This is a genomic window from Peteryoungia wuzhouensis (genome assembly GCF_003205195.1).
GTDB classification, from domain to species: Bacteria; Pseudomonadota; Alphaproteobacteria; order Rhizobiales; family Rhizobiaceae; genus Allorhizobium; species Allorhizobium wuzhouense.
The window spans coordinates 57,672-113,632 of sequence record NZ_QJRY01000009.1; the positions used below are offsets into that span (position 1 = coordinate 57,672).

Consider the following 55,961-nt stretch of genomic DNA (forward strand, 5'->3'; position numbering starts at 1 on the left):
TTGATGGCTGTCTGTTGACCCGTTCAGTGATTGTGGCGGGGCGGCCTCTTGGAGATCTGGCGGAAGCCCTCCGCTCCCTTGATCGTCGCGCCGTCAGCGAGTTGCGTCACGGTTTGGCGATAGAGCATCTGCCAGGGCGTGGCATCCGCAGGAACGGCTGGAATGCCCTCCGCCTTGCGCCGCACGATCTCCTCGTCAGAGACCAGCATGTCGCAGCGGCCCTGGTTGAGGTCGATGCGGATCGTGTCCCCGTTGCGGATCCAGGCCAGTCCTCCGCCGGCCGCACTTTCGGGCGACGCATTGAGAATGGACGGGCTGTCGGCCGTACCGGACTGGCGACCATCGCCTATCGTCGGCAGGCTCAGGATGCCGCGCTGGATCAGGTGGTCTGGCGGCTGCATGTTGACCACTTCAGCAGAGCCTGGCCAGCCAAGAGGCCCCGCGCCCCTGATAACCAGGATGCAGTCTTCATCGATCGCGAGCGACGGGTCGTTGATACGCTTGTGATAGTCCTCCGAGCCGTCGAAAACGATGGCGCGGCCCTCGAAGATGCCTTCGCGTCCCGGCTGATTGAGATAGCGCAGTCGGAATCCCTCCGAAATGACGCTTGTCTTCATGATGGCGAAGTCGAAGAGATTTCCCTTCAGAACCAGGAAGCCGGCGCGCTCGCGCATCGGTTCGCCGTAAGGCTTGATCACCTCGCGGTCGATGGCTTCCTTGCCGGCCAGATTCTCCGCCATGCTCAGGCCGGTGACGGTCGGACAGCTGCCGTTCAGCTTTCCGGCCTGCAGCAGTTCCCACATGATGGCCGGCACACCGCCGGCACGGTGGAAGCGCTCGCCGAGATAGGCGCCTGCCGGCTGAACATTGGCAAGCAGGGGGATGTCAAAGCCGTGGACCTGCCAGTCTTCCGGATGCAGTTCGACGCCTGCATGCTTGGCCATTGCCATCAGATGTGGCTGTGCATTGGTGGAGCCGCCGATGGCGGAGTTGACGCGGATGGCATTGAGGAACGCCTCGCGTGTAAGAATGTCTGACGGCTTGATGTCCTGGAGTACCAGTTCGACGGCCCGGCGGCCGGTGCGATAGGCCATCTGGCCGCGTTCGCGGTAAGCACCGGGGATTGCGGCGCAGCCGGTGAGCGACATGCCGAGTGCCTCGGCCATGGCATTCATGGTCGAGGCCGTGCCCATCGTGTTGCAGTGACCGACGGACGGGGCGGAATCGAGTGCGCGTTCGAGGAATTCTTCTTTGGTGATTTCGCCGGCCGCGTATTTGCGGCGCGAACGCCAGATGACGGTGCCGGAGCCAACCAGTTCGCCATCATGCCAGCCGTCCAGCATCGGTCCGCCTGAAAGTACGATGGCCGGAATGTCCACCGTCGAAGCCGCCATCAGTGCCGACGGCGTGGTCTTGTCGCAGCCAGTCGTCAGCACGACGCCGTCGAAGGGGTAGCCGTAGAGGAGTTCAACCAGGCCGAGATAGGCGAGGTTGCGGTCGAGGGCTGCGGTCGGGCGTTTGCAGTTTTCAAACAAGGGGTGCGACGGAAATTCGATCGGGATGCCGCCAGCATCGCGAATGCCATCACGCACGCGCTTGGCAAGGTCCAGATGGTGGCGGTTGCATGGATTGATGTCGCTGCCCGACTGGGCGATCCCGATGATCGGTTTGCCCGACCTGAGTTCCTCCGGCGTGGTGCCGTAGTTCATGAAGCGCTCCAGATAAAGCGCGGTCATGTCGAGGTGATCAGGGTTGTCGAACCAGTCCTGCGAGCGCAGGCGGCGTTTGGGGTGTTCTGATCCGCTCATTTGCGATCCTCCTCCCGATGGTTGATTTTCTCCAGATGCAGGAGCAGTGCGCTATGATCGGTATCCCCGTTGCCGTCTGCGACAAAGGCCTCGAAGGCGCGACGGATATCTGCGGTCAGGGGTAGATCAAGCGAAAACTCAGCGGCCATGGCAGCCACTGCATTCAGATCCTTCAATTGCAGGCGCGACGGGCCTCCCGGCTCAAAGCGGCGCTCGACCATGCGGGCGCCATGCAGGTCGAGGATGCGGCTCTCGGCGAAACCGCCACGGATGGCTTCGCGAAACTTCTCCCGCGATGCGCCACCGGCTTCAACCAGCATCATGGCTTCGGCAACCGCGCCAATGGTGATCGCCACGATCTGCTGATTGGCGAGCTTGCAGATCTGACCGGCGCCTGACGGTCCGACATGCGTGACGCGGCCGAGGGCGGCAAACACGTCGGTCAGGTCCGAGACTACTGAGGCTTCGCCGCCGGCCATGATGGCCAGTGTTCCGGCTTCCGCCCCGACCACGCCGCCTGAGACGGGCGCATCGACATGGGCGATGCCGCGATCGCTCAGCCTAGCTGAATGATCCTTGGCAATCGGTGGTGCGATCGATGACATGTCGACGACGACAGCGCCCGGCTTGAGGGCTTCGGCGACGCCGGCAGAAAAGAGGACGTCGCCGACGGCTTGGCCGTCCGAAAGCATGGTGATCACGACGTCGGCTTCGCTGACCGCTTCGGCCGCGGTGCGGGCCAAGGTTGCGCCATTGCCGACCAGTGCTTCAGCCTTGCTGATATCGCGGTTCCAGGCGGTCACCGGAAAACCGGCGCCAAGCAATCGGCGCGCCATCGGGGCGCCCATCAGGCCCGTGCCGAGAAAGGCGACGCGCGTTTTGGTCGTCGTTGTCAAAGGCTGCCTCCCAGCTCGTCCTCGATGTGGATGCGGATGATGTCATCGAAGGAGTTTTCCGCGACGAAGCCCAGCTCACGCGCGCGCCTGGCCTCGAAGCCTGGAGCCCAGCCGGCGCAGATGCGCATGATCATCTCGTCCGGCTCGCGTCGGATGAGCTTGACGGCCTTTTCGCCGGCAATGCGGCGGAGCGCCTCGATCTGGTCGCCGACCGTCGCGCTGACGCCCGGCATGGAGAGGTTGCGGCGTGGGCCCACCTTTTCCACGTCGATGGTCGCGCCGTGGAGAAGGAAGCCGACGGCAGAGCGAGGGGAGGCATGCCAATGACGAACATCGTCGGTGACAGGAAGCACGGCTTCCTGGCCGACCAGTGGCTCGCGAAGAATGCTGGAGAAGAAACCGGATGCAGCCTTGTTCGGCTTGCCTGGACGGATGCAGATCGTCGGCAGGCGGATGCCGATGCCGTCGAAAAAGCCCTTGCGGGAATAGTCGGCAAGCAGCAGTTCGCAGATCGCCTTCTGCGTGCCGTAGCTGGTGAGCGGCGTCGTGTGAAATTCGTCCGGGATGGGGAAAGGCAGTGGCGCGCCGACGACGGCGATGGACGAGGTGAAGACAACGCGCGGACGATAGCCGTCTTCAAGATGCGCATGGCGAATCGCTTCGAACAGATAACGCGTGCCGTCCAGGTTGATCTGATAGCCTTTCTCGAAATCGAGTTCGGCTTCACCGGAGACAATGGCGGCCAGATGGAAGATGACGTCGGGGCGGCCGGCAACGAGTTTTTCGGCAGCGCCGGGGGCCGAGAGGTCGGCTGTTTCCAGGGCGACCCGGCCGGTGAAGCCCGCAGGCGCGTCGGGAGCAACAACATCGACCAGCGTCATGGCATCGACAGGTTTGCCATCAAGCGAGCCATCCTTGGTCAGGCGCTGCGCCAACTTCCGGCCAACCATTCCTGCGGCACCGATTATCAAAACATCCATGGTTCTTCTCCTCCGATTCCATTCATCCGCCGAGCGTTCTGCGGGCACAAGCACTCAACCTGAAAAAACATTTGTAAGGTTGTCTGATAACCTTATATTTGACCGTTGAAAACCGAATAGTTGGTCCGGTGCATGCGTGATGCGATCCGGCAGGAGGAATGACATGGAGCGTGGGGGCGTTAATGGAGCCGATATTGGGCTGAGCGACGCGCGCGTGGAGATGCTGAGAGCGCGGCTGGGCGATGATCTCGTGCTGTCGGGAGCGGATACCGAGCGCTATTGCCGCGACTGGCATGGCGATATCACCACCGGGACCGTGGCGGTCATCCGGCCGAGAAGCACTGCCGATGTCTCCGCTGCCGTCAAAGCAATTGGCGATCTAGGCCTTTCGATTGTGCCGCAAGGCGGCAATACCGGGCTCGTTCTCGGTGCAACACCGGATGATCCGGAGGGGCAAGTGGTCATCAGTCTCGAGCGGATGACGGCGATCCGGCGGCTTGACGTCGACGATTTCTCGGCGGTCGTCGAAGCCGGGATCGTTTTGTCGGAGTTCAAGGACAAGGTGGAAGCGGCCGGGCTTTATTTTCCTCTCGCTCTCGGCGCTCAAGGTTCCTGCCGTATCGGCGGCAATGTCTCGACCAATGCCGGCGGCATCAATGTCCTGCGCTACGGGATGACACGCGAACTCGTGCTCGGTCTCGAGGTGGTGCTGCCGGACGGATCGATCTTCGACGGACTGTCGACACTGCGGAAGGACAACCGTGGAATCGACCTGAAGCAGTTGTTCATCGGTGCGGAAGGCACATTGGGGATCGTGACGGCCGTATCGGTAAAACTGATGCCGCCGGCCGAACAGGTGGCAACCGCGCTCCTCGGTTTGAACGCCCTCTCCGATGCTATCGCGCTCTATCGTAGGGCGCGGCGCGATTGCTGCGATCTGATGTCGGCTTTCGAATTCATGCCGCCGGTGGCTTTCACGCTCGCCCGCGAGGTGATGCCGGATCTCGTCATGCCGATGCCGGGGGACTATCCGGCCTATGTGCTGATGGAAATCTCGGGCTCCGGTTTGGTCGATATCGAGGACCTCATGCATCGCTTCCTGGAAGGCGTGATGGAAGACGGTCTGGTGCTTGATGGCGTGGCGGCAGGATCGCGGGCCCAGGCACGCAATCTCTGGCTCTTCCGGGAGGGCATGAACGAGGGGCAGGCGAAGCGGGGGCCGCATCTGCGTACCGATGTCTCCGTACCGTTGTCCAAGCTCGCAGACTTCGTGCAGCAGGCGGAAGAGGCCGTCACGCTGGCGCTGCCGGATTGCCTCTGTGTATCCTATGGGCATGTCGGTGACGGCAACGTGCATCTCAACGTGTTGCCGCCGGCAGGGCTTTCTCGCAGCGAGAGCGATAGCCTGATCTATCAGGCCAAGGGCTTGATCAACGCGGTGCTTGCGCGCTTCGGTGGGTCGATCAGTGCCGAACATGGGATCGGCAGGCTCAAGAAGTCCGACTTTGCCTCGGGGCTCCCTGAAACCCAGGCCCGCCTGCTGGGCGCGGTCAAACGTGCGATCGATCCCAAGATTATCATGAATCCCGGTTGCCAATTGAATTTCGCGGAAGATTCGTGAACAACCGGCTGGGTGGTACGGAGACCAGGTGGGCATGGCGATCGATATAGGTCAAATCAACCTCGCACAGATCAAGCGCAGCGATCATCTTCCGACGCGGATCGCGGCGCAGTTCGCGGCCGAGATCAACGAAGGCCGTCTTTCGCCGGGTGACAAGCTGCCGACCGAACATGTGCTCGCCAAGACGATCGGCGTCAGCCGTTCGGTGATCCGTGAAGCGATCGCCCAGTTGCGCAACGAGGGGCTGGTCGAGACGCGTCAGGGAGTGGGGGCGTTTGTCAGCGAACGACCGGCGCGCCTTATCCGCATCAAGGAGGGGGACCTCTTCGATCCTCAGAGCTTCCGTGCCTTGTTTCAGTTGCGGGTGCCGCTGGAAATCGAGGCGGCAGGGCTTGCGGCCGTGCATCACACGGCTGCCGACCTTGCTCGCATCGATGAAGCGTTGGCCCATATGACCGGTCCTGAGAAATGGTCGCATCAGAGCATCGATGCGGATCTCGCGTTTCACCGGGCAGTCGCGGACGCAACGCATAACGAATATTTCTCGATGTTTGTCGGTTTCATCGCCGAGCGTATCAGCCTCGCGATCGATGCGGCCCGCTCTCGTGCGGTCCTGGAGGAAATCGTCGAGGTGACGATTGCCGAGCATGTGCGGCTGCGAGATGCGATTGCCGGCCGCAACCCGGCCGAGGCGCGTGAGGCGATGCGGCTTCATATGCATGGAGCGGCGAGCCGAATTCAGCTCAGCCTGGAGCAATTCTGATTTTTGGACCGCCGCTCTGACCAAGCCATGGGTTTGGATTGAGCGCGGCGGGGGTAGACAGGGTAGAATTCCCTGCCTATTAATGTTTGCGGAGAGTTGTCAGACATCCTGACAATACGGCAAGGCGACAGGAGGTGTCGCCTGCCTGGGGACGTGGAGGAGGCCCTTCGTGGCGGTGGATCGCAGTTTGAAGTCCGGTGATATTCTTCCCGAGGATGCCGCAGAGGCCATCCTCGTTGGTCGCGTGTGGTCAGAGGCTGCCGGCGGGCCATGCCCGGTATTGGTGCGGGCCGGGCGCGTTCTGGATCTGACCAGCATTTCGGCGACCTCAGCCGGTTTGCTGGAGATGGATGGCATTGCCACACGTCTGGCGCAGGCGTCGGATCTGCCCGATCTCGGATCGGTCGATGATTTCCTCTCCGGCAAATCCGGCCGTCTGCTGGCGCCGATCGACCTCCAGGCTGTCAAAGCAGCGGGCGTTACATTTGCAGACAGCATGCTGGAACGCGTGATCGAAGAGCAGGCAAAGGGCGATTCCGGCCGTGCCCAGGCCATTCGCGGTCAACTGGCGCCCGTTCTCGGTGACAGCCTGCGCGGTGTCGTTGCCGGTTCCGAACAGGCCGCCAAGGTCAAGGGACTGCTGCAGGATATGGGTCTCTGGTCCCAATATCTCGAAGTCGGAATTGGCCCTGACGCGGAAATCTTCACCAAGGCGCAGCCGATGGCGTCCGTTGCCTGCGGCGACATGGTCGGCATTCATCCGATTTCGCAGTGGAACAATCCGGAACCGGAGATTGTTCTGGCCGTACGTTCCAACGGGACGATCGTCGGTGCGACGCTCGGAAACGATGTCAATCTGCGCGATGTCGAGGGGCGTTCCGCGCTGCTTCTGGGGAAAGCGAAGGACAACAATGCGTCTTGTGCGATCGGTCCCTTCATTCGCCTGTTTGATGAACGCTTCACGATCGATGTGTTGCGCACGGTCCGCGTTGCGCTCGTTGTGCGTGGCGAGGACGGCTTCGAAATGAGGGGCGAGAGCCCCATGGAGGCGATCAGCCGCACGCCGGAAAACCTTGTCGCGCAACTGCGGAACCGCAATCACCAATATCCTGATGGTGCCGTCCTGTTCCTGGGCACGATGTTCGCACCGGTCAAGGATCGTCGGGGAGCCGGGCTCGGCTTCACCCACGAGGTGGGAGACCGGGTCGAAATTTCCACGCCGAAGCTCGGGCGCCTGGTGAATTGGGTCGATCGGACCGATGCCTGCCCCGAATGGACTTTCGGAACCCGTTCATTGTTTGCCAACCTGGCCCGTCGCGGCCTTCTCGATCAGGTGTGAGGCGCTGATGACCAAGGCTGTCGATCTGTTCTACCGGTTTCTCGAGTTCCTGCTGATCGTGCTCCTCGGCGGCATGGCGGTGATGGTGTTCGTCAATGTCATCCTGCGCTACGCCTTCAATTCCGGCCTGACGGTCTCGGACGAAATGGCCCGCTATTTCTTTGTCTGGCTGACCTTCATCGGTGCTGTCGTCGGGTTCCGTGAATATGGACACCTCGGCGTGGAATCGCTTGTTGCGCTTCTGGGTCGTCGCGGGCGGATCGTCTGCATGATCCTGTCCAATCTCGTCATCCTTGGCGTATCGGCCCTGTTCTTCTGGGGGACCTGGAAACAGCTGCCGATCAACGCCAGCATGAAAGCCCCGGTCACCGGCCTGTCCATGGGCTGGGTGTATGGTGTCGGCTTCTTCACTGGTGCCGGCTGCAGCCTGATTGCGCTGGAGCGCCTGTTCCGCCTGCTCACCGGCCGCGTCACCGATGAGGAGGTCGCCATGTTCGCTGGCGAGCATATGGGCATCGAAAAACTGGTGGAGCGCGCCTGATGACCCTCGTCGTCTTTATCGTTTCACTTCTCGGCGTCATGGCCATCGGCGTGCCGGTTGCCTTTGCCCTGATGTTCTGTGGCGTCACCCTCATGTGGTACATGGGGATGTTCAACAGCCAGATCATCGCTCAGAACATGATTGCCGGCGCCGATACCTTTACGCTGCTGGCCATTCCCTTCTTCGTTCTGGCCGGTGAGTTGATGAATTCCGGCGGCCTTTCCCGCCGCATCATCGAGTTCGCCATCGCCTGCGTCGGTCATATCCGCGGTGGTCTCGGGATCGTGGCGATCATGGCCGCCGTGATCATGGCTTCGATCTCCGGTTCGGCTGCGGCTGATACCGCCGCTCTTGCTGCCATTCTCATTCCGATGATGGCGAAGGCGGGTTACAATGTGCCGCGCTCCGCAGGCTTGATCGCATCGGGCGGCATCATCGCCCCGGTCATTCCTCCGTCGATGGCTTTCATCGTGTTCGGTGTCGCGGCAAACGTGTCCATCACCCAGCTGTTCATGGCCGGTATCGTGCCGGGGATCCTGATGGGACTTGGTCTGGTCGTTGCCTGGCAGATTGTTGTCCGCAAGGATAATATCACTCCCCTGCCCAAGGCGCCCGCCAAGGAGCGCCTGAATGCCACGGGCCGTGCAGCCTGGGCGTTGGGCATGCCGGTCATCATTCTTGGCGGCATCAAGGCCGGCATCGTGACGCCGACGGAAGCGGCAGTCATTGCCGCAGCCTATGCCATGTTCGTCGGCATGGTCATCTACCGCGAACTCAAGCCTCGGGACCTGCCAGGCGTCGTCCTGCAAGCGGCGAAGACCACATCGATCATCATGTTCCTGGTCTGCGCCGCGCTGGTCTCCGCATGGCTGATCACGGCCGCGAATATTCCGGGTGAGATCACCCGCTATATCGAGCCGCTCATCGATCGTCCGATGCTGTTGATGTTCGTCATCATGCTGCTGGTTCTCGTGGTCGGTACGGCTCTGGACCTCACGCCGACCATTCTGATCCTGACCCCGGTGCTGATGCCGATCATCAAGCAGGCGGGCATCGATCCGGTCTACTTCGGCGTCATGTTCATCATGAACTGCTGCATCGGGTTGATTACGCCGCCTGTCGGCGTTGTGCTCAATGTCGTCAGCGGTGTGGGCCGCGTGCCGCTTGGCAAGGTGGTGACGGGTATTACGCCCTTCCTGCTCGCCCAGATTTTCATCCTGATGTTGCTGGTTGTCTTTCCGGACATCGTCATCGTCCCGGCGCAATGGCTCCGGTGACGCAAGCCTTTTCAACCGTCTCGTTTTATCCAAGGGAGGAAATACAATGAGAAAGTTTCTGCTGACGACCACCGCTCTCGCCTTCTGTGCCGGCGGTGCCGCACCGGCCTTTGCGGAATTCACCGAGCGCACCATCCGCGTCTCGAATGGCATCAATGCCGATCACCCCGTCGGAAACGGCATCGAAGCGATGCAGAAGTGCCTCGATGAAAAGTCGGGCGGCAAGCTGAAGCTGCAAGCCTTCTGGGGCGGTGCTCTTGGCGGTGACCTCCAGGCGACCCAGGCGCTTCGCTCTGGTGTGCAGGAAGCCGTCGTCACCTCGTCCTCGCCGCTGGTCGGCATCGAGCCGGCACTCGGCGTCTTCGACCTGCCCTTCCTCTTCTCCAATGCGCAGGAAGCCTACACCGTTCTCGACGGCAAGTTCGGCGACATGATGAGCGAGAAGCTCGCCGCCGTCGGCCTCGTCAATCTCGGCTACTGGGAAAATGGTTTCCGCAACCTGTCCAACTCGGTTCGCCCGGTCACCAAGTGGGAAGATTTCGAGGGGATGAAGGTTCGCGTCATGCAGAACAACATCTTCCTCGACACCTTCCAGAACCTCGGCGCTAATGCCACCCCGATGGCCTTCGGTGAAGTCTTCTCGGCGCTGGAAACCAAGACGATCGATGCTCAGGAAAATCCCTATGTGACGATCGATACCTCGAAGTTCTTCGAAGTGCAGAAGTACGTGACCGAGACCAACCACGCCTACACGCCGTTCCTGTTCCTCTTCTCCAAGGCAATCTTCGACACCTATGCCCCGGAAGAGCAGGCTGCCTTGCGTGAATGCGCGAGCGTCGGTCGTGACGTCGAGCGCAGCGTCATCGCCGACCTGAACAAGAAGTCGCTGGAGAAGATCAAGGCAGCGGGCCTCGAGGTCAACACGCTGTCTGAAGAAGAGCAGAAGCGCATCCGCGAAAAGTCGATGGTGGTCTACGAAAAGCACAAGGAAGAAATCGGCGCTGACGTCGTGGATTCGATCCTGGCTGAACTCGCCGCAATCCGCAAATAACCTCCCTGGTCGCAGTTTGGCGGCTGCACCAGACAAAGCCCGCAGCGGGAGACCGCTGCGGGCTTTGGCCTTTCAAACGATGCTTGGGGAAGGGCGCTTTATTCCGGAATGGCCGGCAGCACGGTTTCGCGCTTCTTCAACTGTTGTTCTCGGAAGAAGATGAACAGGCCTGATCCGACGATGAGGGATGCCCCGATCACCATGGTGAGGCGCGGAACCTCGCCGAAGAACCACCAGCCAAAAACCACGGCCCAGAGAAGAAGCGTGTATTGCAGCGGAGCGACCGTTGCGGCATCCGAGATCTTCAGGGCGCGGTTGACAAGGATGTGGGCTGTCATGGCGACGATGCCGAGCAGGCCCAGGAGGAGGACCTCGGTGATGGAGGTCAGCGGCGTCCAGTCGAGCGGGGCGAAGACCAGGCCTGCCAGGGCGGCACCGCCCGTCTGGAAGAGAACCAACGTCTTGTCCGGCGTTGCACGCAGGCTGCGTCCCGAGAGCATCATGAAGGCAAACGCTGCGGTGCCGACGATCGAAATGATCGCGGGCGCGGTGAACATGGCACTCGATGGCTCCAGCGTGATGATGACCCCGACGAACCCGATCGCAATCGCCGTCCAGCGGCGCCAGCCAACCTTTTCGCCCAGGAGGAAAGGTGCCGCAGCGGCAACGTAGATGGGGGCCGCGAGCCAGTAGGTCATGACGTCTGCGAGCGGCAGGTACATCACGGCGTAATAGAAGCAAAAGAGTTCGAGCGTCGAGAACACGACGCGCGCGATCTGAAGCCACGGGCGCTCCGCCTCCACAATGGGCTTCGGCCCGGCCATCCAGAGAAAAGGTGCCAAGACCAGAAGAGCTGCGATGCTGCGAATGAGAATGACCTGCCCGAGCCCATAGCTCGCCACCAGCCATTTGCCCATGGCGTCGTTGAGCGCGAAGAGCACCATGCCAAGCAGCATGACGGCGGGGCCGGTGAAGGCACCGAAGATGGATGCCGCTGGGGCATTGGATGGGGTTGTGGTCATTGTCTCTCCCAAACCGTTCGCCGGTCCGCCTGTCGCCGATCTCAGGAAATCGCCGGCGTATCGCTGGTTGTCTTGTTCACCCGGCGGTTCGCTTCATCCGCCGGCGCGCCTCCCGCGCGTTGCTTCTCGTATCCGGTATTGTCATGGCCCCCACCAAATTGCGAGGGCCTTCTGTTCCTCCTCGCAAGCTTTTCACGCTTGAATGGATTTGTTGCGCCGGCGGTTATCAGCCGAGGCTGGCTTTCTCCCGCAACCTCCCAGTTTAGAATTCCGATCTAAGCGTGGTGATTGACCCGTGGGGAAATATGACAAGAATGTGGCCTTGATGCTGCCGGGCAAATCTGCGCGGCGGACTTGGAGAGATTGATGTCGCGAACCCTGGTGAAGAAGTCCAGCTCAGCTGATTTGTCGCGCGCAATGCAGGCGAGTGGCCGGCGCATGGCAATTGCGACGACGGGAGCGTCTATTGCCTTTCTCGCCGTTCTGATCGTCGCCCTTTGAGGCCACACCAACGCAGCTCACCGAGTGATGTCCTGACGTCAGCATAACGTCAGCCAGAATATTCCGGCGAATGTCACGAAGGTTGCCGCTGCTGCTGCGATATGCACGACTTTCGAAATGCGCATGATCATCTGTCGCTCGTCTTTGCCCGCATTTACCGGTGGGCGAAGCCACCGGATATCGATCACGTAGAGCAACGCGAGCGTCAGCAGCAGCACGCCCGACAAGACCAGTCGCAGAAGCGAGATCGGGCCGACCGGGATCTGGTGCCAACCCAGTTTGCAGCCGGTCGCCTGCACAGCGTAGAGCGACAGAAACGCGACCGACCAGAGGATGAAGCCGGACAGCAATCCGACAAAGGGAAACCTCTTCATCCGCCACCGCCAATCTGGCCGAGACTTTGCAACGCGAAGGGAAAGGCAAGACCGATGGCGCCGGCAACCGTTGTGTAATCGTGCCAAAGTCTGCCGATCCGCAGATCCAGTGAGCGGTTTTCCGAGATGTAGCCGCGATGCCAGCGCCAGCAGCCGTAACCAGCGAGGATAGCTCCCACCGTTCCATGCAGGCTGACATAGATCGCCACGGCCAGCGCGCTGGCCGATGCCGCATGCGCCTGAGGTGCCGGAATTGATAAGCCGATGGCTGCCGTGGCGAGCACGGCGATCAAGCATCCCAGGACGGTGATCCCGAGCCAGAGCGGCGTTTGTCCTCGTTTGCCGGTGGCAAACCGTGCGCCGACTGCGGAGAGGACGAGACCGAGGGCTGCTGCTGCGGAGAAGCCCGGGAATGTGAAATCGATATCTGGCGGTGGCCAGTTCGGGGCAGAGAGCCACAGGAAGAACCCGCCGAACAGCAATGACGTGTAGAGCGTTGCATTGGCCGTGAGGGTAAAGACCAACGCCCACCATGACGGTGGTTGATCGGCCAACTGATGATGGGGTGCTTGCTCGCCGTGACCGACCTCAAGAAGTGCGATGTCTTGCTTGAGGCCAGTCGAAGGTGTCCAGCGCAGAAAGAGGAACAGTGTGGTGATCGCCGCGATGGGCGTGAGCCAGTACAGTTTTGCCAGCAGGCTGGCAAAAAACAGGGCGGTTGCGACGGCTGTCCAGAAGGGTAGGTAGGTCGGACGCGGCAGCACGACGACGTGATCGATCCTGCCGGTCACCATGTCGACGGCGAGCGTCTCCATCCAGCCGTTGCGCATGAAGCCGAGATAACCCCGGCCGGCTGCCAGTTCAGCCCCCAATGTCTGCGGCTCAAGTCCGTCTGCCCTTCGGTCGATCCGGGGCAGGGAGCCGAAGGTGTAGGACGGCGGAGGGGTGGGCGTGGCCCATTCGAGCGTTCCCGCCTGCCACGGATCGCGACGAAAGGCGCGCCCGAAGCGGATCAGCAGGATGAGGTCCAGGGCGACGAGGGCAAATCCGATCGTCATCACGAAGCTGCCGACGGAGGAGGCAAAATTCAACACCTCCCAGCCGGCCTCGGGCGGATATTCGTATATCCGGCGCGGCATGCCCCTGAGCCCTGTCAGGTGCATCGCGAAGAAGGTGATGTTGAAGCCAATGAAGACCAGCCAGAAGGCGGGTTTCGACAGATGCTGGATCGGCTGACGTCCGGTGATGTGCGGGAGCCAGTAATAGGCGGCGGCCATCATCGGAAAGACGAAGCCGCCCACCAGCACATAATGCAGGTGGGCCACCACGAAGTGGCTGTCATGCGCCTGCCAGTCGAAGGGGACCATGGCCAGCATGACCCCTGTCAGACCACCCAGCACGAAGACGAAGAAGAAGCCGAAGACATGCAGCATCGGTATCGAGAGCCGAGGTCGCCCATGGGCCATGGTGGCGAGCCAGGCGAAGATCTGGATGCCAGTCGGGATCGCGACCAGCGCGCTCGCCGCAGAGAAGAAGGATAGGGCCACATGCGGGATGCCGACCGTGTACATGTGGTGCACCCAGAGGCCGAAGGAGAGGAAAGCCATTGCGACGATCGCGGCGACGATCAGGCCGTAGCCTTCCAAAACTCGGCGGGACAACACGGGGATGATCGTCGACAGCGCACCGGCCGCCGGCAGGAAGATGATGTAGACTTCCGGATGGCCGAAGAGCCAGAAGAGGTGCTGCCAGAGCAGCGGGTCGCCGCCGCGCGTCGGGTCAAAGAAGGGCAGGTCGAAAGCCCGTTCCACTTCGAGCAGGATAGAGCCCAGAATGAGCGGCGGAAACCCGATCAGCATCATGGCGGCAACGACCAGCATGTACCAGGCGAAGATTGGCATGCGCGAGAGCGACATGCCCGGTGCACGCAGTTTTAGGATGGTCACCATCAGTTCGATCGCCGCCGACAGGGCAGAAATCTCGACGAAGGTGATGCCGAGCAACCAGACGTCGGCATTGATGCCGGGTGAATAGGGTTTCGACGACAGGGGCGTGTACATGAACCAGCCCCCGTCGGGCGCGATGCCGAAGAGAAGGGCTGCGATCAGGAAGGAGCCGCCGAACAGGTAGCACCAGTATCCGTAGGCCGACATGCGTGGAAAGGCGAGATCACGGGCACCGAGCATCTTGGGGAGCAGGTAGATCGCCAGACCCTCGAAAAAGGGAATGGCGAAGAGAAACATCATGATCACGCCATGCATGGTGAAGACCTGCGCATATTGCTCGGCATCGAGGAATGCACTGTTGCTGGAGGCGAGCTGGGTGCGGATCAACATGGCGAGCACGCCGCCGATGGCGAAGAAGACCAGTGCGGTGACCATGAACCTGATGCCGATGACATTGTGGTTCACGGCGGCGAAGCGCTTCAGGCCCTTGCCCGAGGCCCAGACGGCATCCAGCTGGTGATGCAGCCGGATCGGGGAGCCGGCGGCTTCGTGACCGGTTTCGTAGGGCGCTTCACTCATCTGTCTGCCTTTGCCGTGGTCAATTCCGTCAGGCGTTGCCGGTAGATTTCCGGTGCATGCGCCTCAACCGTGAAGCGCATGGCGGAATGGCCGGTACCGCAGTATTCGGCGCAGATTCCGCCGTAGCGTCCGGGGGCATCCGCCTTGATGCGCAGGCGTGTCGTGTGGCCCGGAATGGCGTCGATCTTTCCTGCCAGGCGCGGGATCCAGAAACTGTGGATCACATCGGTGCTGGTGACGCTCACCTCCACCACGCCGCCCGCCGGAATGTGCAGGACCCCCGTGGCATCGTTGGACAGATCCATATCGGGATATGCGAATTCCCATTTCCACATGCGCGCCTGCGCTTCGACGCGGGCTATCACCGGCTCGTTCTGCCAGGCTCCAAGAAGATATTCGCCCTTGGCGAGCCCGTAGACGATGAGTGTAAGCAAGACAGGAACCGGCAGGATGAGCCCTCCAAAGATCATCCAGCGACGTGCGGACAGAGCGCTGCCGAAGCCAGGGCGATAGAGGACCAGCAGAAAGAGCGAGATCACGAGAGCGAAGATGAGACCGGCGCCGATCAGCATCACCCACCAGAGATTGGCGATCGCGCCCGCATAAGGACCGGCTGGGTCGAGCGCCGATAGATCCCCGGAACAGCTCCCGAGGATCACGGGCGCCGCGAGAGCGATCATGACGCGTGGGAACCATAAACGCATGGAAGGCTTTTCCGTCTCAGACGGAGAGGTTCCATGGCCAATCAAGAGACGACCGACAGCAACAACCCTGTGATCGAGAAGCTGGAGGAGAAGGATACGGCTTCGGCGATCGCCGTGGCCGGTCATCCGCTGCATGCGATGAGCGTGCATTTCCCGATTGCGCTCGTCTTTGGAACCCTGGCGGTCGATGTTTTCTACTGGTGGACCGCTGACCCCTTCTGGCTGCGCGTCGGGCTCTGGACATCGGGCACGGCTTTTGTGGCGGGCATCGCGGCTGGTATCGTCGGCACTGCGGAACTGGTGCTCGTCCCCGGCATTCGGGCGCGCGTCGCCAGCTGGGCGCATGCGATTGCCGCCGTCACGTTGATTTCGGTTGCCGGCGCCAACTGGGGCCTTCGCCTGATGGAGCCATCCGCCGTTCTGCCGCATGGCCTCCTCCTGTCGGTTCTGGCGGGCATCCTGACAGGCGTCGCCGGCTGGCATGGGGGCAAGCTGATTTTCGATCACGGCATTGGCCTCATGGTGTCGCCCAAGGATTGAACGGGTCGAGGAGGCGTTTCAATCCGCCCGGTTCGCCCATGACCCGAGGTAGCGAGAAGACGGGCGCTTCTTTTGCAAGCACAAGGACGAGGATGGCTGCGACTATGGCGCAACAGCTGACTGTCGCCAGCATGAAGCGCCAGGGGGGATAGACTTCACCCTCCTTGAACAGGCGAATGATCACCAGCCCGGAAAAGACATGAAACATGGCGAGGAGAGCGACGAAGCCGAGCTTCCAGGAAAACCACGGTGAGAAGACGTCTCTTGCAAAGCTCAAGGCAATGCCGCTCGAGACGGCGATGAATGCGGCAGGCGAGATCATCGCGACATAGGCGAAACGCACCATGCGCTGCATTCGATAGAGTGAATCATTGCTCCTGACATGGGCACGTTGGACATAGAGGCTCGGCAGGCTGATCAGGCCGGCGGTCCAGATGGCAATGGCGGCGATGTGCACGAACTTCAGGATGGCTATCATTGATGGACAGCCTGCCTTTCCGCATCCCGCGCTGAAAACAGTCGGGACAGCACGATGAGCGCCACCATCAAATAGGGCAGAGCCGCCGGAACCCACATCAGAATTCCTGAAAGCTGTTGGTCGGCTAGAGGCAGAAGACCATAGGGCTGGGTGGTTTCGAGATGCGCTGCGAAGAGCGGTTCCCTCGCAAAGGTGAGCAGCGCGCCAAGCATGCTCATTTGCAAGGTGGTGCCGAGAAGCAGTGCAAGTGCCGCGCCGACCGTGCGGCGCGGTGCAAGGATATCCCGCCAGAGCCAGGCCGCAGAGCCGAACAGCGTCAGCTCCATCAACCAGTAGGCGGCCGGCGAGCCCAATGCGAAGAGATAGGGGCCCGGCGCGTGCCACAGCCACATCATTGCTGTGTGCACGAGGAAGGACAGTTGGGCTGGCAACACGATCGATGCCCGCCTTTGTGATGGGATCGCGACGATCACCAGCGGCGCGATCACCGCCACCAGCAGGATGTGGTGCAGAACGCGCGCCGAAAACAGCGCCGATGCGAGGGCGCAAAGTGGAGACACGAACGCTACGAGAGCGACGGGGAAAGCGGAGATTGCGGCGGCTCGCTGTCGCGGCGTCTGACCCATCGTCAGCAGGACGAAGACGCCGGCCACAAGGCCGCTCAGCAGAGCCGGGTCGAAATTCCATTGGCTCCAGAAGGTCTCCGGGACCGGGGCTGCGCCGCAATAGATATCGAGATCCATGCTTCAGCCCTGTTTTCCTGTGGCGTCGCCCGGCATTCCCGTCCCCCTGTTTGCGGTCTCGGGGCGCAACAGATCGAGGCGGGATTTTGTTCCATGCAACGAGTGCCGGGCTTCTTCACGTTTGCCTGGTGGCATGTGAAGAGCTCCTCGGCGTCAGCGGACGGCCATTGTGCTGTTTCGTTGATGGCAGCCCGTACACGGGCGTCATTCAACCGGGCCGCTGAGCGGATAGGCGCGCCTGGATGGCGATCCGCACGGGGGCTACTTGCGGATGATGACCCAGATGGCGTGGATGATGCCCGGGACATAGCCGAACAGCGTCAGCAGGATATTGAGCCAGAAATGCAGGCCGATGCCGACCTGGAGGAAGACGCCGAGCGGCGGCAGGAGGATGGCAAGCAGGATGCGAAGAACGTCCATCGTGGTCCCTATAACGGTTTTTATCTCCAGATAAACGCGCTTCGATGACAATCGTTCGCGGGCTTGATCGAAAAGCCCCCCGGTTGAACGCGAAACGCCCGGGTTCGGCCCCAGGCGTTTCTCTTTCAGCAGTCTCCCGACGCGTTTATCTTATTCTTCGCGCTGACCGGTCAGGCTCAGCAGCAGCTGGAACAGATTGACGAAGTTCAGGTAGAGCGAGAGGGCGCCGAAGACGGCGAGCTTCTGCTGGCTTTCCTGATCCATGTTCTCGGCATACTGCTCCTTGATGTTCTGCGTGTCCCAGGCGGTCAGTCCGACGAAGACGAAGACACCGATGACAGAGATGGCGAACTGCAGGGCGCTGGAGCCCATGAAGATGTTGACGACTGAGGCGATCACGACGCCGATCAGGCCCATCATCAGGAACGAGCCGAACTTCGACAGGTCACGCTTCGTCGTGTAGCCATAGAGGCTCATCGCACCGAACATGGTGGCCGTGATGAAGAAGGTGCGCGCGATCGAGGTTCCGGTGAAGACCAGGAACACGGATGCGAGCGACAGGCCCATCACGGCGCAGAAGGCCCAGAAGGCGATCTGTGCAGTTGACGCCGACATCGTCTGAATGCGGAACGAGAAGAAGAAGACGAAGGCGAGCGGCGCCAGCATCACCACCCACTTGAGCGGAGTCTGGAAGATCGGCACGTAGAGCGCCGGCGTCTGGCTGACCACGAAGGCGACGATGCCGGTGATCACAAGGCCGAGGCCCATGTAGTTGTAGACGCGCAGCATGTGCTGGCGCAGGCCTTCGTCGAAAAGGGCTGCGGACTGGGCCTGAGACCCATAGCCGAAGCGGTTCTGGATGGGATCCATGGATGTTTCCTCCTTGTTTGGATCAGTAAAGGGTACGGGCAAGCTGGCGCGCCTGTTCGGCCAGCCTGTCCGGATTGGTGGTTTCTGAAATCAGCGCATAGGCGACGTCGCCGATCTGCCAGTAGGCGGCCTGTGTGTCGCCGTCCTGCTTCACCAGGACCTGTTGCACCGAAAAGCTCCCGGGGCGCACGGCAAAGAGCGATAGCCGCTTGCCGACCTCAGGCTCGACTTCGAGTTCGACGCTCGGGCCATAGGCCGAGGGGAAGATCTGGGCATCGCGGATGGCCCAGGCCTGCGGCATCTCGGGCAACACGATCGCGGTCGCCGAGCGGATCTCGGCAGCGTTGAAGATGCGGGTCTCGACCTGAGACTTCATCTGTCCTCGCAGTTCGGCCGTCTGGTGGGCGCGGATGGCTTCCTCGACGAATTGCGGCGGCGGTACGGAGGCGACGACTTCACCGACGCCGCCCGGCGCGATCCAGCCATGGGCCGCCCAGCCGGCGCCGACCAGCACGAGAATGGCTGCGGCGCGGCGGACGAATTCGAGGGTCCGCCGACCGTTCAGCGCATTTTCCAGCCGCCGCGCGACCTCGCGGGTCTCCTGGCGGGCGGCAACCGGCAGACCGGCCAGTGCCAGGCGAAGCTCGTCGCGCACGCGCAGATCGGCCATCACCTTTGCAGCGGTGACGGGGTTTTCCGACAGATAGGCCTCGACCTCGATCCGATGGGCCACATCGAGCTGGTCGTCGACATAGGCGTGCAGGTCCGCTTCGAGCACGGGATCATTGCTGGTCATCGGAAGATCCTCCAACGATTCGGAGATGGGGCGCCGAGCCTTCCACATCGCCGTGCTCCATGGCACGCAAACGCGCACGGGCTCGGGATATGCGTGACATCAGCGTGCCCACGGGGATGTTGAGCACATCGGCAGCTTCCTGGTACGAGAGCTCTTCGATGGCGACGAGATGAAGTGCCTCGCGCTGGTCTTCCGGCAGGGCCAGAAAGACACCGCGCACCTGGGCCAGGCGTACGGAATGTTCCTGGCCCGCCGGTGCGATAAGGTCTGCAAGTTCGGCTGCAGCTGCGTGCCGACGCTCGGTCGCACGGTTGCTGCGGAGCTGGTCGATATGGGTGTTGTGCAGGATCGACATCAGCCAGGTGAGCAGGCTGCCGCTGCTGCGAAAGGTCGACTTGCGTTCCAGCGCCCGTACGAGGGCATCGTGGACGAGGTCTTCTGCCTCATCCGGATTGCGGACGAGCGAACGGGCGTAGCGCCTGAGGGCGGCGATCTGGCCAATCACGTTGAACGGGTTCGCTTTCGTCGTCATGACCCATATACGGAGCCGTTCGCAGACTTATTCCATCGGTCGCGAAATTTTTTTAAGGCCCGATCACCCAGCCAAGCCCTTGCATGGCGGCAAAGACAAGACCGGCCGAGGCGATGAGGGCAACCGCACCGAGGGCGAGCCCCAGCATGGTGACGAGGCCGTCGCGCTCCATCAGGCCAAGTGCGATCATCACCAGAGCGCCGACCGGCAGGAAATTACCGAATGGGATCGGTAGCGCCACCGCAATAGCGAGCAGCAGAACCGGTAGTCCCAGCGCGGCCTGGGCACGCGGGCCGGCGAGGTGACGCATGCGATTGCGCCTGAGCAAGGTCTCGACACGACTGACCAGCGGGGCAGTGTAGCGAACGATCAGAGCGATCGTGCTTGCTGATATTTGCCGCCGACCGAGAAATGCCGGAAGTTGAATGCGCCTGTAACCGGCGAGGATCTGCAGGGATACGATGGCGAGACAACTGCCGAAGACCAAGCCAAACGGGCCTGGAATTGGCGTCAGCGCTGGGAGGGACAGGATGAGAATCGCAAACGCGATGCTCGCGCGGCCCATGGTCGCCAACAGTTCGTCGAAACTGACTGAGCCCGCTTCCGTTGCATGCTGTGTCAGCCGCAGCAGGCGCTGCGATGCGGTACCGGGTTCTGGAGACAGGCTGTCATCCATTGTCGCATCAGCCTCGTGGGGTGGGTCCATTATGCCAGTCACATGTAGGCGAGGCCCGCGGCGAGACAAGTGAGCAGATACGCTTGATCGAGGTCGGATCACATGGGAGGCGGCTCGAAAGCACTGGACGGTTTCAGCCTTTCAGGGCCGTGCCGTCAGTCGATCCGCCGCTTCGGATCCAGGTCGACACCCTGTTCTGTTGGTTCGGCCGCGTCGACCCTTTCGCCGTCTTGACGCTGCAGGTCGCGGTCGTCCGTCTTGGCGGTACCCTCTTTTGAACCCGGCTGCTGGCGGCGTTTTTCGTTGATCATGATCTTTACCCTCGAGTGGATGATGCTCAAAATCAAACACCCGTCATGCCATCATGTTCCCGAAAACATCGGTCGGGCGGAACCCTTTCCCCGGCCAGTCTGTTTTCGTGTTCATCAACGGAGGTATCGATGAATACGACCAACAAACCCAAACATGACGACAACGGGTCCACCGCGAAAGACCTGCCGGCAGCAGGGCCGCATGACAAGCCGGAACTCCAGGATCAGATGAAAACGCCCGGTGCCGGTTCTTTGCCCAAGACAGGTTCGCAAGAGGCGGACGCAGGTCCCGACTGAGGACGTTGCGGAACGACGAGCGACATAACGCAGAAAGGCCGGCGCTAAACCGCCGGCCTTTCTGCATTTTGAGCGCTGAACTCAGATGTTTTCGGCGACCGTTTCGCGGGCCGCGCGTTCTTCTTCCTCGCGCTCCCGCTTGTTGTACTGGATCGACGACCAGAGCGAGATTCCGATGAGAGCCGCACCACCGAGGCCGGTGATGACCTCCGGGATATGGACCAGCGTCTGCACATACATGATCACCGACAGGATCAGGATGGCGTAGAAGGCGCCGTGTTCCAGGTATCGGTACTCGGCGAGTGTGCCCTTTTCGACCAGCATGATGGTCATCGAGCGGACATACATGGCGCCGATGCCCAGACCAATGGCGATGACAAACAGGTTCTGCGTCAAGGCGAAGGCGCCGATGACGCCGTCGAAGGAGAAGCTGGCGTCAAGCACTTCGAGGTAGATGAAGGCGCCGAGACCGCCCTTGGCCGCGTCGGTCATCGTCTTCTGCGAGGCATCCAGCAGGCCGCCCAACACTTCGACCGCCAGGAAAGTCACGAGACCGTAGATCGCCGAATAGACGAAGGTCGTCGCTTCCTCGCCTTCCAGAAGGTTGGAGAAGAGCAGGATGAGCAACAGGACAACTGCGATCTCGATGCCCTTGATCGAGGCCGAGCGGGCCATGTTCTTCTCGAGGATCTCGATCCAGTGCACATCCTTCTCGTGGTCGAAGAAGTAGGTGAGGCCGACCATCATCAGGAAGGTGCCGCCGAAGGCTGCGATCGGCAGATGCGCCTCATTCATGATGCGGGCATATTCGGCCGGCTCGCGGGCGGCGAGAACAATGGCTTCGATCGGGCCAATCTTCGCCGCGATCACGACGATCAGCAGCGGGAAGACGATGCGCATGCCGAAAACGGCGATGATGATGCCCCAGGTCAGGAAGCGCTGCTGCCAGACCGGTGTCATGTCCTTCAGCTTGTTGGCGTTGACAATCGCGTTGTCGAAAGACAGCGAGATTTCGAGGACCGCCAACACGCTGCAGATGAAGAAGACCGTGGCCATGCCGCCGATCGTGCCGGTCATCTGCCAGCCGAGAATGCCGCCGAGGATGAGGCCGATCACCGTGACGATGAAGGCCCAGCGGAAATATCCGAGGGTGGACTGGGCGCCTGTTGCTGCTGAAGTGCTCATGACTGTACCTCCGTCATCAGGAGGCACGGAGCGGGAATACGATGCGTCTTGCACGCCTTCGTATGAAGCATGATCCGAGTGTTCATTATTTTTGAATCCGCCGGCCGACGATTGCTGGCGGTACCGACATCACGAGAGCGCCGTAAACTCTCGCCAGAGGGGCCCGGCACCAGGTTCGATCACAAGTCTTAAACTTGCGTCACGTCTTCTTCTCACCGAAGCTCACGAAAAGGTCAAGACGTGTGATGATCTACCAGACAGATGTGGCGGCGGATGCCGTATTCAAGGTCGATCGCCGGAAGAACCGAATGCCCACTGCCGCGTTCCATCCGGTAACAGGCATGCGGAGATTAGCGATCGATATCTGGGACACCCACCGATTTCTCCTGGCGCAGGAGCCGGTCTTTGCAACCGTTCTTGCTGAACTGCGACGGGGCCAAAAGGAAAGCCACTGGATGTGGTTCATCTTTCCGCAGCTTCGTGATCTCGGACGGTCTGAAACGGCACGCCATTTCGGGTTGGCAGGCGTCGACGAGGCAAGCATGTATCTGGCGCATCCGATTCTCGGTCCGCGCCTTGTTCAGGTAACCGAGGCTGTGCTCGCCATCCAGGACCGCTCACTCTACGAGATCTTCGGTTCGCCGGATGATCTGAAATTCCGGTCCTGCATGACCCTGTTCTCTTTGGTGGTGGAGGATCAGCGGGCCTACCCGTTCTCCCAGGCACTGGCTCGGTTCTGTGAAGGTGAGCCGGACCGACTGACGTTGGCCTTGGTGTCGGCTTAAGCCGGATCGAGGACGATGTCCGGCTTGATGGCCAATGTGTTGCTGACGGTGCAGACCTCTTCTGCGCGATGGGCGACCTTGAGCTGTTCGGCCGCGTTGAGGCCTCCCTCGAACCGGAAGACAACGGTCAGGGTCTGGAAACGAGAGGGCCCCTCCTTCGCCTTTTCGCCGCTCACCTTTGCGCTGACGCCAGACAATCTGTCGTTCAGTCCCATCTCCCGGGCTGCAATGCGGGCGCTCATGCTCATGCAGGCGGCAAGTGAGGCCAGGAGCAGGTCGAGCGGGTTGAAACCGGGTTCGGAGACGCCGGTCACAATATCAATCGTGCCTCCGGTTTCCGATCGGACATGCGGATAACCGGTCCTTCCCAAGGTCGCCGTGGCGCCGATCGGGCGCTGGTGCAAATCAGCCATTTCGTGCTCCAACTATGATCAAAGCACGATAGGTTTGCGGCTTCCTGCTTGCAAGGATCGCGTCAGATGTTGCTGCCGATGCGGGCGGTGCCGGTTTCGCCATTGTCGCGGGTCCATTTCAGCTGCTTGTCGTTGATTTTCTGCAGCTCGAAGCACATCGGCGCTCCCTTGTACCAGCTGGTGAACTGCTGGCAGAGACGATCACCCTTGATCCACCAGCGGCCGGTGTCATTCGGCTTGGCAAAACGACCAAGGCCCAGCGCCTCGCCCGATCCGTCAACCTGACCGTTCTTGCGATAGTTCAGCGGAAATTCGCCACCGAGCGGCACGGCCAGATAGATCCGCTTGCCGATAATGTCCTCGCGGATATCGTTGGCGGTGAAGCGTTCATTGGCGAGCGATGCCGTCGAGGTGAGCGCGAGCGTCACCAGCGTCATCAGTCCGGTTCTCAGGCTGGAATGCATGGCGTGGATCTCCCGATCGAGTGTTTGTCCGAGTCTCTTACGGAAGTACCTTACTCGCGGATCACGTCACGCTTATTCGCGGATGAAGACATTGACCGATGCTGCCCGCCCATCGGCATCGATGACGGTGAGGGTCGCCTGGCCCTGGCCCGGCGGATGCCATTCGCCGGTTCGCCTGCGGGTCGAATCCGTCATGGGCTTGCCATCGACCAACCAGCGGAAGGGGGCTCGGCCTGCCTGCATTTTCATGACGAGCGGGAGCGGGGTGCCGGCTGCGTCGCGGCCGAGTTCCAGCTGTGCGCCTTCGGGCGGATAGACGATCTGCGGTGGCTTTTCCCGGGCGGAGGCCGAGACGAGGCCGTTCGGATTGATGGAGAAGCGCCGAAGGCCGGCCGGAAGATCATTGGGGGCGAGATGCGCGGCACCTGTCGGGGCTCGGGGAAGGGCAGTGCCTGCGAGGCCCGACTTGGCGAAGGCCTCGAACAGGATGGGCGCTGCCGTCTTGTAGCCGGAGATGCCGGGAACGGCCGCATTGTCCGGACGGCCGATCCAGACGCCCAGCACATAACGACCGTCATAGCCTACTGACCAGGCGTCACGATAGCCGTAGCTGGTGCCGGTCTTGTAGGCGATGCCGGCCGGTGGGCTGCCGGCAGGCGGCTGTACCGCGCCGAGGATATTGGCGACGGTCCAGGCGGCGGTCGGTTCCAGCAGCGGCTGGTCGTCGATCAGGCCGGGTTTGTCGCGGATACCATCGCCGAGCCTCACTGGCTGCTCGCGGTTCGCAAGACCGGCATAGAGCTGGACGAGACCTTTCAGCGTGACCCCGACGCCGCCAAGGGCGATGGCGAGACCGGGCACTTCGTTGGGGGGCAGTTTTAGTCCGACTTCGGCGCGACGCAGGCGGACCATCAAGCGGGATGGGCCGACGCTGTCGAGCAGCCGGACGGCCGGTACGTTCAAGGACAGTTGCAGCGCCTGGCGGATGGTGACGTCGCCCTGATACTGCATGTCGAAGTTCTTCGGACGGTAACCGAAGAAATCGGCCGGACGATCCTCGACGATGGTTTCCTGGGCGACGAGGCCGAGTTCAAGAGCCAGTCCATAGATGAAGGGCTTTAGTGTCGAGCCCGGCGACCTCTCCGCGCGTGTCATGTCGATCCAGCCGGAGCGGCTGGCGTCGAAATAGTCGGCAGCACCCACTTCGGCGACGATCTCGCCTGTCGTGGCATCGGCCATAACAAGGGCTAGCGAGACTTTGGGGTCGAGCTTGCGTCCGGCTTCGGCGGCAACTGTCTCGAGCTTCTCCTGAACGGGTCTGAGCAGGGTGGTCTGATGGCGCTCGGAGGTGGGGTTAGCACGCCTCGCGGCTTCGGCCAGATGCGGTGCCAGCGCCGGGAGCTGGCGACGTGTCCTCGGCAGATCGGCATTCAATGCAAAAGCGACTTCCGAGGGCTCAATGATGGCGGCTTCTTCGGCGCGTTCGAGAACCCGCTTGCGAGCCTGCAAGGCGTTGTCGGCGAAGCGGTCAGGGCGGCGCTTTTCGGGGAGCTGCGGCAGGGCGACGAGCAGGGCCGATTCCGCTGTCGTCAGCCGCTTCGGTTCCTTGCCGAACCAGGCGAGGCTTGCCGCGCGCACGCCTTCAAGATTCCCCCCATAGGGGGCGTGGGTCAGATAAAGATCGAGGATCTCACTCTTCGACAGCCGGCGTTCCAACTGCAGGGCGCGGGCGATCTGGATCAACTTTGCGGTGAGTGACCGTTCGCGCCGGGGCTCGATCAGGCGCGCGACCTGCATCGAGAGCGTCGAGGCGCCCGAGACAATGCGGCCATTGGTGACGAATTGCCAGGCAGCGCGGCCGAGCGCGAGCATATCGACGCCGGCGTGACGGTCGAAGCGGCGGTCCTCATAGGCGACCAGCATGCGGATCAGGGCGGGATCGACATCGTCGGCCGTGGTCTTCAATCGCCAGAGGCCCTCGCGGGTGGCGAAGGCCCTCAGCAGTTGCCCGTCGCGGTCGAGGATTTCCGTTGAGACCGAACGCGCAGCCTCGATCGGCGGCGGAAAATGCTTGTCGGCCCAGTCGAGGGCAAACAGCGAAAGCCCCGTCACGGCAGTGCCTGTGGCAATGACGATCAGGGGCTTTCGAAAGCGTGCCATCAGGGGGCTGCCGAGACCGTCATGCCGCCAGCTGCCGTCCTTGCGGAGAGCTGCGGACGATACATGTCCTCGACGGCCGCTGCCGGCAGGTCGTAGGTGCCTGGGGTCACCGCACGAACGACGTAAGCGAGCGTGATGGTGCCGTTCTCGCCTTCTGCCCGGTTGACGGCCGCCACGAAGCGGTCGCTGCGGAATTCGAGATGGGCGGTCTCCGTCTGGCCGATCCAGTCGAAATTGGCGAGTGCTGCGCTGTCGACCAGGCTCGGATTGTCGATCTCGAAGCCGGCCGGCAGGAGGTCGGTGACCAGAAGCTGGGCCGGCCATTCGTCCTCTTCGGTGACCTGCAGCACGACAACATACCGTTCGTTCTGCATGGCTTCGGTGATGTTGGCCTCTTCTCCATCCAGCGTGTAGTAGGTCCGGCTGATCTCGAAGCCTTCGCCACCGGCGGCCGGTGGTTCGACCGGAGCGGCGACCGTGGTGATCGCGGCGCTGATCGGATCGCTGCCCTTGTTGGTCACGGTGACCGGTGCCTGAAGCAGGGCCTCGCCCGGAATGGTCACCGCATAGGCTCCCGTCCGGTCGGCGCCATTGACGTCGATCTGCAGGCCGGCATCGTCCTGCTGAAGCGCGCGGGCGGCGAGCAGCATCCAGGTCTGTTCCTGGGTGCTGAGCGTCTGCTTTGCCTTCCATTCCTCGTTGACGACCTTGGCCAGGATCGGCACGACGGGTGGCATGGGCTTGCTTTCGGCGGCCAGCGCCAGGACACCGGCTGCATCGCGCAGCGACGAGCCGTAATCCGAGCGGCTGAAGCTGACCGGCGTCAGGCGTGCCTGTTCCGACATGCCGGAGGCGTCGGCGAAGACGCTGTTGGCCCGCTGGGAGTCGCCGTAAAGGGACAAGGCTGCTGCCAGATGGGCCTTTGACAGCGGGGTCGGGAAGTCGCCCAGCATCGTGTCGGCATAATAACGCAGGTCGCTGAGCGAGGCCTTGCGGCTGCGGGCCAGCACGTAAAGCGAATAGGCGATGTCATTGCCGCGCGTGCGGATGTCGTTGTCATAGGCGATGCGGTTCTGCAGGTTCTGCAGAGCCTGGACGAGCGCCTCTTCCGGCACGTCGAACTTCTTTTCGCGGGCACGGGTGAGGAAGTCGGTGACATAGGCATCAAGCCACAGGCTTTCCGAACCCGGACCCCAGAGGCCGAAGGAGCCGCTGGAAGACTGGTAGGAGAGCACGCGGAAGATCGCATCTTGGACGCGCTTGGCAATTTCCGGATCTTCCGGCAGGCCTGATATCTTCGCCAGTTCGTCGAAGTAGAGCAGCGGCAGCGCGCGGCTGGTCGTCTGCTCGGCGCAGCCATAGGGGTAGCGGTCGAGCGCCATCAGCAGGCCCGGCACATCGAGGCCATCAGCCCGCGTCACGTTCAGGCTGACGGACGCACCGTCCAGCAGGCTGTCGGCGAGCAGGTTGCCGTCTACGGTCAGGCTCTTGCCGGGTGCGACGGCGATGACCTGGCGCTGGGTGATCGGCAGGGTGGCCGGGCGGACGGGAAGGTCCAGCGACTGGCTAACGGTGATGCCACCGGCACCCGATAGTGCCACGTCGATCGTGCCTTGGCCCGGATTGACCGCCGACAATGGCAGGGTCAGCGTCGTCGTCTTGCCGGAGGTGAGCGTGACTTCGTTGGACGCTTCGCCACCCACCGTCACAGGACCGTTGCCGGTTGCGACCAGCGTGTAAGTGCCATCGGGGGCATCGGTCGCGGCGATGTCGAGACGCAGGCTGCTTTCATCGCCGGGGGCGAGGAATTTCGGCAGGCTGGCGGTGACGACGACCGGATCGCGGATGATGACGTCGGCCTGCGCGTGGCCGACCCCGGTCTTCGACCAGGCATGGACCATGACGCGGGCCGTACCGTTGAATTGCGGGATGTCGAAGGACACGGTTGCCTTGCCGCTCGCATCGAGCTTCACCGGGCCGGAGAAGAAGGCGACGAGCTTCTCCTTGGGCGGATTGCCCTGGAGAGCGACTTCGCCGCCGTCACCACCTGTGCGGAGCGTGCCGGTCGCGCCAAGCGAGCCGTCGATCAGGCGGCCATAGAGGTCGCGCAGTTCAAGGCCGAGGCGGCGCTGGCCGAAGTAGTAGGTTTCCGGATCGGCGGCCTCGTAGCGGGTGAGGTTCAGGATGCCGACATCGACGGCGGCGACCGTGACATAGGCTTCCTCGCCGATGCCGGCACCGGCGACCTCGATCGGGATTTCCAGCGGCTGGCGCGGAAGTGTCTTCTCGGGCGTTGCGATCTTCACCGCCAGCTTGTCGGCACCCGGATCAACGCCGAGCCAGGTTACGCCGATGGCGCGGGCGGGCATGCGGCTTTCCTGTGCGTCACCCGGCCGGAAGAGGGTGGCGGTGACATAGGCACCGGCACCGAAGTCGGCGGTAATCGGGAGCTCGATCTCCGCGCCTGCTGCCGGCACATCGGCAACCTTGGAGGTGATCAGGGCATCCGTTCCGACGGTTACCAGCACCTTGCCTTCGAAGCGCGGGGAGATCTTGAGACGGGCAGTGTCGCCAACCTGGTAAGTCGCCTTGTCCAGGCCGACCTGCAGGGCATCCGGTGTTTCGGTCGAACTCGCGGAGACGAACCAGCCGGCGTCGAAATCGACGCTGGAGACGGAGCCGCCCTGTTCAACCTCAAGGCGGTGGCTGCCCCAGGTGACGGGAAGGGAAAGGGCAGCGCCATCGGCCTTGATGTCGACGGTCCCATCGGCTACCAGCGAGGTGGTGGTGATCGGCTCATAGCGCCAGGACGAACCTTCGCGGTACCATTGGTAATTCCGCTCGAGCTTGACCAGCTTCCATTTGGCTGCAGGCAGATCCTGCTTGGAACCGTCCGGACCGATTGCGATCAGGTTGAATGCGGCCGTGCTGTTTTCGGCAACGTCGCCCTCGAATTCCGGCTTGATGCCGATGACAGGGCCTTCCGGTGTGACCGGCAGGGTGAGTTTGCGTTCGATCGCCCGGCCGCCGCCTTCGCGCAGGCGCAGCACGACGTCGGCATTCAGAAGACGGGTCGTGGACGGCATGTCGGTAATCGCGACATCAATGCTGGCCTGGCCGTTGTCATCGAGGGCGTCGAGCGCTTCGAATGGCACGCGCACGCCTTCGACGTCCTCCTCGTCGGAAAGGCCGAAGCTGTAGCGCGGGTAATCCGGATGGCTGCTGGTGGGAGTGACGACCAGTTCGCCTTCAAGCGACAGGCCAGCCGCCGGCGCGCCGTAGAGATAGCGACCTTCAACATTGATCGTGGCGCTTCCATCCGGGGCGAGGGTGGTCGCGTCGCTGGCCAGCGTCATGTCCAGGCGGTCCGGGACGAAATCGTCGACCAGGAAAGAGGATTGCGAGATCGCCGGCTTCTTCGGATCGGTGTGGATGGCGACGTTCCAGGTGCCGCGCATGGAATTGGCCAGCAGCGGCAGGTCGACGGCATAACCGCCCAGACTTTCGCTGGAGACGGCCATGCGGCGGAACTCGACGCCATCGGGGCGCAGGAAGATGAAGGTGAGCGGCAGGCCGCTGATCGCATCGGCTTCCGTGTCGCGGGCGAGGGCTGCGACATGGACGGTTTCGCCGGGGCGGTAGATGCCGCGTTCGGTCCAGGAGAGCACGTCCACGGGGCCGGGGGCCGGGCGGCCGGTGACGCCGCGGTCGGAAAGATCGAAGCCGGCGCGCGTCATGTCGAGGAAGACGTTGTCATCGTCTTTTGTGTGGGCGGCGATGACGGCTGGGGCCATGGCTGCGCCGGCTTTCAGGAGACCGGCATCGAAGCGGGCCTGGCCATCGGCATCTGTCTTGGCAGTTGCCAGGATCTCGTTGTTTTTCGCCAGCAGTTGCAGCTCGACCCCTTCCAGCGGGGCCGCGGTGGCGAGCGACCGGGCAAAGACGTGCAGGCCATCGGTGCCAGCAAAGGTCGAGAGGCCGATATCGGAGACGACGAACCACTGGGTGGCGCGGCTATCCCAGCTTTCGGCGGTGCTGTTGGCGGCGACGGCGGTCAGCACATAGATTCCGGGCTTGCGCGTCGGCAGCGCCTCCTGCAGCGGGATGCTGGTGATGACCTCCTCATTCATCTTGTTGGCGATGTCGACCGTGCCCTGCCAGACCAGTTCGCCGATTTCGTCTTCGACGCGGCTTGCGGTGTAGCCGTCAAGCTGGGTCAGAAACTGCGAGGCGGCCAAAAGGGGCGCGATGTTGCGGTCGCCGATGCGATAGAGAGCAAGCTTGGCACTGTCCGAGTTGATGGAGACCAGCGGAATGCCCTGGCGCGCCGTGGACGGCAGAACGAAGCTGTCGCCGGTGAAGCGCACGGTGGACGAGCGGTCGCGGACATAGACCTCGAGTTCGACCGGGGCTTCCAGATTTTCCTCGACGGAGGACGGCAGGCCCGCGCGAATGGCGAGACGGTAACGGCCTCCATGCTCCAGGCCCTCGACGCAGATCTGATTGTTCTTGGCTTCGACGGCCTTCGGCGGCTTGCCGTCGAGGGTCACGTATTGGGCATAATCAACGCCGCGCCTGATCAGTTGCTCGGAAAATTCGACACAGGCGCGCGGCGAGGCAGCGTCGGAATCGACGGTGTTGCTAACGATGCGGAAGCCCTGGCGGGAGCGCAGATCATCGAAGGCTGCGCGCACCTGTGCATTGGCGGCCAATTCGAGGCTCGCCTTGTAGGCATTGAGAGCGGCCCGGTAGTTTTCGCTTTTCTCCAGCGCAAGCGCCAAGGTGGCCAGCGCATCGGCGCGGGTCACGGCGCCTCGGGTCAGGCCATAGCCGTTGATGGCCGCCATCGTCGCTTCGTTGGCGTAGGTGTAGTTGTTGGAGACGGTATTGGCGACGCGTGCCAGTTCCAGCCAGGTTGCGGCATCGTCGGGCTCGATCGAAAGCGCACCCTTCAGGGCGGCGATGGCGCCGTCAACATTGCCGCCGGCAATGGCTGCGCGCGCCTCGTCGATCAGGGCTTCGCGGCCGGCTCCTTCGCGGTCCGGCGGGAGGGTCAGGCTGTCACGCTGATTGCGCGCATCGGTCTTCAGCTGTTCAGATACGAAGGCGAGTGGCGCAGGGGCGCCGATGTCTTCTTCAGCTGCCGTCTCGACAATCTTTCCGGCGACGGCGCCGACGAAACTGTTCATCTGGTTGTAGTCGGATTTCAGGAAGCACCACTTCACTTTGGGATTGTAGGTGAAGGCGCGGCAGGTTCCATCGGCGATGCAGCTTGCCTCGCACTCGTCGAGCGAGACGTTCTTCTCGGTCCTCAGGTCGAAGCCGAAATAATCGGCATCATCCACCGTGACCACGGTGCGGCTGTCCTGCGCAGACGCGGGAAGCGTGAGGGCAAGGAGTGACATGGTCATAGTGAGAATGACCGACAGACGGCGCGTGAACATAGCTTTCTCCCCGAGGCCAACTTCAAATTCAGCCTTATCGAAACTACTCTTGGATCATGTCAGGGGCTTGTCAATCGGCAGCCGACACAGTCTCTCACTATCTGCAAATTCAGTACGATGGATATGGATCAGCCGCGCGATCCGGCGCGTCCGGAGCCACTGAAGTCGCGCGCCTGATCGATGATCCAGGTGGCGAAGGCGCTGGCCGGGCCGTAGGCCATCCGTGACAAGGGTCTAACGAGATAATAGGCGCTGGCGCTTTTTACCTCGTGGTCGAAGGCGCGGACCAACTGGCCGCTCGCAAGCTCCGGTTCGATCAGGAAGGTCGGAACCAGCGCAATGCCGAGCCCTGCCAGGCAGGCCTGGACCACGTTTGAAAACTGCTCGAAGCGCATGCCGCCGCCATGGCCTTCCTGCATGCCCAAAGAGGCAAACCACTGCTCCCAGGCGCGTGGACGGGACGCCATATCGAAGAGCGGTTTGGAGAGCAGGTCTTCCGGGCGCCCCACCGGGTTCTCGGCCAGAAAGGCCGGGCTGCAGACGGGTGCGACCATTTCGTGCATGAGGAATTGACAATCGGTGCCTGGCCAATTGGGTTCGCCAATATGAATGGCAGCATCAATGCCGGAGCCTTCGAAGTCGAACTGTCCGATGCGCGTGGCAAAGTCGATGATGACGGCAGGGTTCCGAGCGAGAAAGTCCGGCATGCGCGGCATCAGCCAGCGCGTTCCGAAGGTCGGCAGGATCGCCAGCCTCAAATGTGTGTCGTCGCGGGTTGCCATGGCCTCCAACGACAAGGTCCGGATCGTGGCCAGCGCGTCGCCGATCCCCTTGGCATAGGTTCGCCCGATAACCGTCAGCTCGACGCCGCGATTGGTGCGTTCAAACAATTTGACGCCCAGCTGGTCCTCCAACAGGCCGATCTGGCGGCTGATGGCGCCTTGTGTCAGGGCAAGTTCATTGGCTGCCGCAGAAAAGCTTCCGAGCTTGGCGACGGAATCGAAGGCGGCAAGCGCGCTGGTCGAGGGCAGGAAGCGGCGTTGATGTGTCAGCATCCGTTATGACTAGACCTAATAGCAACATGAGTAAACATGGCTTGTTTAATCATCCGATATGAGCAATCTGTGGTCAACAAGCAAATACGGATGCGATGACGATGAGCGAGATGCAGCCCTTTTCCTGGAGTGACCCTTTCCTGATGTCCGAGATCCTCAGTGAGGACGAGCGGATGATCCAGGATGCCGCAGCCGCTTTCGCCAAGGCGGAACTTGCGCCGCGGGTGGCAGACGCCTATCTCGGCGAAACGGTGGAGCCAGAGCTTTTTCGCCTGATGGGCCAGGCCGGTCTTCTCGGCGTCACTTTGCCTGAGAAATATGGCGCGGCCGATGCGAACTACGTGTCCTACGGTCTCGTGGCGCGGGAAATCGAACGTGTCGATTCCGGCTACCGCTCGATGATGAGCGTTCAATCTTCCCTCGTCATCTATCCGATCTATGCCTATGGCTCGGAAGAGCAGAAGGACAAGTATCTGCCCGGTCTCGTCTCGGGTGAGTTGATCGGCTGTTTCGGTCTGACCGAGCCGGATGCCGGTTCCGATCCGGGCGGCATGAAGACCCGTGCCGAGAAGATCGAAGGCGGTTACCGCCTGCGCGGCTCGAAGATGTGGATCTCCAACGCGCCGATCGCCGATGTCTTCGTGGTCTGGGCGAAGTCCGAGGCGCATGGCGGCGAGATCCGGGGCTTTGTTCTTGAAAAGGGCATGAAGGGTCTGTCGGCACCGAAGATTGGTGGCAAGCTCTCGCTGCGGGCTTCCGTGACCGGCGAGATCGTCATGGACGGCGTCGAAGTCGGCGAGGATGCGCTGCTGCCGAACGTGTCCGGCCTCAAAGGTCCTTTCGGCTGCCTCAACCGTGCCCGTTACGGCATTTCCTGGGGTGTGCTCGGTGCGGCCGAGGATTGCTGGCACCGCGCCCGCCAGTATGGCCTCGATCGCAAGCAGTTCGGCAAGCCGCTCGCTGGCACGCAGCTCTTCCAGAAGAAGCTTGCCGACATGCAGACCGAAATCTCGCTTGGTCTGCTTGCGTCACTCCGCGTTGGCCGCCTCATGGACGAACATCAGTTCGCTCCGGAAATGATCTCGATCGTCAAGCGCAACAATTGCGGCAAGGCGCTCGACATTGCTCGCATGGCGCGGGACATGCACGGCGGCAACGGCATCCAGATCGAGTACCATGTCATGCGCCATGCGCAGAACCTCGAGACGGTGAACACGTATGAGGGCACGCATGATGTGCATGCATTGATCCTCGGTCGTGCGCAAACCGGTATTCAGGCCTTCTTCTAAAGTCTTGTTCCAAGACAGCCGCAATATCCCTTAAAATAGAGGGGCGCGGCTGTCTTGAATCTGCGTCATACCTTTGGAATTATATCCGAATTTAAGCATTTCTACACTTGTGAACCACTAGGGTTCATGCTCGACAGCTGCGCATGACAAGGCGGGCCGGAAGAGTATGATCCTGAGTTGGATCAGGGCAAAACCCACGGTATGATCGCCGGTAGTGGAGGAAATGGCATGTACGCCGTTACGGTTCTGGATAGTGCAGCCCTGTCTGCATTCCGAGTGGAGCATCCCTGGCTCAATTTTCCGGACTTCGTCTCCGAGGTCAGCGTCTACTTCGACGACAATGGTGGGCCGACGCGGCTGACCGCCATCAGAACGGATGCAGAAGGCACTTCCGAGCCGGTCGATGTCAGCGCCTTTGGCGTGGACACCATCCTGGCCCTCGTGCGCTATGCGCCGCAGGGCACCCAAGGTTATGAAGACTGTCCAGAAGAAGAGCAGGTTTGGGCTATTCTGGAAGAACTGCCTGTTTCCGACGACACGGTTCCCATGGAAGAGGTGGAGGCCGCGCGCGCCACAAAGCTGCAGGACGCTTACGCCCTGCTGCGGGAGGTGACCGTCAGCAAGCTCGAAGCGCTCCTGTCCTCCGGCAAAAATGATCTCGAAGGCCGGCGCATTCGGGCCTCGATCGCTTCCATTCCCACCTCTCTGGATAAGGTGGACGATGCGCATAAGCCGCATTTTCTTGAGGTCGATCTCTGGCGTCTGGTCGCCGTCTTGCGCGACGAGCTGGCGATGCCTGCCGACTACGAACTTTCCGACAATACAGAGGATCCCGGGTTTAGCCGTGATCTCATCGATCAGGCCGAGGCGACTGCCCTCTCAGGGCCTGTCATCCAGGCTCTGTTCGAGCTTTCGCCGGTTGCCTTCTCCATTTCCAGCATCGGTCAGCGCAATTCGCGGTATGTGCGCGTGAACCAGGCCTATCTCAATCTGATCGGCAAGAGTTGGGACGATATTCGGGGCAGCGAAATGGTTGCCTCTGGCGTGGTGAAGGGAGACGAGGCGCGTGCGGAGCGGTTGCGACTGCTGGATCTGGACGGTGGGTATAGCGGCCAGCGCGGCGAGATCCACGGCGCCGACGGCCAGGTCATCGACGTGACGATTTCTGCCCGGCGCATTTCTGTCGCCGGGCAGTTGTACGATTTCGAAGTGCTGACCCGCGTGGACGCGAGCTGAAAGATCAGCCTTACGCCCGGCGGAACAAAGCGAAGGAGCGCGCTTCCATCATGAAGCCTGCGGCTTCCGCTGCGACATCGCCTGTCCGACCTGGATCTGACGTCGTCAATTCCAGTGTCCAGTCGCCACCGTCTGTTTTCGGAATGGTGAATTCCGTGTCCTGATCGACCGGGTTGAACAACATCAGCACCTCCTGCCAGACACCCTCTTCGGCCTCGAGGTCCTGGCGTTGGAGTTTCAGCGCGAGCGGATTGCCGTCGAGCCAATGCTCCGGCTTTTGCGCTCCTCCCGTCATGTTGTACCAATCGATGTTCATGCCATCGCGCCAGTTTTCTCGCCGCAGCAGGGGCTGCTCCGTGCGCATGGCAATCAATCGGGTGGTGAATGACCGCAACTCCTCGCAGGACGGGGGAAGGTTCTCCCAGTGCAGCCAGCTGATCTCGCTGTCTTGGCAATAGCCGTTGTTGTTGCCCATCTGCGAACGGCCGAACTCATCGCCGGCGAGCAGCATCGGTGTGCCGTGCGAGAAGAACAACGTTGCGAGGAAATTGCGCTTCTGGCGCTCCCGGAGGGCGTTAATTCCCTCATCGTCCGTCGGTCCTTCGTGGCCGTAATTGTGGCTGCGGTTGTCGTTGTGTCCGTCGTTGTTGTCTTCACCATTGGCATCGTTGTGCTTCTGGTCGTAGGACACGAGGTCGTTGAGCGTGAAACCATCATGGGCGGTGATGAAGTTGACACTCGACCAAGGGCGCCGGCCGCGCATGTCGTAGATATCTCCGGACCCGAGAAGACGGGCTGCGAAGTCCGGGGCGCAATTGTCGCCGTTCAACCAGTAATCGCGGGTGGAATCGCGATATTTGTCATTCCATTCGGCCCAGCCCGGCGGGAAGCCGCCGACCTGATAGCCACCGGGCCCGATGTCCCACGGCTCGCCGATCAACTTGGCGTTCGACAGGACGGGATCCTGCGTGATTGCGTCGAAGAAACCGCCGCGCTGGTCGAAACCTTCCGGTTCACGGCCGAGAATCGTGCCGAGGTCGAAGCGGAAACCGTCGACATGCATCTCTTCCTTCCAATAGCGCAGGCTGTCGAGCACCATCTGCAAGACGCGCGGGTGCGACGTGTTGACCGTGTTTCCGGTGCCGGTGTCGTTGATGTAGTAACGATGATTGTCGGGCAAGGTGCGGTAGTAAGAGAAATTGTCGATACCCTTGAAAGACAGGGTCGGACCGAGTTCGTTGCCTTCTGCCGTGTGATTGTAGACGACATCGAGGATGACTTCGATGCCGGCGTCATGGAAGGCGCGGACCATGTCGCGGAAGCCGGCAATGCCGTTTGGACCGTAATACCGGCTGGCGGGCGAGAAAAAGCCGATCGTATTGTAGCCCCAGAAGTTGTGCAGACCCTTGTCCATCAGGTGGCTGTCGTCGGGGAAGGCGTGAATGGGGAGCAGTTCGACGGACGTTATGCCGAGGCTCTTGATGTAGTCGACCGCTGCCTTGTGGCCCATCCCTTCGAAGGTGCCGCGCAGGTTCTCGGGGACCGCAGGGTTGAGCTTGGTGAAACCCTTAACGTGGGTCTCATAAACGATGGTCTTTGCCCACGGGACGCCGGAGAAGCCGTTTGTCGATGGGTTGGCGAATGGATCAACCACACGGCATTTCGGCATATAGGGGGCGCTGTCGAGGTCGTTGAAGGTGAGATCCTTCTCCTCGCTGTCGAGATCATAGGCGAAATGGGCCTGGTTCCAGTCGAAGTCTCCGACGATTTCACGCGCGTAGGGATCGAGCAGCAGCTTGTTTGCGTTAAAGCGGTGGCCGTTGCCGGGATCGTAGGGGCCGTGCACACGATAGCCGTAGAGCTGGCCGGGTTTCACGTCGGGAAGATATCCGTGCCAGACTTCGTGGGTATATTCCGGCAGAGTAATCCTGGCCGTTTCAATCTTACCGCTGTCGTCAAACAGGCAGAGTTCGACGCGCTCGGCATGGGCGGAGAAAAGGGCGAAGTTCGTGCCCTTGCCGTCAAAATGGGCGCCAAAACGGTGCCAGTCACCGGCTTCAACGTGGAAATGCTTGCTGTTGGTGTCCATGAATTCCTCGGTGCGTGGCGTTTGTCCCCCGTAAAGCGGCGGGAGGGATCTTTGTTCCGGTGCTCCGGCCGGAACAATCCATGACGGTTGCGGTTGTTTTGGGCACGTCGACCAATTGCGAGGATGACAAATGCCAGCCAAGTCCAAGGCACAGCAAAAAGCCGCCGGGGCAGCGCTTGCCGCAAAACGCGGCGATGCCAGGAAATCGGATCTGAAGGGCGCTTCCAAAAGCATGGAAAAAAGCATGAGCGAGCGTGAACTCGAGGCGCTTGCCGCAACGAAACACAAAGGCAAGCCAGAGCATGCGGAAGGCAAGAAATAATGCGTCAACAGCCGGAAATGGTGGGTCAGACTGCTCTTGTGACCGGTGCCGGTTCCGGGATCGGCCGGGGTGCCGCCATGAAGCTTGCCTCGCGTGGTGCCTATGTCGGCCTTCTCGGCAGGACTGAGGATGAGTTGAGGGACGCACTTGCAGAGATCCGGTCCGCCGGTGGGGACGGAATGGTGCTTGTCGCGGATGTCAGCGACGATCAGGCGATGAAGCAGGCTGTGGCAACGCTCCTTTCAGAGCGGGATGGATTGCACATGGTGGTTGCGAATGCCGGGGTGAACGGCACCTGGGCGCCAATCGACGACCTGATGCCAGAGGAATTCGACAAGACGATTGCCATCAACCTGCGTGGCACATTCCTGACGCTGCATCACTGCGTCGGTCCGATGAAGCTGACGGGCGGATCGATTGTCGTCGTTTCTTCCATCAACGGGACGCGAACATTCACCACACCCGGCGCTACGGCCTATTCGGCGACCAAAGCCGCACAGCTCGCCATGGTTCAACAGCTTTCCTTGGAGCTGGGCCGTCATGGCATTCGCATCAATGCTGTGTGTCCGGGGGCAATCGATACCAGCATTGACGACAACACGGCATTGCGTGGCCGCGAGCAAACGGAAGTTCCGGTCGCGTTTCCCGAGGGCGACATTCCCCTGACGGGGGGAGAATCGGGCAGCATCGAAGAGGTTGCGGAGGTGATCCACTTCCTTCTTTCGTCTGCGTCGCGTCATGTGACCGGAACGCCCATATGGGTCGACGGCGGACAAAGCCTCCTGCGATGAGATGAACGGTGTCGTCACCGATCGTCGGTGCGGCTCGGGATGCGATTTTCAAGGAGGTTGACCAGCCACAGCACGCTCAACGCAAAGCCGGTCGCAATCAGGCCGATCTGCCAAAAACCCAGGCCGCAGGAGAGACCAATAGAGCCAGCGAACCAGAGGCCGGCTCCGGTCGTCAGCCCGGTGACCCGTCCTTTTGCGTAGACGATCATGCCCGCCGCAAGAAAGGCAACGCCTGCGGTGACGGCTTCAACGAGACGCAAAGGGTCAATTCGGACCTCTTCTCCATCGAAAGCTGGGTGATGGGCGATCTCGATCGTCAGAATGGCGACAATAGCTGCCGATAGACAGACGAGTATATGCGTCCGAAGGCCGGCAGCGTGGCTTCTCCACTCTCGTTCAAAGCCAATTGCCGCCCCGCATGCGAGCGCGACCAACAGGCGAATGACGATGGAGGAGAGAGCGAGCGTCGTTTCGGTTCCAAACGCGGTCAGTTCCTGTGGCATGGCTGTTTTCCATGACGGGATCGGCTCCGGCCAAGACCGGAGCCGTTTCCACCATCAGTTCTTCTGATCGCGGGCAGCTGTCGAGGTATAGGTCGACGAGACCGGATCACTTGCCGGGAACGTGTCTTCGAGACCTTCCTGCAGGTTGCTTCCGGGCTTTCCGGCCTCTTCCCGTTCCTGCATCAGGCTCTCCACGGCATCGCTCGGCTCGCCATCCACTGGATAATTGCCATTCGCTGCCGTGTCGTCATTCGCTGCACCGAAGCTTCCCGCCTGCAAGAGAATGACCTGCGCCTTTTCCAAGGCGTTTTCCCTGGTCACGCCGCCGCTTTGCGACTGCGCCATGACCACCGACACACGTTCGCCGCCATCACCTTCGAACTCCACGGTGAAGCCGGAGCTGGAGCCGGTCGGTTCGTGCACTTTCGTCGCTACAATCTGCATGGATGTTCTCCCGTTCGTTTCGACGTGAAAACGCAGGCGTGGCAGCGTTGTTCCCTGGTGCGAGGGGATGCAATCCTAGAGGTTGTCGGCCCGGATCTGCGCCAAATCCTCTTAACCTATTGTTTACCATGATATTTGGCAATTTAAGAAAAACTGAACAAAGCGTGCGGAGGTGCGTTGTGGTTGCAGAAGGAGAAAGACAATGCGACAGGCACTGGCAATCGACACCATTCTCATCGTCGAAGACGACGTCTTCATTTCCATGGATGCGGCCGATGCAGTCTCGAAGGCTGGTGTTGCCGTGATCACAACCGAGACTGTTCGGGATGCGCTCGAGATTCTGGCTAGTGAACACATCGCTGGAGCGATCCTGGACTTCCAGGTCCGGGATGGAGCGGTGACACCGATCGTTCAGAAGCTCCGGCAGGCCGGAATTCCTTTCCGGATCGTCTCGGGCTCGGCGATCAAGGAGATTGAGGCCAACGGCATCCCGGAGGAATTGTGCGCACCTAAGCCTGCGGATTACCGGAAGGTTCTGACGTCACTGATGACCGACACCCCGCACGGTCGTTTCCAAGGACGTCACTGACCCGTATCAGCGCTTGGCCATCAACCGTTCGAGTGTCCGTTCCACGACGTCGACCATCACCATTGTCTGATGATCGACCTCAATGTTGAGACAATCTCCAACCTTGTACCGTGGAAACGTGGTCTGGCGCAGGGTTTCCGGAATGAGGTTGATGGTGAATACGTTCTCATCGGCTTCGGCGACGGTCAGGCTGGCACCGTTGACGGCGAGGTAGCCGCGCTTGAAGACGTATTTGGCCCATTCGTCGGGCACCTTGAACTGAATGAACGCGCCCGGCATCTCCATCTTGGCGGCGACCAGTTGGGCGGTGGTCGCGATATGACCGGCAATGTTATGCCCGCCATTTTCGTCCGTCGGCTTGGCCGAGCGCTCCAGATTCACCTGACTGCCTGTTTTCAGCGTGCCGAGATTTGTGCGCTCCAAGGTGGCGTCCATGGCGTCGAACGTGACGTCTGTTCCGGTCATCGAGGTGACGGAGAGGCAGACGCCTTCCACTGACACGCTCGCGCCGATCTGCAGGTCGCTCATCAACCGTTCTGGAAAACGGATATGGAATGTGGTGTAGCCGTCGTGGCGAACGACGTTTTCGACGGGGGCGACGGTCTGGACGATGCCGGTGTACATGAGCGGTTTCCTTGCGAATTTGCCGGAAGGTAATGTCTCCAGAGGCAAAGGCAATGCCCAACGCGAGATCACTGCGTCTGCATTTGGTGAACGGCATCGGAACCGTAGCGTCGACGAATGGCGGCATCTGCATGCGCATGCGGCTTTTGCAGCGCTTGCCGTGCAGGGCGTGGTCGGATTACATCTGCAGCATTGCCGCGCAGCCTGTTTATCCCCGCCAGTACATCGATGGTTTCCATGACGAAAATCCTGTGCCTTGCCCTCAATCCCGCGATCGATATTTCCAGCGATGCAGATGCCGTGCGGCATACGCACAAGACCCGAACCCACAACCAGCAGCAATTTCCCGGCGGCGGCGGCGTCAACGTCGCCCGTGTCATCGCGGCGCTCGGCGGCACCTGCGAACTGGCTTTTCTGTCGGGCGGGGATACGGGTACACTTCTGGAGGCTATGCTGCAGCCTCTGCCGATCGTCGAACGCCCATTTCCCATCCATGATCCCGTTCGAGTCGCGTTTGCGGTGCATGAGATCTCGACAAATCTCGAATATCGCTTTGTTCCCGAAGGACCACTGGTAACGGAAGCCGAATTGGCCCCCGTCATCGAGGCGGTCTGCGCCAGCGATGCCGACTACATCGTGGCAAGTGGTAGCCTGCCGCGGGGAGCACCCGACAATACCTATGTGCGCCTCGCCGACGCAGCGAAAGCGCGCGGCGCACGGTTCGTTCTCGACACATCCGGACCGGCACTGGCGTCCGCCCTCTCTTCGGCACGTATGTTTCTCGTCAAGCCAAGCCTGGGTGAGTTCGAAGCCTTTGTTGGCGAGAGATTGGATCATGATCGCGTCGGGCCGGTGGCGCAGGATTATGTTCGACGCGGGATCGCCGAATACATCGCGGTGACGCTGGGGGCCGATGGGGCAATCCTGGTGTCCGCCGAGACCATCATTCGGCTCCCTGCCATCCAGGTTCCGGTGAACTCGGCGACGGGAGCCGGCGACAGCTTCGTCGCGGGGATCGTCTGGTCGCTGTCGGAAGGGCATGACATCGAAGACGCATTCCTTTTTGGACAGGCGGCCGGAGCCGCAGCAGTGATGACCCCGGGTACCGAGCTCTGCCGGCGTGAGGATGTCTTGCGGCTCTACGCCACCGCGAAGGACTGATCCTGTCGCTTCGGCAGGTCTGGGCTGCTTCCGACATGCAATTCTGGAAATTGCGACCTGCGGCACCATTATTTCTTGTCAAAAAAACTCAAGTTTATTATTGAGGAGGACATTGCGGTCGCATTGATGGCGCTCGCCCTTATTCGCACCATCTCATAGGGAGCTCCCAGTGTCTTTCACCCATACGGGACATTCGGCCTTGCGCATCGGCATTGCGCTCGCTGTGCTTCTCATGGCTTCCGTCGCCTGTGCTCAGGCCCCAGCCACGGGCGATGGTGCTTTCGAACCGGCAACTGGACCGGTGGGCGCACAACAGATGTCAGACGGTGTTCCCGCTACATCTCAGACCATCGAACCGACGGCACTGCCTCCAGCGGTCGAACCCGTCGACATCGGTGCCGCGCGCGGTTCCCTTCCGCATGACCTGTCGCCGGTCGGCATGTTCATGGCCGCTGACTGGATCGTCAAAGGCGTGATGCTTGCGCTCGGCTTTGCTTCACTCGTGACCTGGACCGTGTGGCTGGCAAAGACGCTTCAGCTGTTCGGTGCCCGCGCCCGCGCCGCGCGAGGACTGAAAGCGGTCGCGAAGGCCGCGAACCTGAAAGATGCTCTGGCCTTGCTTGAAAGGCGTGGCGGCGTCGTTGCGTCCATGGTGCGGGCCGCCGAACATGAAATGATGCTCTCTGACGGGGCCATTGATCGTGCCGGTGCCGAGGGCGTCAAGGAACGCGTTTCCTCCGCACTTGGACGCCTCGAGGTGCGTGCAGGTCGCCAGATGGCCAAGGGAACGGGCGTGCTCGCCAGTATCGGTTCGACGGCCCCCTTCGTTGGGCTGTTCGGAACCGTGTGGGGCATCATGAACTCCTTCATCGGCATTGCCGAGACACAGACGACCAACCTCGCTGTCGTTGCTCCCGGCATCGCCGAGGCACTGCTTGCCACCGCCGTGGGCCTTGTCGCGGCAATCCCGGCCGTCATCATCTACAACGTCTTTGCCCGCTCGGTGACCGGGTACCGCCAGCTTGTGTCCGATGCTGCGGCTGGCATCGAACGGCTGGTCAGCCGCGATCTCGATTTTCGCAAAAGTGCGCTGTCGATCCGGGCCACCAACCTCCAGGCGGCGGAGTAAGTCATGGCCGGCGGCATTCGCGATGCACAATCGGGCGACGACCTGGCGGAAAACCACGAAATCAACGTGACGCCGTTCATCGACGTCATGCTTGTGCTCTTGATCATCTTCATGGTCGCGGCACCGCTCTCTACGGTTGACGTGAATGTCGACCTGCCGGCCTCGACGGCGAAGCCGGCGGAGCGATCGGATGAGCCGATCTATGTCACGCTCAAGGAAGACATGAGCCTCTCGCTCGGCAACGACACCGTCACGCGCGAGGCGCTTGGCGTGTCCCTCGACCGCGTCAGCGACGGCAACAAGGACGCCCGCATCTTTCTGCGTGCGGACAAGGCGGTCGACTATGGCAAGTTCATGGAGGTGATGAACCTGTTGCGCGATGCCGGATATCTGAAGATCGCGCTGGTCGGGCTCGAAAGCCTGCCGGTGCCTCACGGCGCCGCCGAGACGACTGCACCTGCTGCGGAGCCGAAGCCATGAGCGGGGAGAGCCGTTCCACAGGACGTGTGCTCGGCGAATGGCTGCTGTGGACGACGGCCGGCGTTCTGGTGGTGACGGCCCATGCCGGGGCTGTTGCCCTGCTGCTGCGTGACCCCATGGTCGCCACGGAGGACAGCGGGCCACCACCAGCGATCATGATCGAACTGGCGCCGGAGCCGGAAGCGGAGATTACCGAGGAGACCGAGGTTTCGACCGATCAGGTTGACGCCGAAGAGGTCCAGACCGCCTCCAGTGAGCCGCTGCCGGAACCTGACGAGCCGCCGCCTGTGCAGCCTCTGCCCGAGCCTGTGCCTGAACCAGTGCCGGAACCCTTACCCGAAGTGGCTGAACAGGTCATCGAGCCGCCGCCGATCATGGAACCCGAACCTTTGCCGGAGCCGGTCGAGGAAATCGATCCGATTGAAGAGTTGGTGATGGCGCAACTCGAGAATGTCGAGGTGCCGATCCCGATGATACGGCCTCCAAAGCCCGAGCCGAAGGTCGAGAAGCCGACCGCGCCGAAGAAGAAAGTGGCGAAGAAGCAGCAGGCACCGGCACATGCTTCGCGGACAGCGCGGCAGGCAAAGGCGGAAGTCGCCCAGGCTGATCGCAATGCCGCACGCGCCTCCAGCAGCGGTGCCGGCAGCAGTGTGTCTCCCGCCAAATGGCAGTTGCGGCTGATGTCGCATCTCGAGCGGCGCAAGCGTTATCCATCGGAAGCGCGCAGCAATCGCGAGGAAGGGACTGTCTATGTGCGGTTCCGGATCGATGATGCCGGCAACGTCCTGTCGGTTTCGCTGTCGCGCTCGTCCGGGTTCGCGACGCTCGACGATGCGGTGGTCGCGATGGTGCGCAACGCCTCTCCCGTGCCCGCTCCGCCGCCGGGCGTCAACAAGACGGTCACGGCACCGGTGCGCTTCAACCTGCGCTGATGGGAGCGGATGAGATTGTCGGTCGCTGATGACCGGATCGTCAGGACCACGATTGAACGGCCGGCGCCGCAGCAGCGCCGGCCCTTGTTGTTTTACTCGATGTCGAACTTCACGCCCTGGGCGAGCGGCAGTGTGCGGCCGTAGTTCACGGTGTTGGTCTGGCGGCGCATATAGGCCTTCCAGGCATCGGAGCCGGACTCGCGGCCGCCGCCGGTTTCTTTTTCGCCACCGAATGCGCCACCGATTTCGGCACCAGAAGGGCCGATGTTGACGTTGGCGATGCCGCAATCCGAACCGCGGTCGGAGACGAAGGCTTCGGCCTCGCGGATGTCATTGGTGAAGATCGAGGAGGACAGGCCCTGCGGCACGTCGTTGTTCAGCGCCAGCGCCTGATCGAAATCGCTATATTTGATGACATAGAGGATCGGGGCGAAGGTTTCGTCGATCACAGGGCCGACCTGTTCCGGCATCTCGACGAGCGCCGGACGTGCATAATAGGCACTGGACGCGGCCTCGCCATGGACGCGGTCGCCGCCATGAACCTTGCCACCGGCGCTACGCGCGGCGTCGAGCGCGTGCTGCATGCGGTCAAAGGCACCCTTGTCGATCAGCGGGCCAATCAGGTTGCCGGCCTCCAGCGGGTTGCCAATGGTGACGGAGCCATAGGCCTTGATCAGCCGCGGAACCAGTGTGTCATAGACGCTTTCATGGACGAAGAGGCGGCGAAGCGTGGTGCAGCGCTGGCCGGCGGTGCCCATGGCAGCGAAGGCGACGCCACGCAGGGTCAGATCAAGATCTGCCGACGGGCCGACGATGGCGGCATTGTTGCCACCGAGTTCGAGGATCGAGCGGCCGAAACGAGCGGCGACGCGCGGGCCGACGGTGCGGCCCATGGCGGTCGAACCGGTTGCCGAAATCAGCGGCACCTTCGGATGATCGACCAGGATCTCGCCGATGTCACGGCCGCCGATCAACAGGGTCGAGAGGTTGGCCGGTGCCTTGCCGCCTTGCGCGATGTAGCGCTTCAGAGCCTTTTCGAAGATCGCCTGGGTGGCGATGGCGGTGAGCGGGGTCTTTTCCGACGGCTTCCAGACGGTCGGGTTGCCGCAGACGAGCGCAAGCGCTGCGTTCCAGGACCAGACGGCGACTGGGAAGTTGAAGGCGGAAATGATGCCGGTGACGCCGAGGGGGTGCCAGGTTTCCATCATGCGGTGTTCTGCGCGTTCGGTCGCGATCGTCAGGCCGTAGAGCTGGCGCGACAGGCCGACGGCGAAATCGCAGATGTCGATCATTTCCTGGACTTCGCCCAGGCCTTCCGAGGTGATCTTGCCGACTTCGATCGAGACCAGGCGGCCGAGTTCGATCTTGGCTGCGCGCAGTTCTTCGCCGAGCAGGCGGATCAGTTCGCCGCGCTGCGGGGCCGGAACGAGGCGCCATTCGAGGAAGGCCTTGTGGGCGGCGTCGATGGCCTTGCGCGTTTCGTCGGTCGAGATTTCGGCAACGTTGGCGATGGTTTCACCGTTGATCGGGGAACGGACGGCGAGCGTGCCGCCTTTCAGCGCCTTTTCATCAACGCCGAAGCTTGCCATGAGCGACGTGATTTCGGCCGAAAACGTGAGTGTGGCGAGGGTCATGATGGTCCTTCCGTCAGGTCTACCTGGGTCTTGTCTGGTCAAAATCGGGCGCCGGCCAGATGCGCCAATTGGGCGCCGGCCTCGTACCATGCTTCCTTGATGCTGCGGAAGGGTGGTGCTTGCGGGTCCGTCAGCGGCAAGGGGAGTTCGTCTTCGCTCAACTGTCCGAGGATGTGGGCGGCCAGTGTCTTGCCGAAGACGGTACCGGGTGAAATGCCCCGGCCGTTATAGCCGGAGAATCCGATCACGCCGGGTGCGAATTTGTGGAAACGGGGGAGCGCGTTGGTGGTCATGCCAATCTGGCCATACCATTCGCTTTCGAAGGCAATGTCGCCGATCTGCGGGAAAATCGCTTTCAGGGCACGACGAGCCCAGTTTCGATGAATGGAGAGGCCAGTTCCACGCAGCGCGCCGACGCTGCCGAACACCATGCGGCCGGCCTTGTCCATGCGGAAGGAGGAGAGAACCTCCTTCGTGTCCCAGCAGCCCTGGCGTTCGGCAAGGATCGATTTGCGCAAGTTATCGCCGAGCGGCACCGTGGCGAAGTTGAAATAGGGCAGATGGATCTGCTCCTCGCGGACCGCCGCGAAGGGGCCTTCGCTATAGGCGTCGGTGGCGACGACGACCCATTGGGCATCGACGGAGCCTTCTGCGGTCATCACGCGCCAGCCATCTGCCGTGCGTTCGCAATTGTCGACCGGGCTCGATGTATGCAGGCTGACGCCGGCCTTCATGGCGGCATGGGCGAGGCCACGCGCATATGCGAGCGGTTGCAGGGTGCCCGCACGCTTGTCGAGCAGCGCGCCTTGATAGGCACGCGTTCCGATTTTGTATTCGGTTTCTGCGATGTCGAGCAGCTCGACCGGCGCGCCGCGACGCTGCCACTGTTCGGCACGTGCCTCGATCTCCTTGCGGCCAGCGGTGCCGACAGCGCAATGCAGTGTGCCCTGCCGCTCCAGTTCACACGCGATCCCATGGCGGTCGATAATCTCCATCACCGCGCGGGGGCCGTTGCCGAGAAGCTCCAGCAGGCGCTCGCCATGGGTAGGGCCGAGTTCGCCGGGCAGGTCATCGGGCATGACCCACATGCCGGCGTTGATCAGGCCGACATTGCGACCCGCACCGCCAAAGCCAATCTCGCGTGCTTCGAGGAGCACCACCGACGTGCCGGCTTCCGCGAGGTGCAGGGCGGTGGACAAACCGGTATAGCCGCCACCGATCACCACAACGTCCGCCCTGGCTGCGCCTTGCAGCTTTGCCGTCGCCGGTGGTAACGGCGCCGTCTTTTCCCAGAGGCCGTGTGAGCGTGGATCATCAAGCATGGGCGGGTCCCCAAAGGACGGTGGCTGAGGAGGGCGAAACGGTAGAGCCGAAGATCGATCCGGCGCGTGCGCCTGTCTCCCAGATCATTCCACTTCGTATCATCTTGCGATTTCTAGAAGAGCATTCTACCCCATTCCAGCGATAAATTCTCAAGAGTTCATTCCGAAAAGGCATGACCATGCTGGCTGCCCGCCGATTTCTGCCTTCACTCTCCCTGCTGACTGCTTTCGAGGCCGCAGCCCGAACCGGCAGCGTCACGGCAGCAGCGCGGGAGCTCGACCTGACGCAGAGTGCTGTCAGCCGTCAGATCAAGGCGCTGGAGAACCAGCTCGGTGTGGAACTGTTCCTGCGGGAGCGTCAGACCATCCGCCTGACCGTGGCGGGTGACAGCTACGCACGCGAAATCCGCGAGGCGCTGCGACGCATCTCGAGTGCCTCGCTGAACCTGAAGGCCAATCCGCATGGCGGAACTCTGAATCTCGCCATCCTGCCGACTTTCGGCGCGCGTTGGCTCGCCCCTCGGCTTGGGCGGTTTCTCGAGGCCAATGCCGGGATCACCGTCAATCTGGTGACGCGTCTCTCTCCCTTCGATTTTCGGCTGGATTCCATCGATGCGGCCATTCACTTCGGCGATGCCATCTGGCCGGGAGCGGAGCTTGCCTTCCTGATGCAGGAGGAGACGCTACCGGCCTGCAGTCCGGGCTTCAAGCTTGCGCATGGAATAGGGGCGCCTGACGACCTTCTGTCCGCGCCGTTGCTGCATCTGACGACACGGCCCGATGCCTGGGAGCGGTGGTTCACGGAGAATGGTGTGGCTTTCGGCAGCGTGCATGGCATGCTGTTCGACCAGTTCGCCACCGCTTCACAAGCTGCGGTCGGTGGATTGGGTGTCGCGCTGCTGCCGACTTTTCTCATCCGTGAAGAATTGAAACGCGGTGATCTCGTTGCAGCCGTGAACCGGCCAATGCAGAGCGCACAGCGATACTACCTCGCCTATCCACGCGAGCGTTCGGCCTATCCGCCGCTGGTCAAGTTCCGTACCTGGATCGTTGAGGAACTGGCGCGCGAGATGGCAGGTTGACGATCAGGGGGCCGTGCTGGCCGATGCGAGCGTGATCGCGAAGACGAGATGCGTGGCGTGATGCAACGTCTGGTCCAAACCCAACATCCACCAATAGCCACTCTGGTCCGGTTTGAACTGTAGTCGGATCTGTATCAGGGATTTGCTGCGGTCTATGGCGGCATGAACGAGCAGGTCAACCAGGGCGAGCCATGCGAGGGATGGCGAAAGCAGCAGGCAAATCGCCAGCGTTGTCAGCGCGTGGATGGTCACGTGGGCCGCGAGGGGGAAGAGCCATCTGGATTGCTGCTCCTTGCCCCTGGCCATCCAGCTGGTCTGGAGCACGAAATCCGCGACCAACTGCTTCAGGATGAACAGAGCGGTGGCCCAAATCAGCACGTGGGCAGAGATTTGCTCTGGGATGATGGGCATGCGCTTTCCTTCGAGGTGTCCTTGCCTTGACGATAGACCACTCAATGAAAGGCTGTGAAGCCGCCATTTCGTATACCCAGATTTGGGCTTTTTACCTCGTTGCCAAGCGGGTGCCAATTTGCAGGCCCCGCTTAGCGAATTTGAAGGATCTGCGGTCTCAGGTCTTGCCTGTCACCACCCTTCGGAGAGCACCTTTTCAAGGGTATCCACGAAGAAATCGGCACTTTCACGTGCGAGGCAGAGCGGCGGCTTTATTTTAAAAACGTTAAGATGGTCGCCCGTCGGCTGCATAATGACGCCGAGATCCAGCAAACGGTTGCAGATGGCTGCCGTCTCCTCCGTGGCAGGTTCCAGCGTTTCCCGATCGCGGACGAATTCCAGCCCCAGGTAAAGCCCCATGCCATGAACCGCGCCGACCAACGGGAACCGCTGGCCCAGCGCTTCGAGACGTGCCTTCAGGTAGTCGCCGGTTTCGCGCGCGTTTCTCTGCAGGTCTTCCGTCTGCATGATGTCGAGCACCGTCATGCCGACAATGCAACTGACCGGGCTGCCACCCGCAGACGAGAAGAAGTAGCCTTCACGCTCGAGGCTGTCGGCCACTTCGCGGCGGGTGATAACGGCGCCGAGCGGTTGGCCGTTGCCCATGCCTTTGGCGATCGTGATGATGTCGGGTACAACGCCTTGCTGGTCGAAGCCCCAGAAGTGATGGCCGAGGCGGCCATAACCCACCTGCACCTCGTCAGCAATGCAGAGGCCGCCGCGTGCGCGGACCATGGCATAGACCTGTTGCAGGTACCCCGGTGGAAGCGGGATTCCGCCCGCATTGCCGTAGACACTTTCTGCGATGAAGCCGGCCAAGCCATCACCCCGTGCATCGATGGCGGCAATGGTTTCCGCGACGGCTGCAACGTAGCCTTCCGTCGCTCCGGCGCCGCGGAATTTGCCGCGATAGGTGTTGGGCGAGAGAACGGGGTGGACCCAATCCGGACGGGTTTCCAACGCTTGCGGGTTATCCGCCAGAGATGTCGAGACGGCGTCGCTCGCGACAGTCCAGCCGTGATAGGCTTCCAGCAGGCTCAGGATGTTGCGGCGACCACTGTGGGCCCAGGCGAGACGGATCGCCAAGTCCACCGCTTCGGAACCGGAGTTAACCAGGAAGACCGTATCCAGCCCTTCCGGGGCAAGTGCTGCCAGCCGGTCGGAGAAGTCTGCGACGACCGAGTAGTGAAAACGCGAATTGGTGTTCAGCATGGACCACTGTCGCCCGACGGCCGCAGCCAGGGTCGGATTGCCGTGGCCCAGGATGCTGACATTGTTGACCATGTCGAGATAGGCGCGACCCGTGACGTCGAAAAGGTGTTCCTTCCAGCCACGCTCGATCTGCGGCGGGGCTGCGTAGTAGTTCTTCTGTGGCTTTGCAAAGCTCTTGTTTCGCCGTTTCAGCACGGCCTCGCTCTGCGGTGCTGGGGCGTCGATGCCGATACCCAGGAGGCGCGAAGGCGACGGGCACAGCTGGCTCCAGACAGCACTTTGGTGCGGTTTGGCAAAGAGCGGCGGGATCAGATCCGTATCGCGGCACAGCTGGATGCGCAGGCCACCAATGCTGCCGGCCGCGCCGGCAACCTGGCCGATGCTGTCTCCGGTTGCGACGCTTGCGCCGTCTTCCAGTGGGCAATCGATGCCGTCAAGATGCAGAGCGAGTTCAGGCGAAGACAGGATGACATGGTGGCCGTTCCGCTTCACCGTCGCATCAAAGGGAGCAATGGCCCGTGTCTCGCTCGGCAGGCACATGTCAATGTGCAGGGCAAAGGTCGCCGGCGCACGCTCGGACAGCCGGCGCGTGTAGGAGAGGCGGTACTCGCCATAACGTGTTGAGGAATAACCGGTCTCCATCGCCGCGCGGGCAAGCAGCTTCCAGTCGACTTCCTGGTCTGCCCAGTCATCGGCGACAAAATCGGGGCTGGTGACGCTGAGGTCGGTGAGACGCAGGTTTTCCGGGGTAACGTCCGGGAGAAGTGGCGTGGCGAAGGTCATTTCGGCCGATCGGGCAAGGCCGACAGCGTCCAGAATGGCCGTCTCCATCAGCGAGTAAGGGACCGATGTCGCGGTGTCAAAAATCTCACGTTCGTGGGCAGCATTGCCCAGGACATATTCGTTGTCCGGATCGATCGACAATTGCTGCTCGCTGCTGGCTACAAGCACGCCCGCACGCGCAACGATCAACGGCCAGAGAGCGATGAGTTCGGCTTGCGTCAGAGGATAGCGAGCATGGAATGCCTTGACGGCGGGTAGGATGAAGAAGGGATCGCCTTCCGCATGATGCAGCAGGGCGGCACAGGCAACCGCAAGGTCGGCAATCAGCCAGCCGTACATCACGTCCCCGAAATCGATGACGCCGACCGGCATGAGACGGGCATTGGAACCCGGACGGGCGACCACATTGTCGTCCGTTACGTCATGGTGGATGGCGTGCAGGCGCAATTCGGGAGCGACCGCTTGCATCCGCTTCACCGCGACGATCATCGCCTTTGCGATGCGGTCCCGCTTGGACTGATCATTCACCGATTTCAGCAGATGCAACGCAACCGGTCCAGCCCGGCGCAGGTCCCATTGCAGCTCCCGTTCGAGGCCGGGATGCTTGAAATCCTTCAGGCCAAGGGCGACGCGGGCCGTGACATCACCGAGCGCCGCGACCTGATCCTCCGTCAGGAATTTCTGCCGTGTCAACGGTTGGCCGTCGAGGAATGTCAGCACCCGCAGCCAGTAGTAACTGCCGGCGATCTCGCATTGTGGAATGTATTCGCCGGTTAGCGTGGCGATCGGTTCGGGAATGTCGAGACCCAGATCCAGACTGCGCAGATGCATCATCGCATGGTTCTGCGCCTCAAGTTCAGCATAGGGGTACTCGGCTCGGGTCACTTTTAGAACGAAGCGTTCAGGTCCGGTGTCAATCAGGAAGTTGCGGTCCTGCTGACTGCCGAGTTCACGTATCTCTCCATGGAAGCCATAGAAGTCGCCCAGAATGGCTTTTGCGTCCGAAATGGATACATCCGGACGCGAGAGTTCAGTGCGCTGAAGAAGAGCCGAGTCGGCCATGAAGGGTCCCCCCAAGGAATCATGGCGGCGACATTATCCAGACCGATGTCAAGCGTCCATCCCGGGAGAACGGTCGTCTGTACTTCCTGGCTAAATTACTCAGCCCATGCGCTCAGAGGCATAGGAGCCAGGGCTGGCCGGGAAGACGACGGTGCGGTTGCCGTTGATGAAGGTGCGGTGATGAATATGGGCATGGATGGCGCGCGCCAGCACCTGGCTTTCGACGTCGCGGCCGATTGAGACATAGTCATCCGCCGACTGCGCATGGGTGATACGTGCGACGTCCTGTTCGATGATCGGACCTTCGTCGAGATCGGCTGTGACATAGTGCGCCGTTGCCCCGATCAGCTTTACGCCACGCTCGAAGGCCTGCTTGTAGGGGTTCGCTCCCTTGAACGACGGCAGGAAGGAATGGTGGATGTTGATGATCTTGCCCGACATCTTCTGGCACATCTGATCAGAGAGGATCTGCATGTAGCGGGCCAGCACGATCAGTTCCGTCCCGGTCTGCTCGACGATATCCATGATGCGAGCCTCGGCCTCGGGCTTGTTGGCCTTGGTCACAGGGATGTGGTGGAAGGGGATGTCGTGATTGACGACAACCTTCTGGTAGTCGAAGTGGTTGGAGATGACACCGACGATCTCGATCGGCAGGGCGCCGATCTTCCAGCGATAGAGCAGGTCATTGAGGCAATGGCCGAAGCGCGAGACCATCAGCAGGACCTTTTCGCGCTTGGCATCGTCGTAGAGGTTCCAGCTCATGCCGAAGCGGTCGGCGACCGGTGCGAAGCCCTGTTCGATCTTTGCCTGGGTCGCGCCTTCTTCGGAAATGAAGGAGACGCGCATGAAGAACTGGCCTGTATGGAGATCGTCAAACTGGGACGAGTCGACGATGTTGCAGCCTTGGTCCGCGAGATAACCGGAAATCGCCGCTACGATACCGCGCGTGGACGCACAGGACACTGTCAAAACATAGCTCTTCATCGGTTCTCTTCTCCCTGCGGATCTGCCGCGCGTCTCTATCGTATTTGCGGCAATTCGGAAAGCGCCGCCTGTGCAACCGGTTGTTTGCGAGGTGGAAGATCGCCAGATGCCATATGCATCTCTCGTCCGTCGGCGACCGCCCCGCTCGTGTCTGGGATGCGAGATTAGGCGAGAAGGCGGAAAACTCCGTTCCCGTTGCGTCTTCCAAAGACGCATCCCCGTCGTCATTGAATGGCCGGGGGCGGATTTCGGCGACAGTGCTGGTGAAGTTGCAGGCGACGCTTTTGGTTTGTCGCCGATGGTCAGGAGATAGAATAGCCGTTCCGGCTCCCGAGATGGGCGAGAGTGCCGCTCGGTCTCACATTCGCGTCGGTGCCTGTGCGTGGCGACAGGCGGATGGTCCGAGGTTGTCCAGGCGCGAGATGAAACCAGTCGTCTTCAGGCAGATAGTGCTCGAAATCGAGATGAACGGACTGGGCGAACTGGTTGGCGGTGAGCTCGATTACCCAACCGGTGTCGACCGCGCTCAGTGTGTGTCCGAATTCTGCCGGATAGAGTGCCTTGCTGCGTCCGAGCGGGAAATGGAAGGTTTCGGCAAGCAAGCTGCCGTCTTCAGAAAGAAGCCGGGCAACGGTGACATCATGCGACGGTGGCCCGAAGCGGAAGGCATAGGTGGTGTCGAAGAAGGCACCGAAAAGATCGGTTGCTGCCAGTTGGACCGTGCGGTGCGCATCGAGGATGAGGTCGCGGCTGCCCTTGACCACGGCATGGCGACCGTCGCGCAGGCAGGCAATCTCCAGCTTTACCGCTTTGGCGCATGCCGTCTCGTTGATCATGTGTATACACAGTCCGTTTGTTCCTTCGTCAGTCATCAGCAGCTGCAGCGGACGGAAAGCGCGCTTCAGGCCATACCAGACGGGCTTGGCTTCACCGATGGCGTCAATGACACCCCAGCCGGGCCCCGGTTCGAGGTCCTGGAGGGTCCAGACGAGGGCGCCTCGGCATGAAGATCCGGTCCGACGCCATTCGGCATAGGTTTCCGTCACCACTTCTGTGGTCACGGCCCGCGAGATGTCGAGATACAATCCCCGGTCCTCGCGGCGCAGGCGTGCCGGATCGAAACCGTAGAGGACTTCGAGATAGTGGTCGCGGATATCTTCGAAATCCCAGGAGGCGCCGCGATCTCTGGGCACGCGGGCCTTCCATCGCGGATCATGCACGGGGCTGACCGGCAGGTGATGGTCGAGGGTGCGCTGTTGCGGGACATGGGCGAAGGCCAGAGATTCGGCAGCGAAGCGCACAGTGGCCCGGCGCGCATCCTCGAGCGGCCGCCGATAGGCGCCGACACCATAATAATGGGTAACGCCTTCGTTCGGCGAGAAGGGCATGGCGCCGCCGGAGGGCGAATTGGCGACATAGGCGCAGTCCGGACGAGCTTCGTGTGCCAGGCGGGCAAGAGTCTCGTTGAAGAACGCGCCATTCCAGGCGGTTGCTGGAAGGCCCAGCATGGCGCCCTGCTGGAAGACTTCGCTGCCGCCGCAGATCACGGCGAGCGAGGGATGACCCTGCAGCGCGCTGAGCAGGTTGCGGACTTCCCGTTCGACCTTGCCCGTGAAGGCCTCGTCGGCAAAGGGATAGTCAAAATTCGCCAGCATCAGATCCTGCCAGACCAGAAGGCCGAGCTGGTCGCAGAGGGCGAAGAAGTCCCGGTTTTCATAGGTCATGGTTCCGCCGATGCGGATCATGTTCATGTTGGCTTCGGCGGCTTTCATCAGCCAGGGCGCATAGATCTCGGCCGATCCTGAGAGGCGCAAAATATCCGCATTGGTCCAGACGGCACCGCGGCAGAAAACGGGAATGCCGTTGACCCGTAGGCCAAAACCCTTTCCGTCGTCGTCATGGTCCACCTCGATGCGGCGGAAGCCGACAAGGCCGAGTGAATGGAGGCGACCGTCGATCGAGAGCGTGACGTCGTGCAGGGTCGGATTGCCATGGGTGCGGGGCCACCAGGGGGTGATGCCGGGCAGATTGATACGGGCTTCGAACAGTCCGCCCGGGCCGGCCGTCAGCTCCGCGCTTCGGCCGCAGCAGAGGATGGCGGCGGCGGAACTAGCCTCCAGTTTCAGGCGAATGGTCAGCTTGCCGGTGCCGAAGTCGTCGAGGTCTGCCTGTATGGTAAGACCGTGGATCGTGTCCTGTCCCGGACGGATCAGAAGGATGGGACGATAGGGGCCGACGGGATGAATTCCGGGACACCAGCCGGGCATGTGGCCGAGGGGTGTCGTGCGGACAAGACGGAGGCCCTGGTGGTCGAACATCTGGGGGCGCCAGCGGGCGCGGGGGCCGCGCTTGTCAAGATGCGGCTGGAGCGCGCGAAAGCAGATGGCCAGTTCATCGCGTCCGGTCAGGTCGACGGGGACGTCCAGGCTTTCGAACATGCTGTCGCTGGAGGCTTTGAGGACCCCATTCACATAGATCTCGGCGATGGTCGCCAAACCTTCGAAGCGCAGAATTGCCGAACCGGGTGCTTCGCCGTCCAGTGAGCGAAAATACCAGGCGTCCTTGTCGTGCAGCGGATGCGGGTTTTGAGGATCAAACAGGCCGGCATCGGTCAAGGCCCCGGCCACGGTGCCGGGGACGGTCGCCGGAATGCGTGCTGCGGGGCGATGGACTTGCGACGGGTCGGCATGGCAACCGGCTTCGGTTACGAGTAGCGTCCAGCCTGCTTCCAACGGACGGACATCCGCTCCCAGATAGATCGTGCCCGTCATGTGTTGTCCTTCAAATCAGCCGGCTGCCGAGATCATCCATCAGCCGGTCCCAGGCCGCAACCGCGGGATCGAGCGCTGCGGCGAGTGGGTCGAATTTCTTGCGCGCGATTGCGCGGGCAAGCTGGAACTGTACCGTCTTGGCGTTCTCGCTGATTTTCAGAGCCTCAGCAATTGCGTGCTCATGCGCCTCAGCGTCGAGCCAGGTCAGGTGGCTCGCGAGCAATTCAAAATTGGCGCCGAATTGGCGCAATGTGTTGAAGGCATATTTGTGGAAGTAGCCGAAGGGGCGCTCGGCGATCGCTTCCACCTGTGTCGGGAAGACCTTGGCAAAGTCAGCGATCGGATTTGCCAGCGGTCGGCGGGCGAAGTGCCGTCTCAAAAGCGCTGCTGCGATTTCGCGCTGGTGGGCCGGGGTCGTTTGCCGCTCGGGAAATTTGGCGAATTCCGTGTAGGGCAGGAATGGCAGGCTGCCCTCCGGCTGGTTTAGCTGAAAGACGCCAT

At 61.7% G+C, this 55,961-nt stretch carries 53 protein-coding genes (1 of these 53 only partly in view); 20 read left to right on the forward strand and 33 right to left on the reverse strand.

Features of this window, described 5'->3' with window-relative positions; genetic code table 11:
- Positions 1-23: 23 nt before the first annotated feature.
- Genes DMY87_RS21270 through denD form a run of 3 tightly spaced genes read right to left on the reverse strand, consistent with a single transcriptional unit; the run spans position 24 to position 3,684 of the window.
- The gene (locus DMY87_RS21270; RefSeq protein ID WP_110793643.1) at positions 24-1,808 is read right to left on the reverse strand and encodes an IlvD/Edd family dehydratase; all 1,785 of its coding nucleotides are present in this window, start codon (positions 1,806-1,808) and stop codon (positions 24-26) included.
- Entirely contained in the window at positions 1,805-2,704 is a 900-nt protein-coding gene (locus DMY87_RS21275; protein ID WP_280953050.1) for an NAD(P)-dependent oxidoreductase, read from the reverse strand. The genes DMY87_RS21270 and DMY87_RS21275 overlap by 4 nt, the downstream gene beginning before the upstream one ends.
- Positions 2,701-3,684 (reverse strand): D-erythronate dehydrogenase, encoded by a 984-nt coding sequence (denD, locus tag DMY87_RS21280; RefSeq protein WP_110793644.1) that lies wholly within the window; start codon positions 3,682-3,684, stop codon positions 2,701-2,703. The genes DMY87_RS21275 and denD overlap by 4 nt, the downstream gene beginning before the upstream one ends.
- 163 nt (positions 3,685-3,847) lie before the next feature.
- Between denD and DMY87_RS21285 the strand changes: the two genes are divergently transcribed.
- The 6 genes from DMY87_RS21285 to DMY87_RS21310 all read left to right on the forward strand — a co-directional run bounded on the left by DMY87_RS21285 (position 3,848) and on the right by DMY87_RS21310 (position 10,276).
- Positions 3,848-5,305, forward strand: coding sequence for an FAD-binding oxidoreductase (locus tag DMY87_RS21285; protein WP_110793645.1), 1,458 nt, complete (start codon positions 3,848-3,850; stop codon positions 5,303-5,305).
- Positions 5,306-5,339: 34 nt separating this feature from the next.
- Positions 5,340-6,068, forward strand: a complete 729-nt coding sequence (locus tag DMY87_RS21290) for a FadR/GntR family transcriptional regulator (protein WP_110793646.1) — start codon at positions 5,340-5,342, stop codon at positions 6,066-6,068.
- A 169-nt stretch (positions 6,069-6,237) separates the two neighbouring features.
- Positions 6,238-7,407 (forward strand): fumarylacetoacetate hydrolase family protein, encoded by a 1,170-nt coding sequence (locus tag DMY87_RS21295; RefSeq protein ID WP_110793647.1) that lies wholly within the window; start codon positions 6,238-6,240, stop codon positions 7,405-7,407.
- A 7-nt stretch (positions 7,408-7,414) separates the two neighbouring features.
- A complete protein-coding gene (locus tag DMY87_RS21300; RefSeq protein ID WP_110793648.1) occupies positions 7,415-7,948 on the forward strand; it encodes a TRAP transporter small permease in 534 nt (177 codons plus the stop codon).
- Positions 7,948-9,225, forward strand: coding sequence for a TRAP transporter large permease (locus DMY87_RS21305; protein ID WP_110793649.1), 1,278 nt, complete (start codon positions 7,948-7,950; stop codon positions 9,223-9,225). Before DMY87_RS21300 ends, DMY87_RS21305 begins: the two co-directional genes overlap by 1 nt.
- A 46-nt stretch (positions 9,226-9,271) precedes the next feature.
- Positions 9,272-10,276, forward strand: coding sequence for a TRAP transporter substrate-binding protein (locus DMY87_RS21310; RefSeq protein WP_110793650.1), 1,005 nt, complete (start codon positions 9,272-9,274; stop codon positions 10,274-10,276).
- 98 nt (positions 10,277-10,374) lie between these two features.
- Here DMY87_RS21310 and DMY87_RS21315 read toward each other — a convergent pair whose 3' ends face one another.
- The gene (locus DMY87_RS21315) at positions 10,375-11,298 is read right to left on the reverse strand and encodes a DMT family transporter (RefSeq protein WP_165826396.1); all 924 of its coding nucleotides are present in this window, start codon (positions 11,296-11,298) and stop codon (positions 10,375-10,377) included.
- Between the two features lie 366 nt (positions 11,299-11,664).
- On the opposite strand from DMY87_RS21315, the gene DMY87_RS24560 reads away from it, so the two are divergent.
- Positions 11,665-11,799, forward strand: a complete 135-nt coding sequence (locus tag DMY87_RS24560) for a hypothetical protein (RefSeq protein WP_280953051.1) — start codon at positions 11,665-11,667, stop codon at positions 11,797-11,799.
- A gap of 38 nt (positions 11,800-11,837) precedes the next feature.
- Here DMY87_RS24560 and DMY87_RS21320 read toward each other — a convergent pair whose 3' ends face one another.
- The 3 genes from DMY87_RS21320 to coxB are packed head-to-tail and all read right to left on the reverse strand — an operon-like array spanning position 11,838 to position 15,402.
- Complete coding sequence (locus DMY87_RS21320) at positions 11,838-12,173, reverse strand: hypothetical protein (RefSeq protein WP_110793651.1); 336 nt, start codon at positions 12,171-12,173, stop codon at positions 11,838-11,840.
- Positions 12,170-14,698 (reverse strand): cytochrome c oxidase subunit I, encoded by a 2,529-nt coding sequence (gene ctaD, locus DMY87_RS21325; RefSeq protein ID WP_110793652.1) that lies wholly within the window; start codon positions 14,696-14,698, stop codon positions 12,170-12,172. The genes DMY87_RS21320 and ctaD overlap by 4 nt, the downstream gene beginning before the upstream one ends.
- Complete coding sequence (gene coxB, locus DMY87_RS21330; RefSeq protein WP_110793653.1) at positions 14,695-15,402, reverse strand: cytochrome c oxidase subunit II; 708 nt, start codon at positions 15,400-15,402, stop codon at positions 14,695-14,697. The genes ctaD and coxB overlap by 4 nt, the downstream gene beginning before the upstream one ends.
- A gap of 33 nt (positions 15,403-15,435) precedes the next feature.
- On the opposite strand from coxB, the gene DMY87_RS21335 reads away from it, so the two are divergent.
- Positions 15,436-15,942: a DUF2231 domain-containing protein gene (locus tag DMY87_RS21335; protein ID WP_110793654.1), complete on the forward strand. Its 507-nt coding sequence runs from the start codon at positions 15,436-15,438 to the stop codon at positions 15,940-15,942.
- Here DMY87_RS21335 and DMY87_RS21340 read toward each other — a convergent pair.
- From DMY87_RS21340 to DMY87_RS24285, 8 genes are all read right to left on the reverse strand, one after another.
- Positions 15,920-16,420: a CopD family protein gene (locus DMY87_RS21340; protein WP_110793655.1), complete on the reverse strand. Its 501-nt coding sequence runs from the start codon at positions 16,418-16,420 to the stop codon at positions 15,920-15,922. The two genes, DMY87_RS21335 and DMY87_RS21340, sit on opposite strands and share 23 nt — an antisense overlap.
- Positions 16,417-17,163 carry a cytochrome c oxidase assembly protein gene (locus DMY87_RS21345; protein WP_110793656.1) on the reverse strand — a complete coding sequence of 249 codons (747 nt, stop codon included), beginning with the start codon at positions 17,161-17,163 and terminating at the stop codon, positions 16,417-16,419. Before DMY87_RS21345 ends, DMY87_RS21340 begins: the two co-directional genes overlap by 4 nt.
- A gap of 261 nt (positions 17,164-17,424) precedes the next feature.
- A complete protein-coding gene (locus DMY87_RS21350) occupies positions 17,425-17,583 on the reverse strand; it encodes a YqaE/Pmp3 family membrane protein (RefSeq protein ID WP_110793657.1) in 159 nt (52 codons plus the stop codon).
- 150 nt (positions 17,584-17,733) lie between these two features.
- The gene (locus DMY87_RS21355; protein ID WP_110793658.1) at positions 17,734-18,453 is read right to left on the reverse strand and encodes a Bax inhibitor-1/YccA family protein; all 720 of its coding nucleotides are present in this window, start codon (positions 18,451-18,453) and stop codon (positions 17,734-17,736) included.
- 22 nt (positions 18,454-18,475) lie between these two features.
- The gene (locus DMY87_RS21360; protein WP_110793659.1) at positions 18,476-19,249 is read right to left on the reverse strand and encodes an anti-sigma factor family protein; all 774 of its coding nucleotides are present in this window, start codon (positions 19,247-19,249) and stop codon (positions 18,476-18,478) included.
- On the reverse strand, positions 19,236-19,781 hold the full coding sequence (locus DMY87_RS21365; protein WP_110793660.1) for a sigma-70 family RNA polymerase sigma factor: 546 nt from the start codon (positions 19,779-19,781) through the stop codon (positions 19,236-19,238). Before DMY87_RS21365 ends, DMY87_RS21360 begins: the two co-directional genes overlap by 14 nt.
- A 52-nt stretch (positions 19,782-19,833) precedes the next feature.
- The gene (locus tag DMY87_RS21370; RefSeq protein ID WP_110793661.1) at positions 19,834-20,457 is read right to left on the reverse strand and encodes an exopolysaccharide biosynthesis protein; all 624 of its coding nucleotides are present in this window, start codon (positions 20,455-20,457) and stop codon (positions 19,834-19,836) included.
- Between the two features lie 155 nt (positions 20,458-20,612).
- The gene (locus tag DMY87_RS24285; RefSeq protein WP_165826397.1) at positions 20,613-20,768 is read right to left on the reverse strand and encodes a hypothetical protein; all 156 of its coding nucleotides are present in this window, start codon (positions 20,766-20,768) and stop codon (positions 20,613-20,615) included.
- 129 nt (positions 20,769-20,897) lie between these two features.
- On the opposite strand from DMY87_RS24285, the gene DMY87_RS24290 reads away from it, so the two are divergent.
- A complete protein-coding gene (locus DMY87_RS24290) occupies positions 20,898-21,065 on the forward strand; it encodes a hypothetical protein (protein WP_165826398.1) in 168 nt (55 codons plus the stop codon).
- A gap of 81 nt (positions 21,066-21,146) precedes the next feature.
- On the opposite strand, the gene DMY87_RS21375 is transcribed toward DMY87_RS24290, so the two are convergent.
- Positions 21,147-22,250, reverse strand: a complete 1,104-nt coding sequence (locus DMY87_RS21375) for a DUF475 domain-containing protein (protein WP_110793662.1) — start codon at positions 22,248-22,250, stop codon at positions 21,147-21,149.
- Positions 22,251-22,495: 245 nt separating this feature from the next.
- On the opposite strand from DMY87_RS21375, the gene DMY87_RS21385 reads away from it, so the two are divergent.
- Complete coding sequence (locus tag DMY87_RS21385) at positions 22,496-23,035, forward strand: DUF1810 domain-containing protein (protein ID WP_342588667.1); 540 nt, start codon at positions 22,496-22,498, stop codon at positions 23,033-23,035.
- Here DMY87_RS21385 and DMY87_RS21390 read toward each other — a convergent pair.
- The 5 genes from DMY87_RS21390 to DMY87_RS21410 all read right to left on the reverse strand — a co-directional run bounded on the left by DMY87_RS21390 (position 23,032) and on the right by DMY87_RS21410 (position 32,571).
- On the reverse strand, positions 23,032-23,448 hold the full coding sequence (locus DMY87_RS21390) for an OsmC family protein (RefSeq protein WP_110793664.1): 417 nt from the start codon (positions 23,446-23,448) through the stop codon (positions 23,032-23,034). The genes DMY87_RS21385 and DMY87_RS21390 overlap by 4 nt on opposite strands.
- Positions 23,449-23,510: 62 nt before the next feature.
- Entirely contained in the window at positions 23,511-23,912 is a 402-nt protein-coding gene (locus DMY87_RS21395) for a hypothetical protein (RefSeq protein ID WP_110793665.1), read from the reverse strand.
- A gap of 72 nt (positions 23,913-23,984) precedes the next feature.
- Positions 23,985-26,072, reverse strand: coding sequence for a penicillin-binding protein 1C (gene pbpC / locus DMY87_RS21400; RefSeq protein WP_110793666.1), 2,088 nt, complete (start codon positions 26,070-26,072; stop codon positions 23,985-23,987).
- Entirely contained in the window at positions 26,072-31,516 is a 5,445-nt protein-coding gene (locus tag DMY87_RS21405) for an alpha-2-macroglobulin family protein (protein ID WP_110793667.1), read from the reverse strand. Before DMY87_RS21405 ends, pbpC begins: the two co-directional genes overlap by 1 nt.
- 128 nt (positions 31,517-31,644) lie before the next feature.
- On the reverse strand, positions 31,645-32,571 hold the full coding sequence (locus DMY87_RS21410; RefSeq protein WP_110793668.1) for a LysR family transcriptional regulator: 927 nt from the start codon (positions 32,569-32,571) through the stop codon (positions 31,645-31,647).
- 110 nt (positions 32,572-32,681) lie between these two features.
- Here DMY87_RS21410 and DMY87_RS21415 point away from each other — a divergent pair, with 110 nt between their 5' ends.
- Both DMY87_RS21415 and DMY87_RS21420 read left to right on the forward strand, forming a co-directional pair.
- Entirely contained in the window at positions 32,682-33,860 is a 1,179-nt protein-coding gene (locus DMY87_RS21415) for an acyl-CoA dehydrogenase (protein ID WP_425353519.1), read from the forward strand.
- A gap of 177 nt (positions 33,861-34,037) precedes the next feature.
- Positions 34,038-35,096, forward strand: a complete 1,059-nt coding sequence (locus DMY87_RS21420) for a PAS domain-containing protein (protein WP_245409000.1) — start codon at positions 34,038-34,040, stop codon at positions 35,094-35,096.
- Positions 35,097-35,106: 10 nt separating this feature from the next.
- Here DMY87_RS21420 and glgX read toward each other — a convergent pair whose 3' ends face one another.
- A complete protein-coding gene (gene glgX / locus DMY87_RS21425) occupies positions 35,107-37,185 on the reverse strand; it encodes a glycogen debranching protein GlgX (protein WP_110793670.1) in 2,079 nt (692 codons plus the stop codon).
- Between the two features lie 130 nt (positions 37,186-37,315).
- Between glgX and DMY87_RS21430 the strand changes: the two genes are divergently transcribed.
- Together DMY87_RS21430 and DMY87_RS21435 are read left to right on the forward strand one after the other, a co-directional pair.
- The gene (locus tag DMY87_RS21430) at positions 37,316-37,507 is read left to right on the forward strand and encodes a DUF3008 family protein (RefSeq protein ID WP_110793671.1); all 192 of its coding nucleotides are present in this window, start codon (positions 37,316-37,318) and stop codon (positions 37,505-37,507) included.
- Entirely contained in the window at positions 37,507-38,298 is a 792-nt protein-coding gene (locus DMY87_RS21435; RefSeq protein ID WP_245409001.1) for an SDR family oxidoreductase, read from the forward strand. Before DMY87_RS21430 ends, DMY87_RS21435 begins: the two co-directional genes overlap by 1 nt.
- Positions 38,299-38,312: 14 nt before the next feature.
- On the opposite strand, the gene DMY87_RS21440 is transcribed toward DMY87_RS21435, so the two are convergent.
- Complete coding sequence (locus DMY87_RS21440; protein WP_110793672.1) at positions 38,313-38,801, reverse strand: MgtC/SapB family protein; 489 nt, start codon at positions 38,799-38,801, stop codon at positions 38,313-38,315.
- A 54-nt stretch (positions 38,802-38,855) separates the two neighbouring features.
- Complete coding sequence (locus DMY87_RS21445; protein ID WP_110793673.1) at positions 38,856-39,245, reverse strand: hypothetical protein; 390 nt, start codon at positions 39,243-39,245, stop codon at positions 38,856-38,858.
- 202 nt (positions 39,246-39,447) lie between these two features.
- On the opposite strand from DMY87_RS21445, the gene DMY87_RS21450 reads away from it, so the two are divergent.
- Positions 39,448-39,834, forward strand: a complete 387-nt coding sequence (locus DMY87_RS21450; RefSeq protein ID WP_110793674.1) for a response regulator — start codon at positions 39,448-39,450, stop codon at positions 39,832-39,834.
- 6 nt (positions 39,835-39,840) lie between these two features.
- Here DMY87_RS21450 and DMY87_RS21455 read toward each other — a convergent pair whose 3' ends face one another.
- The gene (locus tag DMY87_RS21455) at positions 39,841-40,458 is read right to left on the reverse strand and encodes a riboflavin synthase subunit alpha (RefSeq protein WP_110793675.1); all 618 of its coding nucleotides are present in this window, start codon (positions 40,456-40,458) and stop codon (positions 39,841-39,843) included.
- A 68-nt stretch (positions 40,459-40,526) separates the two neighbouring features.
- The gene (locus DMY87_RS24295) at positions 40,527-40,697 is read right to left on the reverse strand and encodes a hypothetical protein (RefSeq protein WP_165826399.1); all 171 of its coding nucleotides are present in this window, start codon (positions 40,695-40,697) and stop codon (positions 40,527-40,529) included.
- Between DMY87_RS24295 and DMY87_RS21460 the strand changes: the two genes are divergently transcribed.
- The 4 genes from DMY87_RS21460 to DMY87_RS21475 all read left to right on the forward strand — a co-directional run bounded on the left by DMY87_RS21460 (position 40,696) and on the right by DMY87_RS21475 (position 44,160).
- The gene (locus DMY87_RS21460) at positions 40,696-41,619 is read left to right on the forward strand and encodes a 1-phosphofructokinase family hexose kinase (protein WP_165826400.1); all 924 of its coding nucleotides are present in this window, start codon (positions 40,696-40,698) and stop codon (positions 41,617-41,619) included. The two genes, DMY87_RS24295 and DMY87_RS21460, sit on opposite strands and share 2 nt — an antisense overlap.
- A gap of 232 nt (positions 41,620-41,851) precedes the next feature.
- Positions 41,852-42,748 carry a tonB-system energizer ExbB gene (gene exbB / locus DMY87_RS21465; protein WP_425353520.1) on the forward strand — a complete coding sequence of 299 codons (897 nt, stop codon included), beginning with the start codon at positions 41,852-41,854 and terminating at the stop codon, positions 42,746-42,748.
- Between the two features lie 3 nt (positions 42,749-42,751).
- Positions 42,752-43,228 carry a TonB system transport protein ExbD gene (exbD, locus tag DMY87_RS21470; RefSeq protein WP_110793678.1) on the forward strand — a complete coding sequence of 159 codons (477 nt, stop codon included), beginning with the start codon at positions 42,752-42,754 and terminating at the stop codon, positions 43,226-43,228.
- Positions 43,225-44,160, forward strand: coding sequence for an energy transducer TonB (locus DMY87_RS21475; protein WP_110793679.1), 936 nt, complete (start codon positions 43,225-43,227; stop codon positions 44,158-44,160). Before exbD ends, DMY87_RS21475 begins: the two co-directional genes overlap by 4 nt.
- A 92-nt stretch (positions 44,161-44,252) precedes the next feature.
- Here the strand turns inward: DMY87_RS21475 and amaB are convergent, their stop codons facing one another.
- Both amaB and DMY87_RS21485 read right to left on the reverse strand, forming a co-directional pair.
- Positions 44,253-45,794, reverse strand: a complete 1,542-nt coding sequence (amaB, locus tag DMY87_RS21480; protein WP_110793680.1) for an L-piperidine-6-carboxylate dehydrogenase — start codon at positions 45,792-45,794, stop codon at positions 44,253-44,255.
- 38 nt (positions 45,795-45,832) lie between these two features.
- Positions 45,833-47,116: an NAD(P)/FAD-dependent oxidoreductase gene (locus DMY87_RS21485; protein WP_110793681.1), complete on the reverse strand. Its 1,284-nt coding sequence runs from the start codon at positions 47,114-47,116 to the stop codon at positions 45,833-45,835.
- 179 nt (positions 47,117-47,295) lie between these two features.
- Between DMY87_RS21485 and DMY87_RS21490 the strand changes: the two genes are divergently transcribed.
- Complete coding sequence (locus DMY87_RS21490) at positions 47,296-48,198, forward strand: LysR family transcriptional regulator (RefSeq protein ID WP_110793712.1); 903 nt, start codon at positions 47,296-47,298, stop codon at positions 48,196-48,198.
- A gap of 3 nt (positions 48,199-48,201) precedes the next feature.
- Here DMY87_RS21490 and DMY87_RS21495 read toward each other — a convergent pair whose 3' ends face one another.
- The 5 genes from DMY87_RS21495 to DMY87_RS21515 all read right to left on the reverse strand — a co-directional run.
- Complete coding sequence (locus DMY87_RS21495) at positions 48,202-48,609, reverse strand: DUF3307 domain-containing protein (protein ID WP_110793682.1); 408 nt, start codon at positions 48,607-48,609, stop codon at positions 48,202-48,204.
- A 171-nt stretch (positions 48,610-48,780) separates the two neighbouring features.
- Entirely contained in the window at positions 48,781-51,705 is a 2,925-nt protein-coding gene (locus tag DMY87_RS21500; protein WP_110793683.1) for an aminotransferase, read from the reverse strand.
- Positions 51,706-51,804: 99 nt separating this feature from the next.
- Positions 51,805-52,689, reverse strand: a complete 885-nt coding sequence (gene purU, locus DMY87_RS21505; RefSeq protein WP_110793684.1) for a formyltetrahydrofolate deformylase — start codon at positions 52,687-52,689, stop codon at positions 51,805-51,807.
- Positions 52,690-52,991: 302 nt separating this feature from the next.
- Positions 52,992-55,460 (reverse strand): glycosyl hydrolase 2 galactose-binding domain-containing protein, encoded by a 2,469-nt coding sequence (locus DMY87_RS21510; RefSeq protein WP_110793685.1) that lies wholly within the window; start codon positions 55,458-55,460, stop codon positions 52,992-52,994.
- Positions 55,461-55,470: 10 nt separating this feature from the next.
- On the reverse strand, positions 55,471-55,961 hold the 3' portion of the coding sequence (locus tag DMY87_RS21515; RefSeq protein ID WP_110793686.1) for a DUF1839 family protein. Its footprint extends 475 nt past the window's final position; only the last 491 of its 966 coding nucleotides appear in the window; its start codon lies off the right edge, out of view — the gene reads right to left on this strand; its stop codon occupies positions 55,471-55,473.

Excerpts from the sequence above, each read along its gene's own strand:
- DMY87_RS21270 (WP_110793643.1), bottom strand. The coding sequence starts at position 1,808 with ATGAGCGGATCAGAACACCCCAAACGCCGCCTGCGCTCGCAGGACTGG.
- denD (WP_110793644.1), bottom strand. The coding sequence starts at position 3,684 with ATGGATGTTTTGATAATCGGTGCCGCAGGAATGGTTGGCCGGAAGTTG.
- DMY87_RS21285 (WP_110793645.1), top strand. The coding sequence starts at position 3,848 with ATGGAGCGTGGGGGCGTTAATGGAGCCGATATTGGGCTGAGCGACGCG.
- DMY87_RS21290 (WP_110793646.1), top strand. The coding sequence starts at position 5,340 with ATGGCGATCGATATAGGTCAAATCAACCTCGCACAGATCAAGCGCAGC.
- DMY87_RS21300 (WP_110793648.1), top strand. The coding sequence starts at position 7,415 with ATGACCAAGGCTGTCGATCTGTTCTACCGGTTTCTCGAGTTCCTGCTG.
- DMY87_RS21305 (WP_110793649.1), top strand. The coding sequence starts at position 7,948 with ATGACCCTCGTCGTCTTTATCGTTTCACTTCTCGGCGTCATGGCCATC.
- DMY87_RS21310 (WP_110793650.1), top strand. The coding sequence starts at position 9,272 with ATGAGAAAGTTTCTGCTGACGACCACCGCTCTCGCCTTCTGTGCCGGC.
- DMY87_RS21315 (WP_165826396.1), bottom strand. The coding sequence starts at position 11,298 with ATGACCACAACCCCATCCAATGCCCCAGCGGCATCCATCTTCGGTGCC.
- DMY87_RS24560 (WP_280953051.1), top strand. The coding sequence starts at position 11,665 with ATGTCGCGAACCCTGGTGAAGAAGTCCAGCTCAGCTGATTTGTCGCGC.
- DMY87_RS21320 (WP_110793651.1), bottom strand. The coding sequence starts at position 12,173 with ATGAAGAGGTTTCCCTTTGTCGGATTGCTGTCCGGCTTCATCCTCTGG.
- ctaD (WP_110793652.1), bottom strand. The coding sequence starts at position 14,698 with ATGAGTGAAGCGCCCTACGAAACCGGTCACGAAGCCGCCGGCTCCCCG.
- coxB (WP_110793653.1), bottom strand. The coding sequence starts at position 15,402 with ATGCGTTTATGGTTCCCACGCGTCATGATCGCTCTCGCGGCGCCCGTG.
- DMY87_RS21335 (WP_110793654.1), top strand. The coding sequence starts at position 15,436 with ATGGCCAATCAAGAGACGACCGACAGCAACAACCCTGTGATCGAGAAG.
- DMY87_RS21340 (WP_110793655.1), bottom strand. The coding sequence starts at position 16,420 with ATGATAGCCATCCTGAAGTTCGTGCACATCGCCGCCATTGCCATCTGG.
- DMY87_RS21345 (WP_110793656.1), bottom strand. The coding sequence starts at position 17,163 with ATGGATCTCGATATCTATTGCGGCGCAGCCCCGGTCCCGGAGACCTTC.
- DMY87_RS21350 (WP_110793657.1), bottom strand. The coding sequence starts at position 17,583 with ATGGACGTTCTTCGCATCCTGCTTGCCATCCTCCTGCCGCCGCTCGGC.
- DMY87_RS21355 (WP_110793658.1), bottom strand. The coding sequence starts at position 18,453 with ATGGATCCCATCCAGAACCGCTTCGGCTATGGGTCTCAGGCCCAGTCC.
- DMY87_RS21360 (WP_110793659.1), bottom strand. The coding sequence starts at position 19,249 with ATGACCAGCAATGATCCCGTGCTCGAAGCGGACCTGCACGCCTATGTC.
- DMY87_RS21365 (WP_110793660.1), bottom strand. The coding sequence starts at position 19,781 with ATGACGACGAAAGCGAACCCGTTCAACGTGATTGGCCAGATCGCCGCC.
- DMY87_RS21370 (WP_110793661.1), bottom strand. The coding sequence starts at position 20,457 with ATGGATGACAGCCTGTCTCCAGAACCCGGTACCGCATCGCAGCGCCTG.
- DMY87_RS24285 (WP_165826397.1), bottom strand. The coding sequence starts at position 20,768 with ATGATCAACGAAAAACGCCGCCAGCAGCCGGGTTCAAAAGAGGGTACC.
- DMY87_RS24290 (WP_165826398.1), top strand. The coding sequence starts at position 20,898 with ATGAATACGACCAACAAACCCAAACATGACGACAACGGGTCCACCGCG.
- DMY87_RS21375 (WP_110793662.1), bottom strand. The coding sequence starts at position 22,250 with ATGAGCACTTCAGCAGCAACAGGCGCCCAGTCCACCCTCGGATATTTC.
- DMY87_RS21385 (WP_342588667.1), top strand. The coding sequence starts at position 22,496 with ATGATCTACCAGACAGATGTGGCGGCGGATGCCGTATTCAAGGTCGAT.
- DMY87_RS21390 (WP_110793664.1), bottom strand. The coding sequence starts at position 23,448 with ATGGCTGATTTGCACCAGCGCCCGATCGGCGCCACGGCGACCTTGGGA.
- DMY87_RS21395 (WP_110793665.1), bottom strand. The coding sequence starts at position 23,912 with ATGCATTCCAGCCTGAGAACCGGACTGATGACGCTGGTGACGCTCGCG.
- pbpC (WP_110793666.1), bottom strand. The coding sequence starts at position 26,072 with ATGGCACGCTTTCGAAAGCCCCTGATCGTCATTGCCACAGGCACTGCC.
- DMY87_RS21405 (WP_110793667.1), bottom strand. The coding sequence starts at position 31,516 with ATGTTCACGCGCCGTCTGTCGGTCATTCTCACTATGACCATGTCACTC.
- DMY87_RS21410 (WP_110793668.1), bottom strand. The coding sequence starts at position 32,571 with ATGCTGACACATCAACGCCGCTTCCTGCCCTCGACCAGCGCGCTTGCC.
- DMY87_RS21415 (WP_425353519.1), top strand. The coding sequence starts at position 32,682 with ATGCAGCCCTTTTCCTGGAGTGACCCTTTCCTGATGTCCGAGATCCTC.
- glgX (WP_110793670.1), bottom strand. The coding sequence starts at position 37,185 with ATGGACACCAACAGCAAGCATTTCCACGTTGAAGCCGGTGACTGGCAC.
- DMY87_RS21430 (WP_110793671.1), top strand. The coding sequence starts at position 37,316 with ATGCCAGCCAAGTCCAAGGCACAGCAAAAAGCCGCCGGGGCAGCGCTT.
- DMY87_RS21435 (WP_245409001.1), top strand. The coding sequence starts at position 37,507 with ATGCGTCAACAGCCGGAAATGGTGGGTCAGACTGCTCTTGTGACCGGT.
- DMY87_RS21440 (WP_110793672.1), bottom strand. The coding sequence starts at position 38,801 with ATGCCACAGGAACTGACCGCGTTTGGAACCGAAACGACGCTCGCTCTC.
- DMY87_RS21445 (WP_110793673.1), bottom strand. The coding sequence starts at position 39,245 with ATGCAGATTGTAGCGACGAAAGTGCACGAACCGACCGGCTCCAGCTCC.
- DMY87_RS21450 (WP_110793674.1), top strand. The coding sequence starts at position 39,448 with ATGCGACAGGCACTGGCAATCGACACCATTCTCATCGTCGAAGACGAC.
- DMY87_RS21455 (WP_110793675.1), bottom strand. The coding sequence starts at position 40,458 with ATGTACACCGGCATCGTCCAGACCGTCGCCCCCGTCGAAAACGTCGTT.
- DMY87_RS21460 (WP_165826400.1), top strand. The coding sequence starts at position 40,696 with ATGACGAAAATCCTGTGCCTTGCCCTCAATCCCGCGATCGATATTTCC.
- DMY87_RS24295 (WP_165826399.1), bottom strand. The coding sequence starts at position 40,697 with ATGGAAACCATCGATGTACTGGCGGGGATAAACAGGCTGCGCGGCAAT.
- exbB (WP_425353520.1), top strand. The coding sequence starts at position 41,852 with ATGGCTTCCGTCGCCTGTGCTCAGGCCCCAGCCACGGGCGATGGTGCT.
- exbD (WP_110793678.1), top strand. The coding sequence starts at position 42,752 with ATGGCCGGCGGCATTCGCGATGCACAATCGGGCGACGACCTGGCGGAA.
- DMY87_RS21475 (WP_110793679.1), top strand. The coding sequence starts at position 43,225 with ATGAGCGGGGAGAGCCGTTCCACAGGACGTGTGCTCGGCGAATGGCTG.
- amaB (WP_110793680.1), bottom strand. The coding sequence starts at position 45,794 with ATGACCCTCGCCACACTCACGTTTTCGGCCGAAATCACGTCGCTCATG.
- DMY87_RS21485 (WP_110793681.1), bottom strand. The coding sequence starts at position 47,116 with ATGCTTGATGATCCACGCTCACACGGCCTCTGGGAAAAGACGGCGCCG.
- DMY87_RS21490 (WP_110793712.1), top strand. The coding sequence starts at position 47,296 with ATGCTGGCTGCCCGCCGATTTCTGCCTTCACTCTCCCTGCTGACTGCT.
- DMY87_RS21495 (WP_110793682.1), bottom strand. The coding sequence starts at position 48,609 with ATGCCCATCATCCCAGAGCAAATCTCTGCCCACGTGCTGATTTGGGCC.
- DMY87_RS21500 (WP_110793683.1), bottom strand. The coding sequence starts at position 51,705 with ATGGCCGACTCGGCTCTTCTTCAGCGCACTGAACTCTCGCGTCCGGAT.
- purU (WP_110793684.1), bottom strand. The coding sequence starts at position 52,689 with ATGAAGAGCTATGTTTTGACAGTGTCCTGTGCGTCCACGCGCGGTATC.
- DMY87_RS21510 (WP_110793685.1), bottom strand. The coding sequence starts at position 55,460 with ATGACGGGCACGATCTATCTGGGAGCGGATGTCCGTCCGTTGGAAGCA.